General features: G+C 66.6%; 39 protein-coding genes and 1 riboswitch. Of the genes, 25 read left to right on the top strand and 14 right to left on the bottom strand.

Translation table 11 applies throughout. The features are described 5' to 3' along the window. Nucleotides 1-174 precede the first annotated feature (174 nt). Complete coding sequence (locus tag WDC87_RS16565; protein ID WP_088497632.1) at nt 175-1,752, bottom strand: BCCT family transporter; 1,578 nt, start codon at nt 1,750-1,752, stop codon at nt 175-177. A gap of 223 nt (nt 1,753-1,975) precedes the next feature. Next, a riboswitch (TPP riboswitch) is annotated at nt 1,976-2,077 on the top strand. Between the two features lie 82 nt (nt 2,078-2,159). Between WDC87_RS16565 and thiC the strand changes: the two genes are divergently transcribed. The 6 genes from thiC to WDC87_RS16535 all read left to right on the top strand — a co-directional run bounded on the left by thiC (nt 2,160) and on the right by WDC87_RS16535 (nt 11,704). Beyond that, nucleotides 2,160-4,004, top strand: coding sequence for a phosphomethylpyrimidine synthase ThiC (thiC, locus tag WDC87_RS16560; RefSeq protein WP_252744291.1), 1,845 nt, complete (start codon nt 2,160-2,162; stop codon nt 4,002-4,004). 139 nt (nt 4,005-4,143) lie between these two features. Beyond that, nucleotides 4,144-4,815 carry an ion channel gene (locus WDC87_RS16555; protein ID WP_252744292.1) on the top strand — a complete coding sequence of 224 codons (672 nt, stop codon included), beginning with the start codon at nt 4,144-4,146 and terminating at the stop codon, nt 4,813-4,815. Nucleotides 4,816-5,074: 259 nt separating this feature from the next. Beyond that, the gene (locus tag WDC87_RS16550; RefSeq protein ID WP_252744293.1) at nt 5,075-7,393 is read left to right on the top strand and encodes a winged helix-turn-helix domain-containing protein; all 2,319 of its coding nucleotides are present in this window, start codon (nt 5,075-5,077) and stop codon (nt 7,391-7,393) included. Between the two features lie 115 nt (nt 7,394-7,508). After that, nucleotides 7,509-8,408 (top strand): helix-turn-helix transcriptional regulator, encoded by a 900-nt coding sequence (locus WDC87_RS16545; RefSeq protein ID WP_053497516.1) that lies wholly within the window; start codon nt 7,509-7,511, stop codon nt 8,406-8,408. A gap of 49 nt (nt 8,409-8,457) precedes the next feature. Then, on the top strand, nt 8,458-11,328 hold the full coding sequence (locus WDC87_RS16540) for a TonB-dependent receptor (protein WP_072168419.1): 2,871 nt from the start codon (nt 8,458-8,460) through the stop codon (nt 11,326-11,328). A gap of 166 nt (nt 11,329-11,494) precedes the next feature. Next, nucleotides 11,495-11,704, top strand: coding sequence for a hypothetical protein (locus tag WDC87_RS16535; protein WP_032954496.1), 210 nt, complete (start codon nt 11,495-11,497; stop codon nt 11,702-11,704). Nucleotides 11,705-11,772: 68 nt separating this feature from the next. Here the strand turns inward: WDC87_RS16535 and WDC87_RS16530 are convergent, their stop codons facing one another. Together WDC87_RS16530 and ppa are read right to left on the bottom strand one after the other, a co-directional pair. After that, nucleotides 11,773-12,894 carry an HDOD domain-containing protein gene (locus WDC87_RS16530; RefSeq protein ID WP_065178351.1) on the bottom strand — a complete coding sequence of 374 codons (1,122 nt, stop codon included), beginning with the start codon at nt 12,892-12,894 and terminating at the stop codon, nt 11,773-11,775. Between the two features lie 152 nt (nt 12,895-13,046). Then, nucleotides 13,047-13,583: an inorganic diphosphatase gene (ppa, locus tag WDC87_RS16525; RefSeq protein ID WP_005410935.1), complete on the bottom strand. Its 537-nt coding sequence runs from the start codon at nt 13,581-13,583 to the stop codon at nt 13,047-13,049. Between the two features lie 184 nt (nt 13,584-13,767). On the opposite strand from ppa, the gene WDC87_RS16520 reads away from it, so the two are divergent. From WDC87_RS16520 to WDC87_RS16500, 5 genes are all read left to right on the top strand, one after another. Continuing rightward, nucleotides 13,768-14,259 carry a hypothetical protein gene (locus WDC87_RS16520; RefSeq protein WP_088497630.1) on the top strand — a complete coding sequence of 164 codons (492 nt, stop codon included), beginning with the start codon at nt 13,768-13,770 and terminating at the stop codon, nt 14,257-14,259. Then, the gene (locus WDC87_RS16515) at nt 14,259-14,750 is read left to right on the top strand and encodes a hypothetical protein (RefSeq protein WP_072168421.1); all 492 of its coding nucleotides are present in this window, start codon (nt 14,259-14,261) and stop codon (nt 14,748-14,750) included. Before WDC87_RS16520 ends, WDC87_RS16515 begins: the two co-directional genes overlap by 1 nt. An 84-nt stretch (nt 14,751-14,834) precedes the next feature. After that, nucleotides 14,835-15,335: an RNA polymerase sigma factor gene (locus WDC87_RS16510; RefSeq protein WP_088497628.1), complete on the top strand. Its 501-nt coding sequence runs from the start codon at nt 14,835-14,837 to the stop codon at nt 15,333-15,335. 104 nt (nt 15,336-15,439) lie between these two features. After that, nucleotides 15,440-16,375, top strand: coding sequence for a FecR domain-containing protein (locus WDC87_RS16505; RefSeq protein ID WP_088497627.1), 936 nt, complete (start codon nt 15,440-15,442; stop codon nt 16,373-16,375). A gap of 254 nt (nt 16,376-16,629) precedes the next feature. Beyond that, nucleotides 16,630-19,548 (top strand): TonB-dependent receptor, encoded by a 2,919-nt coding sequence (locus WDC87_RS16500; RefSeq protein WP_252744294.1) that lies wholly within the window; start codon nt 16,630-16,632, stop codon nt 19,546-19,548. A 95-nt stretch (nt 19,549-19,643) separates the two neighbouring features. Here the strand turns inward: WDC87_RS16500 and WDC87_RS16495 are convergent, their stop codons facing one another. Next, on the bottom strand, nt 19,644-19,901 hold the full coding sequence (locus WDC87_RS16495; protein WP_088497625.1) for a DUF2789 domain-containing protein: 258 nt from the start codon (nt 19,899-19,901) through the stop codon (nt 19,644-19,646). A 108-nt stretch (nt 19,902-20,009) separates the two neighbouring features. On the opposite strand from WDC87_RS16495, the gene WDC87_RS16490 reads away from it, so the two are divergent. After that, a complete protein-coding gene (locus WDC87_RS16490) occupies nt 20,010-20,597 on the top strand; it encodes a biliverdin-producing heme oxygenase (RefSeq protein ID WP_072168425.1) in 588 nt (195 codons plus the stop codon). 31 nt (nt 20,598-20,628) lie between these two features. Beyond that, complete coding sequence (locus WDC87_RS16485) at nt 20,629-21,096, top strand: YbaN family protein (protein WP_151354831.1); 468 nt, start codon at nt 20,629-20,631, stop codon at nt 21,094-21,096. A gap of 95 nt (nt 21,097-21,191) precedes the next feature. On the opposite strand, the gene WDC87_RS16480 is transcribed toward WDC87_RS16485, so the two are convergent. Continuing rightward, a complete protein-coding gene (locus tag WDC87_RS16480) occupies nt 21,192-23,219 on the bottom strand; it encodes a sodium-translocating pyrophosphatase (protein ID WP_252744295.1) in 2,028 nt (675 codons plus the stop codon). A 308-nt stretch (nt 23,220-23,527) separates the two neighbouring features. Here WDC87_RS16480 and WDC87_RS16475 point away from each other — a divergent pair, with 308 nt between their 5' ends. Beyond that, the gene (locus WDC87_RS16475) at nt 23,528-24,031 is read left to right on the top strand and encodes a hypothetical protein (RefSeq protein ID WP_072168428.1); all 504 of its coding nucleotides are present in this window, start codon (nt 23,528-23,530) and stop codon (nt 24,029-24,031) included. A gap of 72 nt (nt 24,032-24,103) precedes the next feature. Here the strand turns inward: WDC87_RS16475 and WDC87_RS16470 are convergent, their stop codons facing one another. Beyond that, nucleotides 24,104-24,493, bottom strand: coding sequence for a DUF488 family protein (locus WDC87_RS16470; RefSeq protein ID WP_088497623.1), 390 nt, complete (start codon nt 24,491-24,493; stop codon nt 24,104-24,106). A 117-nt stretch (nt 24,494-24,610) separates the two neighbouring features. Continuing rightward, nucleotides 24,611-25,867: a 6-phosphofructokinase gene (locus WDC87_RS16465; protein ID WP_072168430.1), complete on the bottom strand. Its 1,257-nt coding sequence runs from the start codon at nt 25,865-25,867 to the stop codon at nt 24,611-24,613. A gap of 136 nt (nt 25,868-26,003) precedes the next feature. On the opposite strand from WDC87_RS16465, the gene WDC87_RS16460 reads away from it, so the two are divergent. From WDC87_RS16460 to WDC87_RS16450, 3 genes are all read left to right on the top strand, one after another. Then, on the top strand, nt 26,004-26,567 hold the full coding sequence (locus tag WDC87_RS16460; RefSeq protein WP_005419045.1) for an adenylate kinase: 564 nt from the start codon (nt 26,004-26,006) through the stop codon (nt 26,565-26,567). Between the two features lie 328 nt (nt 26,568-26,895). After that, nucleotides 26,896-28,260 (top strand): UDP-N-acetylmuramate:L-alanyl-gamma-D-glutamyl-meso-diaminopimelate ligase, encoded by a 1,365-nt coding sequence (gene mpl / locus WDC87_RS16455; RefSeq protein WP_252744296.1) that lies wholly within the window; start codon nt 26,896-26,898, stop codon nt 28,258-28,260. Next, the gene (locus tag WDC87_RS16450) at nt 28,257-28,835 is read left to right on the top strand and encodes an LON peptidase substrate-binding domain-containing protein (protein ID WP_252744297.1); all 579 of its coding nucleotides are present in this window, start codon (nt 28,257-28,259) and stop codon (nt 28,833-28,835) included. Before mpl ends, WDC87_RS16450 begins: the two co-directional genes overlap by 4 nt. 132 nt (nt 28,836-28,967) lie before the next feature. Here WDC87_RS16450 and WDC87_RS16445 read toward each other — a convergent pair whose 3' ends face one another. Next, entirely contained in the window at nt 28,968-30,965 is a 1,998-nt protein-coding gene (locus WDC87_RS16445) for a bifunctional DedA family/phosphatase PAP2 family protein (protein ID WP_111008266.1), read from the bottom strand. An 85-nt stretch (nt 30,966-31,050) separates the two neighbouring features. Between WDC87_RS16445 and WDC87_RS16440 the strand changes: the two genes are divergently transcribed. Both WDC87_RS16440 and WDC87_RS16435 read left to right on the top strand, forming a co-directional pair. Next, on the top strand, nt 31,051-31,713 hold the full coding sequence (locus WDC87_RS16440; RefSeq protein WP_049413709.1) for a serine/threonine-protein kinase: 663 nt from the start codon (nt 31,051-31,053) through the stop codon (nt 31,711-31,713). Further along, a complete protein-coding gene (locus WDC87_RS16435) occupies nt 31,710-32,216 on the top strand; it encodes a DUF2867 domain-containing protein (RefSeq protein ID WP_111200504.1) in 507 nt (168 codons plus the stop codon). The genes WDC87_RS16440 and WDC87_RS16435 overlap by 4 nt, the downstream gene beginning before the upstream one ends. A gap of 80 nt (nt 32,217-32,296) precedes the next feature. Here the strand turns inward: WDC87_RS16435 and WDC87_RS16430 are convergent, their stop codons facing one another. Beyond that, complete coding sequence (locus tag WDC87_RS16430) at nt 32,297-32,980, bottom strand: hypothetical protein (protein ID WP_072168435.1); 684 nt, start codon at nt 32,978-32,980, stop codon at nt 32,297-32,299. A 108-nt stretch (nt 32,981-33,088) separates the two neighbouring features. Between WDC87_RS16430 and WDC87_RS16425 the strand changes: the two genes are divergently transcribed. From WDC87_RS16425 to WDC87_RS16415, 3 genes are all read left to right on the top strand, one after another. Beyond that, on the top strand, nt 33,089-33,907 hold the full coding sequence (locus tag WDC87_RS16425) for an NAD(P)-dependent oxidoreductase (protein ID WP_252744298.1): 819 nt from the start codon (nt 33,089-33,091) through the stop codon (nt 33,905-33,907). 91 nt (nt 33,908-33,998) lie between these two features. Next, entirely contained in the window at nt 33,999-34,991 is a 993-nt protein-coding gene (locus WDC87_RS16420; protein ID WP_088497618.1) for a YiiG family protein, read from the top strand. A gap of 160 nt (nt 34,992-35,151) precedes the next feature. Then, nucleotides 35,152-36,093 carry a YiiG family protein gene (locus WDC87_RS16415; RefSeq protein WP_252744299.1) on the top strand — a complete coding sequence of 314 codons (942 nt, stop codon included), beginning with the start codon at nt 35,152-35,154 and terminating at the stop codon, nt 36,091-36,093. Nucleotides 36,094-36,195: 102 nt separating this feature from the next. Here WDC87_RS16415 and WDC87_RS16410 read toward each other — a convergent pair whose 3' ends face one another. Further along, nucleotides 36,196-37,068 carry an ion transporter gene (locus WDC87_RS16410; RefSeq protein ID WP_069139259.1) on the bottom strand — a complete coding sequence of 291 codons (873 nt, stop codon included), beginning with the start codon at nt 37,066-37,068 and terminating at the stop codon, nt 36,196-36,198. 63 nt (nt 37,069-37,131) lie between these two features. Here WDC87_RS16410 and WDC87_RS16405 point away from each other — a divergent pair, with 63 nt between their 5' ends. Next, the gene (locus tag WDC87_RS16405) at nt 37,132-38,358 is read left to right on the top strand and encodes an acetylornithine transaminase (protein WP_072168439.1); all 1,227 of its coding nucleotides are present in this window, start codon (nt 37,132-37,134) and stop codon (nt 38,356-38,358) included. Between the two features lie 51 nt (nt 38,359-38,409). Here the strand turns inward: WDC87_RS16405 and WDC87_RS16400 are convergent, their stop codons facing one another. Beyond that, the gene (locus WDC87_RS16400) at nt 38,410-39,012 is read right to left on the bottom strand and encodes an HAD-IA family hydrolase (RefSeq protein ID WP_188240639.1); all 603 of its coding nucleotides are present in this window, start codon (nt 39,010-39,012) and stop codon (nt 38,410-38,412) included. A 123-nt stretch (nt 39,013-39,135) separates the two neighbouring features. Here WDC87_RS16400 and azu point away from each other — a divergent pair, with 123 nt between their 5' ends. Further along, the gene (azu, locus tag WDC87_RS16395) at nt 39,136-39,585 is read left to right on the top strand and encodes an azurin (RefSeq protein WP_088497615.1); all 450 of its coding nucleotides are present in this window, start codon (nt 39,136-39,138) and stop codon (nt 39,583-39,585) included. 72 nt (nt 39,586-39,657) lie between these two features. On the opposite strand, the gene hemL is transcribed toward azu, so the two are convergent. After that, entirely contained in the window at nt 39,658-40,947 is a 1,290-nt protein-coding gene (gene hemL, locus WDC87_RS16390) for a glutamate-1-semialdehyde 2,1-aminomutase (RefSeq protein WP_252744300.1), read from the bottom strand. Nucleotides 40,948-40,965: 18 nt separating this feature from the next. Next, the gene (gene thiE, locus WDC87_RS16385; RefSeq protein ID WP_072168443.1) at nt 40,966-41,592 is read right to left on the bottom strand and encodes a thiamine phosphate synthase; all 627 of its coding nucleotides are present in this window, start codon (nt 41,590-41,592) and stop codon (nt 40,966-40,968) included. 34 nt (nt 41,593-41,626) lie between these two features. On the opposite strand from thiE, the gene WDC87_RS16380 reads away from it, so the two are divergent. Beyond that, nucleotides 41,627-41,851 carry a rubredoxin gene (locus WDC87_RS16380; protein ID WP_014038358.1) on the top strand — a complete coding sequence of 75 codons (225 nt, stop codon included), beginning with the start codon at nt 41,627-41,629 and terminating at the stop codon, nt 41,849-41,851. Between the two features lie 40 nt (nt 41,852-41,891). Here WDC87_RS16380 and WDC87_RS16375 read toward each other — a convergent pair whose 3' ends face one another. Continuing rightward, nucleotides 41,892-42,737: a SirB1 family protein gene (locus WDC87_RS16375; RefSeq protein WP_252744301.1), complete on the bottom strand. Its 846-nt coding sequence runs from the start codon at nt 42,735-42,737 to the stop codon at nt 41,892-41,894. Nucleotides 42,738-43,081: the final 344 nt, after the last annotated feature.

Genomic DNA, 43,081 nt, shown 5'->3' with positions numbered 1-43,081 from the left:
GTCCACGGCATGGATGCCGTGGCCGAGCCTACAGGGACGTACTTGCGGCGTGTCCCGCCATCTGCCCCCTCCCCGTCAAGCAAGCAGAAGCCCAGAGCCGCCTTGGCTTCTGCACTTGCACTTGCACTTGCACTTGCTTGAAAAAGCGGTGCAGCCGCAGGCTGCAAAACACCCTCAATCCTGATCGTGCGCGCGTGCGGCCTCGGCCTGCGTCTCCTCCTGCGCCGCCATCTCGCGTGCGATCCACGCATCGATCATGTGCCGCTGGCGCTGCGCCTGCCGTCGCTCACGCGTGTACTCCTGGTCGAGCACGCGGTACAGCGACACCATCACCAGCACCATCAGCAGCGCGAATGGCAACGCCGCAATCGTGATCATGCCCTGCAGTGCATCCAGGCCACCGGCCAGCAGCAACGCCGCTGCGATCAACGCCACCGCGATGCCCCAGGCCAGCTTGCGCTTCAACGGAGGATCGCCTGCTTCGTCAGTGGACATGCTGGCCAGAACCAGTACCGCCGAGTCGGCCGAGGTTACGAAGAAGATCATCAGCAGTACCAGTGCGACGCACGACAGCAGCAGCGGCAGCGGCATGCTGTCGAACAGCGTGAACAGCACCGTCTCGTAGCCATTGCCCAGCGCCTGCACCAGGTCGGCATGGCCGAAGATCTGTGCCCACAGCGCGGTGCCGCCGAACACCGCGAACCAGAAGAAGCCCAGCAGCGTCGGCGCGAGCACTACGCCAATCACGAACTCGCGCACGCTGCGGCCGCGCGAGATGCGTGCGATGAATGAGCCCACGAACGGTGCCCACGAGATCCACCAGGCCCAGTAGAAGATTGTCCAGTCCGCCACCCAGGTGCTGCCCGAGAACGGTGACATGCGCAGGCTCATTGTCACCAGCTGGTTGAGGTAGGAGCCCAGCGTGGTGGTGAATGTATCGAAGATGAAGCCGGTCGGCCCCAGCACGAGCAGGATGGCTGCCAGCAGGGCAGCCAACGCCAGGTTGAAATTGGACAGCCACTTCACACCCCGCTCCACGCCACTGGCGGTGGACGCCATATACAGCACGAAGGCGACGGCAATGATGGTCATCTGCACTGGGACGGTAGCCTGCACGCCGAACACGCGCTCGATGCCGGCGGCGATCTGGATGGTGCCGAAGCCCAGCGTCGTCGCGACACCGATCGCGGTGGCGACCACTGCAGCGATGTTGACCACCCGACCGATCCAGCCGCGATGGTGGCGGCCGATGATCGGCTGCAGCATGTCGCTGACCAGGCCACGGCCGTTGCGGTTGAACTGGAACCAGGCCATCGCCAGCCCGATCAGCGCGTAGATGGCCCACGGGTGCAGGCCCCAGTGGAAGAATGCATAGCGCATCGAGGCGCGTGCCGCGTCCAGGCTTTGCGGAGCAAGCCCTTCCGGTGGCTTGCTGAAGTGCGAAATGGGCTCGGCGGCGCCCCAGAACACCAGGCCGATGCCCATGCCGGCGGCGAACAGCATCGACATCCAGCTGGCCCGCGAGAACTCCGGCTCGGCGTCTTCGCCGCCGATGCGCAGGTTGCCGAAGCGACCGAAGGCCAGGTACATCAGGAATACCAGGGCCAGGAACACGACCAGCAGGTACAGCCAGCCGATGCCGCGGATGAGCTCGCCGAGGATGCTCTGCACCACGGTATTGAAGGGGCCGGGTGCAATACCGGCAAGCAGCACCAGCATCAGAACCAGTGCGATGGAAACACGAAACACCATGAAGGAGCTTCTCCGATCAAGGGATTGAGGGGAGCGAGCAGAGCTTGCAGCGAAGGGCCGGCGGTATACAGCGGAACCGGGCAGGGGCCGCAGGGGCGGCAAGGGAAGCACCGGTCGCAGCGACACGATGCGCGTGCACGTTACTGAACGCGACGTCATGATTCCGTTAACGAATGGCGATTGGGGGCAACTCCGGAGGCGGGCGGTCTATGCTCTAATGCACGCCAAGAAGCGGGGGTACCGCGGCCATGTGGCCACGGTTGAGACAGTCCCTTGGAACCTGATCCGGCTCATACCGGCGTAGGGAAGCTTTGCAATGCAGCCATTCCCGGACTCCGCCCAAGGACCGTCCGGGCGCGGTCGCAGTGCGCCGCCGCTTCGTCCCTGACCTTCCTGGACGATGCCCGATGAACGCACAGCTCTCCGCCCTGCAGCAACAGGCCCAGCAACTCTCCGAATCCGTGACCCGGCCCATTCCCGGCTCACGCAAGATCCACGTGCCCGGTTCGCGCCCGGATCTGCAGGTGCCGATGCGGGAGATCGCGTTGACCCGCACCCCGACGCTGTTCGGCGGCGAAGAGAATGCACCGGTCACGGTCTACGACACGTCCGGCCCCTACACCGATCCGGGCGTGCGTATCGATCTGTCCGCCGGCCTGCCGGCACTGCGTCGCGGCTGGGTGGAGGAACGTGGCGATACCGAGCAGCTCGAAGGCCTGAGTTCGTCGTTCGGGCGTGATCGCGAGCATGACCCGAAGCTTGATGCCGTGCGCTTCCCCGCGCGCAGCCTGCCGCGTCGTGCACGGGCAGGCGCGAACGTCACCCAGATGCACTACGCGCGCCGCGGCATCATCACCCCGGAAATGGAGTTCGTTGCCATCCGCGAGAACCAGCGGCTGGAAGCGATCCGCGATGCGGGCCTGCTGCAGCAGCATCCGGGCGAGGCGTTCGGCGCCTCGATCCAGAAGATCATCACCCCGGAGTTCGTGCGGGATGAAATCGCGCGCGGCCGCGCGGTGCTGCCCAACAACATCAACCATCCGGAAAGCGAGCCGATGATCATCGGCCGCAACTTCCTCACCAAGATCAACGCCAACATCGGCAACAGCGCCGTATCTTCCGGCATCGCCGAGGAAGTGGAAAAGCTGGTGTGGGCGATCCGTTGGGGCGGCGACACGGTGATGGATCTGTCCACCGGCAAGCACATCCATGAGACCCGTGAATGGATCATCCGCAACTCGCCGGTGGCCATTGGTACCGTGCCGATCTACCAGGCGCTGGAAAAGGTTGATGGCCGCGCCGAGGCACTGACCTGGGAAATCTTCCGCGACACCCTGATCGAGCAGGCCGAGCAGGGCGTGGACTACTTCACCATCCACGCCGGCGTACTGCTGCGCTACGTGCCGCTCACCGCCAAGCGGGTGACCGGCATCGTCAGCCGCGGGGGCTCGATCATGGCCAAGTGGTGCCTGGCGCATCACAAGGAGAATTTCCTCTACACGCATTTCGAAGAGATCTGCGAAATCATGAAGGCCTACGACGTGACCTTCTCGCTGGGCGATGGCCTGCGCCCGGGTTGCATCGCCGATGCCAACGACGCCGCGCAGTTCGGTGAGCTGGAAACGCTGGGCGAGCTGACGAAGATTGCCTGGAAGCACGACGTGCAGACCATGATCGAGGGCCCCGGCCACGTGCCGATGCAGCTGATCAAGGAGAACATGGACAAGCAGCTGCGTGAGTGCGGCGAGGCGCCGTTCTATACGCTGGGGCCGTTGACCACCGATATCGCACCGGGCTACGACCACATCACCAGCGCGATCGGCGCGGCGATGATCGGCTGGTTTGGCACGGCCATGCTCTGCTACGTGACGCCGAAGGAGCATCTCGGCCTGCCCAATCGCCAGGACGTGCGCGACGGCATCATGGCCTATCGCATTGCCGCGCATGCAGCCGACCTCGCCAAGGGCCACCCGGGTGCGCAGGTGCGTGACAACGCGCTGAGCAAAGCGCGTTTCGAGTTCCGCTGGGAGGACCAGTTCCATCTCGGACTGGATCCGGAAAAGGCCAAGGAATTCCACGACGAGACGCTGCCGAAGGACGCGCACAAGCTGGCCCACTTCTGTTCGATGTGCGGCCCGCACTTCTGTTCGATGAAGATCACCCAGGACGTGCGCGACTACGCAGAGGCTGGCATGAAGGAGAAGTCGCAGGAGTTCCGTGCTGGCGGGGCCGAGGTCTACCGCCAGGGGTGATGAGTAACGGCTAGTGCCGGCCACTGGCCGGCATTGCGTCGTGCACGGAACCAGAAGGAGTGCTGGCCAGCGGCCGGCACCACCGCTCATCACGCCTCTCCCGGCTATGCTCCGCGCATCACCCTGGGGAAAGGACACCATGCCTGTTCCCATGACCACCCGTTGGCTGGCCATCGCCCGCCGTCATCCTTCGGCCTGGCTGCTGGGTGCCCAGTTGATCGCGGTGCTGCTGTACCCCGCGCTGGATGACACCGCTGCCGGCCGCGCGGCGCTGGGCATGTTCGGCATGGCGGTACTGGGCCTGGCGCTGTGGGTGGTGCAGCGCAGCCCGCTGGGCACCTGGCTGGCACTGGTGCTGGCCATCCCGTCGGTGGTGTTCTCGCTGGCCGGTGCATTGCTCGACCGCAGCGCATTGCTGACCACCGCGCAGTTGCTGGAGAGCCTGCTGTACTTCTACACGGCCGGCGCGCTGATCGCCTACATGCTCCAGGACCACAAGGTCACCCGCGACGAACTGTTCGCCGCAGGCGCGACATTCACCTTGCTTGCATGGGCATTTGCGTTCGCATTCGCGGTATGCCAGCAGTGGTACCCGGGCAGCTTCCAGGGCACCGGCGGAGGCGCGCAGCGCAGTTGGATGGAACTGCTTTATCTCAGCTTCAGCTTGCTGTCTGGCGTCGGCTTGAGTGACGTCGTGCCGTTGCATCCACAGGCACGCGCACTGGTCATGCTGGAGCAGTTTTCCGGCGTGATGTACGTGGCTTTGGTGGTTTCGCGGCTGGTCGGATTGACCATGTTGCGGCGCATGTGAAAATGAACGCCAGATAAAAATTTCGCGCCCGATAGGGCGCGAATGATGTCGCAAATTATGTGAATGCGTCGGCGAGAGAGAGCCTGATGTCGACCACGCGATAGGCGAGGTAACTTGCATAGGCTAGTATTCGCGCGCTCGATTGTTTTTGCGGTATGCGCCGATGCTTTGTGCGGAGTCTGGCTTTTCGCTGTTCCCAGGACGGGGCGGTATCGAAGGCAAACACTGCCCGGGACCTGTCTCTACTGTGTAGCAGAAAATGAACAGCAGCGAAATCCAGCCCCCGGTATCCGATCGGATACGGATAGGAGAGTGCACCGTCACTCTGTCCTCGCGCGAAGTCGAGGTCGTCGGCGCGCGTCGCCCGCGCCGGCTGACGCCGAAGGCGCTGGGCGTGCTGCGCGTGCTGCTGCGGCAGCCGGGCCGCGTTGTCACCCGCGACGAGTTGTTCGCCGAGGTATGGCCGGACACGCTGCCGACCAACGATGTGCTGACCCAGGCCGTCACCCAGCTGCGCAAGGCGTTCAGCAACGACGACGACAACGGCCAGGCCTACATCGAAACCATCGCCAAGACAGGCTATCGGCTTCTGGTCCCGGTGCAGGTGCTGGACGATGCCGAGCCCGTGGCCGCAGGCGTCCGCGACGACGAAGGCATGGCCGCGCAGCCGGTGACCACTGCTGTGTTGCCTGCACATCCACAGGCAGCGCGCCGCCGCTGGCGCCATATCCGTCGGCGCGTGCTGCTGGCGCTGGGCGTGTTGATGCTGGCCACGCTGCTGGTGTTGACCACGCTGCTGCTGCGCCGTGCACCGGCCGGCAGTTCGCCGGTGGAGGCTGCCGTGGAGAACGGTACGCGGGTGATCGGCAGCCCGCAGCGGCCGTATCGGTTGATCACCGCGACCAGCGGCTTTGAAACCTATCCCACGCTGTCACCGGACGGTTCGCTGGTGGCCTATGAGGGCGCCAACGAGGATGGCAACGGCGGTGGCGCGATCAAGCTGCAGACCTCCGGCAACGCGCCGGCGCGCCAGTTGCTGGCGCCACCAGCCGGTGCCGTCGATCGCTTCCCGAACTGGTCGCCGGATGGTCGCGAAATCGCCTTCGCGCGGTTCTACGCCGACGGCGGATGCCAGGTACTGATCGCCAGCGCCACTGGTGGCGCGCTGCGCCAGGCCACACGCTGCGATGGCACGGAGCTGCTCAGCTTCGACTGGACGCCGGATGGGCGTGGCCTGGTGTTCGGCAGCATGGTCGGTCGCTACGGGCACCGTGGCATCCGCGTGCTGGACCTGGCCAGTGGCCAGTGGCGCGCGCTGGCCTACAGCGTCGATCAGGATGACTTCGACTACGCACCGCGTTATTCGCCTGATGGGCAATGGCTGGTGTTCGTGCGCAACCCGCAGCTGGGTGATCTGTGGCGGGTGCCGGCCGCGGGCGGTACGCCCGAGCAGTTGACCGATGAAGCGGCAGAGCTGCGCGGCTGGGCCTGGCTGGACGATGGCCGCACCATCGTCTTCGGTCGTCGTGTCGACAGCGAGGCGCGGCTCTATTACCTGGATGTCGAGCGGCACACGTTGCGCGATGCCGGCCTGGATGATGCGCAGTGGCCAGCAGTGTCGCGACGCGGTGGCATGCTGGCGTTCGTCCACCGGCGCGCGCAGTTCGGCGTGTTCAAGGTGCCGATGCAGGGCAGCGGCACGCCCGAGCGCCTGTTCGCCTCCAGTGGCCGCGATGGGCAGCCGATGGCAGCGCCTGATGGCCGCCAGCTGGTCTTCACCTCCGATCGTTCCGGCAGCTTCGCCCTGTGGTGGGCGGACATGCAGCGACCGGATTCGCTGCGTCCCATCGAAGGGCTGCGGCCGGAGGCACGGCAGGCGCCGGACTGGTCGGCCGACAGCCGGCAGTTGCTCGTGGTTGGCCGCGATGCGCATGGGCGCACGGTGCTCTATGAAATCGCGCCACGCGATGAACGCCTGCAACCCTTGCCGGTTCCGGCCGAACAGCCGTTGCAGGCACTGTATGGCGCCTCGCCGCAGCAGCTGTTTGTGGTCGAGCGCGATGCCGACCAGCGCACGCGGTTGAGCCTGTTCGATCGCAGCGTCCAGCCCTGGCGCCGCTTGGCCAGCATCGATGGGGTGTCGCAGGCGCGCTTTGACCGGAGCAGTGGCCGCGTGTTGTTCACCCGCTTGGCCGCCGGAGGCCTGTGGTCGGCGGATGCCGCGTTGTCCCCGGCCAGCGTGCAGCAGATCAGCGATGACCGGCCCAGCCGCTGGCGATACCGGGCCTGGACCGTGACCGGCAACAGCGGCATCGGCTACCTCGGTACCTCGACCACGTGTGGCACCACCTTCGTGCGCATCCAGCCCGGCCGCGAGGAGGCGGAACGCTGCCTGGACGCAGAACGGCTCAGCGCCGGCAACGGGCTCAGTGCCAGCGCCGACGGAAAGGACCTGTTCGTGGCGATGGCGGTCAGCGATGGCGCTGACATCGGCGTGATGCGGTTGCCTGAACGCCCGCCTGCACTGTTCCCCGCATTCTCCAAGTTGTTGTTGTTCAAGGGAAATGGGCCTTCGTAATTTCTTCGTCGGGATCTCGTCGCGAATTCGTGGCGATCTCGTCGGACCTTCCTGACGCGGTGCCGCCTGATTTGGCAAAACGGAGTCCTGTACTAGGCAAATCCGTGGTGCCCCCATGCGTCAACTCTCGCTGGCCGATCGCGGCCAAACTGTTTCCCTGGACCGGTCGCTCGACGACGTCGCACCGACCTGCCTGGGCGTGGCCCGGCTGGGCAGCCTGCAGACCGCCGGCTCCAGCTTCACTGTCTGGATGCAGGTGCGTGGCAGCTCGTGGGTCGAGGCCAAGGAAGGGCGCTTCCGCCTGCGCCAGGGCGAGTGGATCGCCTTCGAGAAGGAATCGCGGCCGCTGGTGCAGGCCGGTCGCAACGGGTTGTGCGTCGGCCTGAACCTGAACATCGAAGCGCTTCGCGTGCTGACCGAGATGGCCGACTGCGGCCTGTATGCAGGTCGTGGCCGGATGAACCGTACTGATGCCCGCGTGGCGCTGCGCCTGTGGCGCGATGCGCTGGCCAGCGGCCAGCCGGCGCAGGCCCTGCGCCCGCTGCTGCTGCACCTCGCGGGCCTGCAGCGTGGCCTGGCCGACAACGTGCAGCGCTGCCCAGGCCGCTCGCGCAGCCGCAAGCGCCAGGTGTTCGGCCGCATGCAGCGCGCGCGCCTCTATCTGGAAGGCAACAGCCACCGGGTGGTGCGCATCGGCGAACTGGCCGAGCTGACCAACTTCTCCAGCTGGTACCTGTCCAAGACCTTCCAGAGCCTGTACGAGGAAAGCCCGCAGTCGCTTTCGGCACGACTGCGCCTCGAACGCGCCGCTGATCTGCTGCGCGACACCGACATGATGGTGGGCGAGGTCGCTGCCGCCAGCGGTTTCGACAACTGCTGCAGCTTCGCGCGTGCGTTCCGCGCCCGCTACGGCCAGTCCGCATCGCGCTTCAGGGAGAACGGCGGCTTGCTCCCGCCACAATCCGCAAAGTCTCCGGTTGGTTCGCGCAAATACAGCGCTGCAACGCAATCGTAACGTGCTGGGGTGTTTTAACACGCTGCTAACACGTACCTTGGAGAGATAGATGAACGTTCGTAATCCCGCAGTGCGGTTCGGCCTGCTGCCGGCCGGCATTGCGCTGGCGCTGGCGCCGGCCTTTGCTTCCGCCCAGGAAGCAAAGGGCACCACCGACCTGGACCGCATTTCGGTCACCGGCTCGCGCATCCGCGGCGCTGCCGTTGAAACCCAGCAGCCGATCGTCACCCTCAGCCGTGAGAACCTGGAAAAGCAGGGCTACACCTCGGTTGCTGACGTCCTGCAGAACCTGACCTCGGCCGGTTCCCCGGCCATTTCGCGTTCGGAGTCGCTGGCTTCGGGCGAAAACGTCGGCGGCTACTACGTCGACATCCGCAACTTGGGCGCCCAGCGCACCCTGGTGCTGATGAACGGCAAGCGCCTGGGCGCGACCACCGCCGGCTACCAGGATCTGAGCCAGATCCCGATGGCGGCCATCGAGCGCATTGAGATCCTGAAGGATGGCGCCTCGGCCATCTACGGTTCGGACGCCATCGCGGCCGTGGTCAACGTGATCACCCGCAAGCGCTTCGACGGCGCTGAAGCCAGCGTCTATGTCGGTCAGTACGGCAAGGGCGACGGCGACACCGAAACCTATTCGTTCACCCTCGGCAGCATGGGCGAGCGCGGCGGTGTCACCATGTCCGCCGAGTATTCCAAGCAGGATCCGGTGTGGGCGAAGGATCGTTGGTTCAGCCGTGACGGCAACGCCGGCCCGAACTACCCGGGTTCGGGCGCCAGCCCGATCAACCAGAAGGGTGGCTTCTGCGACCCGTGCGTCACCCCGAACTTGAAGCAGGGCGAGCCGGGCTATGTCGGCCCGAGCGACCAGCGCTGGTACACCCTGCGTGATGGCGGCAACCCGGCCAACCGCGCCGACTACCGTCTGGAAACCTCTGCTGACGCCGTCAATGCCAACGAGCAGATGATGGTGCAGACCGGTATCGAGCGTAAGTCGCTGTACGTCAACGGCAATTACGACTTCACCGACGCGATCTCGTTCAACGCTGACGTGCTCTACAACGAGCGCAACACCACCCAGCAGATCGCGGGCTATCCGTACCAGTCGGCGTCCTTCGGCACCCCGCTGTCGTCCGACAGCGCGTTCAACCCGACCGGTGAAGACCTGACCTTCCGCCGCCGTCTGTGGGAAGTGCCGCGCACCACCGAAAGCCAGGTCAAGACCCTGCGCTTCGCCCCGAGCATCAGCGGCTTCTTCGACTTCGCCGGCAAGACCTTCGACTGGGACGTCGGCGCGCTGTGGAACCGCAACGAAACCACCAAGCGTGGTCACGGCGACATGAGCCTGATCGCATCGGAACAGGCGCTGGGCGCTTCGTTCATCGGTGCTGATGGCGTCGCCCGCTGCGGCACCAGCATGTCCGATCCGCTCGCCACCAGCGGCTGCCGTCCGTGGAACCCGCTGCTGCCGTTCGGCGTTGCCGGTGCCGGGTCGCTGGCCGACCAGGCCACCCAGGACTTCCTGTTCCCGTACTTCACCGATACCGGTCTGACCAAGACCACCAGCTTCACCGCCAACCTGTCGGGTTCGATCGTGACCCTGCCGGCCGGTGACCTGGGCTTCGCCGTGGGCGTCGAGCACCGCAAGGAAGAAGGCCGCTTCTCGCCGGACGCCTTCGCACAGTCGGGCCAGTCCACCGGCCTGGGTGCGCAGACCACCCAGGGTGAGTACTCGCTGGACGAGGTCTACCTGGAACTGAACGTGCCGGTCCTGGCGGACATGCCGTTTGCCAAGGAACTGACCCTGAATGCTGCGACCCGTTACTCGGATTACAGCAACTTCGGCGACACCCTGAATTCCAAGTTCGGCTTCACCTGGCGTCCGCTGGACGAGCTGCTGGTTCGCGGTACCTGGGCTGAGGGCTTCCGTGCTCCGACGATCGACAACCTGTACGGTGGCCTGAGCAGCAGCTTCGAGTCGTACACCGATCCGTGCGGCATCACCGCGCCGGGTTCGGTCAACGGCAACGCGGCCTGCTCGGCGGCGGGCGTCCCGGTCGGTTACACCCAGCTGGGCCAGGGCCTGATTCCGTGCACCTCGACCCCGTGTGCGACGCCGGACCAGTTCATCTCGGGTGCCAACCCGAACCTGACCCCGGAAACCTCCAAGAGCACCACCATCGGCCTGGTCTGGAGCCCGCGCTGGGTGCAGGGCCTGGACATCTCGCTGGACTGGTACAAGTACGAAATCAGCGACATGATCATCGCTGACAGCGTCGACCGCATCCTGCGTGACTGCTACGTGTTGGGCGATGCTTCGCGTTGCGCCGCACACACCCGTGCAGGCGATGGCCACATCAACGGCATGACCTACGGCCTGGCCAACCTCGGCCAGATGGAAACCCAGGGCTACGACCTGGGCATCAAGTACCGCCTGCCGGAGCTGGCCATCGGCCAGTTCGCGATCGACTGGCAGACGAGCTACCTGGCCAAGTACGACGAGCAGGGCCAGAACGCTGACGGTGACAACATCACCATCGGCCGTGTGGGTGAGCCGGGCCTGTTCCGCGTGCGTTCGAACCTGGGCCTGACCTGGTCGAAGGGTGACTTCGGCGTGGCGTACACCGCGCGTTACTACTCGGGCATGAACGAAGCCTGCGTGGCCAACCGTCCGTGCGACGACGCCGACCGCTACCAGAACGGTGAGAAGTCGCCGCTGCGCAAGACCGGCTCCAACACCTTCCACGACCTGCAGGTCAGCTGGAAGGCACCGTGGGATGCCACCATCGCGCTGGGCGCCAACAACGTGTTCGACCATAAGGGTCCGATCATGTTCACCCAGCCGAACTCGAGCTTCGCCTACTACGGCGGCTTCGACGTGGGTCGCTTCCTGTACATGAAGTACACCCAGCGCTTCTGATCCATCGAAGTGCGATAGCAGAACGAGGAGGGCGGACCGCAAGGTCCGCCCTTTTCATTTCTGTAAGGAAACTCTGATCATGTCGAGAAGGTGAGTGCAGTCACTGTCTGCTCTTGTCACATTCAGCACAGTAGGCGCGTCCAATACCGGACGCTGGGAGATGGATATGAAGCGCACGCTTTTCCGCCAGGTATCGGCCGCAGTCCTGATCTATGCAACGCTGGTGGGCTCGCTGTCCGCACAGAACATCATCGTCTGCGGCGGCGGTGTGTACTGCGAGCAATTCCGGCTGGAGTGCCTGGCCAAGGGCAACGCCCCGGCCCTGTGCGAGCGCCAATGGCGTCTGTGCGTGCTGGACGCCTGTCCGCAGCGCTGAGACAGGAAAAAGGGCGCGTCCGTTGGACGCGCCCTCATGCGAGGCGGAGGCAGGCGCCCGCGTGCCGCTCAGGCGTCAGTGGGTGTCAGTCCCATCAGTGCATTGGCGTGCTCGCGCCATTGCGGAAGTTTGTTCAGCACGCCTGCACGCTGCAGGTAGTCCTCGTCCACTGGATCGCCATTGACCAGCGCCAGGGCCACGTGCACCGCGCCGGTCACCCAGAAGCTGCGGGTGTTGGCGCGCTGCGGCTGCAGGTGGAAGGCCACCGCTTCGATGATCGGCATCGGCAGGCCCCACAGGCCCAGCAGGTAGGCGCCGGCCTCGGCATGGCCTGGGCGGGTATCGCCGGCCAGCGCGGGCTCGCTGCGCTCGTTGCGCACGCCGGGCAGCAGCAGGCCGATGTCGGCCAGCAGTGCGGCGGTCGCCCCCAGTTCGGCGCTGGACTCGGGCAGCAGGCGTGCGGCCAGCCGGGAGGCGAGCAGGGCGCGCTGCTGCAGTGAGTTGCGCTCGGCAGCCGACAGCGTCGGCGCGGAGAACACTTCGCTGGCCAGCACCAGGTCACGCAGCGTGGCCAGGCCCAGCCGGGTGACCGCAGTGCGCAGGTCGGCAATGGTGCGGCCCTGGCTGAAGAAAGCCGAGTTCGACAGCTGCAGCACCTTGGCCGCGATGGCCGGATCGGCGGCGACCAGCTTGGCCACATCGGCACTGTCGGTATCGTCGTCATGTTCCAGGGCCTGGGTCAGGCTCAGGTACAGGTGCGGTGGCGATGGCAGTTTCTCGATACGGCCGATGGCATCGCGCAGGCGCGGGCTGTCCAGCACTTCGCGCAGTTCTTCCAGGCTGGTCAATGCCTCCAGCAGCACTTCCGGCGCCAGCGGCAGCGGCAGGAAGCGGTGGGCGACACCGATCAGGCGCGCCGGCGGCGGGCGGTTGCCATGGTGTGCATCGACCAGCGCGATGCGGATGGTTTCCGGGCGCAGTGTCCGGATCTGGCCCAGCAGCGTGGTGGCATTGAGATCGGGCAACTGCGGGCAGACGATCACCGCGTCCACGCCCTGCGTGGCCACCGCGGTCATCGCGGTCTGGCCATCGGCGGCGGTCAGCGGCTGCCAGTCTTCCCCAAGATCGGCAATGAATTCGGTCAGCTCAGCCGGCAGGCTGGCTGCATCCCCAACAAGCAGAATACGCACGACACGTTCCCCTGGCTGTCTCGACGATGGATGTCGATGACGTGTGAAGTGACGCAATTTACCTAATACGGCAGCAAGAGTGATGTGCCGTCGTCATGAAACGTGACCCGCATCGCTCCGGCAGGGTATCGCCGGAGCGATGCGGTTCAGGCTCAGGCCTTGCTGTCGAGATGGCGCTGGTGCGCCTCGATCAGGATCTGCTTGGCCTCAGCGGCGCCACCCCAACCGTCCAGCTTGACCCACTTGCCCTTCTCCAGGTCCTTGTAATGCTCGAAGAAGTGGCCAATGCGCTCCAGCCAGTGGCTCGAGACCTGGGCGATGTCTTCGACGTGGGCGTAGCCGCTGAAGATCTTCGAGACCGGCACGGCCAGGATCTTCTCGTCGCTGCCTGCCTCATCGCTCATCTTCAGCACGCCGACCGGACGGCAGCGCACGACCGAGCCCGGCACCAGCGGCAGCGGCAGCACCACCAGCACGTCGGCCGGATCGCCGTCGCCACACAGGGTGCTCGGCACGTAGCCGTAGTTGCACGGATAGCGCATCGGGGTGGACAGGATGCGGTCGACGAAGATCGCGCCGGTTTCCTTGTCCACTTCGTACTTCACCGGTTCCGAGTCCTTCGGGATCTCGATGATGACGTTGATTTCTTCCGGCGGGTTCTTGCCGGGCGAGACGAGTTCCAGGCCCATGGTGTGCTCCAGGTGGGGATATAGACGGATAGCTCACCATTTTATGCCTTTGCCGGGCGCTGTGCAGGGTAGGGCTGGACCGACCTGCGCGCCCGCCCCTGGCGGAGCGAATGGGGCGGGGTTTCCCGATGGGTTCCACCCGGTCCCCGCGGCAGGCTGGACGTCCTTGCCAAGGAGACTTGCCATGAACTGGAACCGCTTGGGCTGTTGCGCCTTGTTGCTGCTGGCGCCGTTGCCTGCGCTTGCGCGCGGGGCGCATGTCAACCTGATCGACTATCCCTCCGACGAAGCCGGATGGGACCGGGCCTTTGCGCTGGAGGACGCGGTGGCCGGCGAATTCGCCGCATGGTGTGCCGACACCTTGTGTGAAGGTGATTACAGCAACTACCGGGTGATGGAGTTCCGCTGCGCCGTGCTCGCCCACCGCGGCACCGTGCAGCGCTGTGTCTGGGTGGTGGCCGCCAGCGAGCTGGAGGTTGAGCCCGACACGGGACACGTGCGGATCGACAACGGGAGCTGGGTCTGTCCGGTCGAAATGCAGCCCGGGGTGCCCGTCGACGCGTTCTACGCCTCCCTGGAAGCGCCGGGCGGCCTGACCGCGCCTTTGCCTGGGCTTGACCACGGCATCTTCGATGGCTTGCCTGAATGCCTGCGCACGCAGGGGAGGGTGGGCTGATGGGGAGCTTCCGTAGATGCTGGCTGTTGTGTGGCGTGCTGTCTGTCAGCCTGCCGTGCGCCGGTGTCGCGCAGGCTGCGCCTGCGTTCGTCGATGCGCGGGATTACGCCGGCCCGGGGGGCGGCAACGAGCGTTTCCTTGCTGCCGAGCGGCAACTGGTGCGTGGCTTCGATGAGGTATGTGGCGATACCTTCTGCGAGGGCGAGTACATCAATCTGTGGGCCATGCGCCTGCGCTGTTCCGTGGAACAGGCCACGGGGGTGGTTGTCCAGTGTGTATGGACCTTCGCCGGTAGCAACACCAGGGTAAAGCCCAGCGGCCTGATCACGGTCAACCGCGGACGCTATGCCTGCGTGCTGCCGCTGGCAACAGGAACACGCCTGGAAACCCTGTTGCAGGTGTGGGAAACGGGGGACGGGTTCGATGCGTTGCACGCGCCGCTGCCCGGCACGAAAGCCAATACCTACGACGCACTGGTTGATTGCCTGTAGTCCCGGCATAGACAAGAATGTGACTTATTCGCATTACCGGAGTAGCATGCGCGGTGCCTCCCGTCTGTCGTCCCGGCTCCGCGCATGTCCTCCAATGCTGCCTCCCTCACTGAGCTGCTGATCCGCGAGCGGCCCGCGCTGCTGCGCCGGGTGCAGCGCATCCTCGGGGGCGACAACGGCGCCGAGGACGTGATCCAGGCGGTGTGGTTCAAGGCGCGAGGGGTCGATGACAGCCAGGCGATCGACAATCCGCGGGCCTATCTGTATCGGCTGGCCGCCAACCTTGCCACTGACCACGGCCGCGAATCGAGCCGCCGCAACCGGCTGCTGGCCGACCGCTACCTGTGGGGGGGCGACGAGGTGATCTCCACCGAGGAGCAGGCCATGGCACAGGATGAGCTGCAGCGGGTGCTCGATGCGGCGGGCCACCTGCCGGAGCCGACCCGCACCATCTTCCGGCTCAACCGCCTGCAGGGCCTCACCCAGGCCGAGATCGCACGCCGCCTGGGGGTGTCGGTGACCACCGTCGAGAATCATGTGCGCTCCGCGCTGCAGCGCCTGGCCTGGGCGCGCAGCGGTCGATGAGCGCGCCGGCTTGGGGCTGGCCTTCGCGCAGACGTCTTGATCACTGGACCGTGGATGCGGTCCAGTTCCCCCGCTTGCGCTTGAATGCGCCTGTCCGCCAGCCGATGAGCCCGCCGAACATGCAGCCCGCCGCCAATGACGATGCCCTGGCCGAACAGGCCCGGGACTGGATCGCGTGGCTGGCCTCGGGTGACATCAGCGATGCACGCATGCAGGCGTTCGAGCACTGGCTGCAACAGCCGGGGCACCGCAGGGCCTTCGAACACGAGCGCGCGTTGTGGCGCAGTGTCGGGCCGCGCCCACAGGCCGCCGGGGCCAGCGGACGGCGTGGGCCGCATCGACTGCGCTGGGCGATGGCTGTGGCGGCAATGCTGGCGATGCTGGTGGCATGGCCGGAGGCGTGGCTGCGCCTGCAGTCCGATCATCGCAGCACGCATCAGGTGCAGCACGTGCGGCTGCCCGATGGCAGTCGGGCGGTGCTGGATGCGGACAGTGCGATTGCCGTGCGCTTCGATGCGGACGCCCGCGAGGTCGAGCTGCTGCGCGGGCGCGCCTGGTTCGAGGTAAGCCCGGATGCACAGCGGCGTTTCAGCGTGCGCGCCGGCAATGGCCTGGTCGAGGACATCTCGACCGCGTTCACCGTGGCGCGTGGAGACGAGCGGGTGGAAACCCAGGTTGGGCAGGGCAGGGTGCGCGTGGCCAGCCCGGCCGACGGTGGCTGGACCTACCTCCAGCAGGGGCAGCGTGCCGTCTACACTGAACGTGGCGGGGTCATGCGACGGGCTGACGTGACCGCCGACAGCGTCGGCGCCTGGCGCCAGGGCGAGCTGCTGCTGGAGCAGGTCCCCGTTGCCGATGCGGTGCAGTGGGTGGGGCGCTATCGCGCGGGGCCGACCTTCGTGCGCGGCGATCTGTCACGTCTGCCTGCAGTGAGTGCTGCGTTGCGCATCGACCGCCCGGAGCAGGCATTGGATGCACTGGCGGCAACGGCAGGTCTTCAGGTTACTCGTCTTCCATTCGGCGTCGCCATCGTGCAGTAGATCCACGCCACGCGTGGATGAGCGTCCCTGTGCCGACCAACGGTCGGCACCCACCGCTACCACCGGCCGACCAACGGTCGGCACCCGCCGCGCCCCGTCGGCATCCCCTGCGACCGCAAATCGCTCTTGGGGTTGTCGCGCGCCCAGCCGTCTTACCCGGCGAACGTACCCGCCGTCGCCACGTACGTCGCCGTGTCCGCCCGTGTTGCGGATGACGCCGCGTTCGCGGCACCGATTACCTGACAGGTTCTTCCATGTTCGACTCCCACCGCTCGGGCCGCGTACTGCGCCCGTCCCGTCTGTGCATTGCGTTGCTTGCCGCCGGGCTGGCCAGCACGACGCCACCCGCACTGGCGCAGAGCGCCCGCAGCGACCACGCGGCTGTACTGCGCTTCGAAATTCCTGCACAACCGCTGGATGAGGCGCTGCGCAGCTACATGCGCCAATCCGGCGTGCAGGTGGTGTACCCCGCATCGCTGGCACACGGCGCAACCTCCCACGCGGTCAGCGGCAGCCTGTCGGCCAACCAGGCGTTGCAGCACCTGCTGCAGGGCAGTGGCGTGGCGGTGCGCCGGGTCAGCGCCGATGCGGTCACTCTGGAGGCAGCAACGCCGGTGCGGGCCGATAGCGGTGTGATCGTCACCGGCACGCTGCGTGTGGCCGGCGACCGCGTCGACAGTGGTGCGAACAACGATGAAGCACGCCTGCTCGACAGCTACCGCAGCGTGGGTTCGACCACCACGCTCGACCGCGCGCATCTGGAGCGCTTCCGCGGCACCTCCAACGGTGACATCGTCAAGGGTGTGGCCGGTGTCACCGCCGGTGATCCGCGCGTCGGCAATGGCTTCGACGTCAACATCCGTGGCATCCAGGGCCAAGGCCGCGTACCGGTGATCATCGACGGTGGCCAGTCCAGCATGGACACCTACCGCGGCTATGCGGGCCAGTCACAGCGCACCTACCTCGACCCCGACCTGATCTCCAGCCTGACCATCACCAAGGGCCCGAGCCTGCAGGCCAATGCCTCCGGTGGCATCGGCGGTATGGTCGAGATGGAGACGCTGAAGATCGGTGACGTGCTGCGCGAGGGCCGCGACTTCGGCGTGCGCGTGCGCGGTGGCCTGGCCAATGGCAGTGCCAACAACCTGCCGTCATACAGTGCGACGCCGCGCACCGATCGCAGCGCCACCGGCAGCCAGTTCTTCAACGTGGCCGGTGCCGGTCACTGGGACCGCTTCGACCTGGTTGCGGCCTACGCGTACCGGGACAACGGCAACTACTTCTCCGGCAAGCACGGCTACGATGATTTCCCGCAGACCCGTCGTACGCTGGCGCCGCTGAATCCGCCGCGTACCGAAGTGTTCAATACCTCCTCGCGTTCGAAGTCGGCGCTGCTCAAGGGCACCTGGCGCATCGATGACACGCAGAGCCTGGAAGCCGGCTACCGCCGCTATGAAGGCACGGCCGGCGAGATCATGGCCTCGCAGATCATCCGCGTCGACCGTGACCGCATCCCGCAGTGGGACCCGGGCCACGTCGACATGGACAGCTACACCCTGCGCTATCGCTTCGATCCGGACAGCGAGCTGATCGACCTGCGCGTCAATGCAGCGTACACCGACACCGACAGCGTGATGTACAACAGCCTGACCGGCATCACGCCGTGGTACTTCGATCGCCGCACCGAGTGGTACGACGCGCCCAGTTTCAGTGGCGATCCCGGCTACAAGGATGCCTACCGGAACCCGCTGCGGCAGAAGCGCTTCAACCTTGATGCCAGCAACACCTCGACGTTCGGCACCCGCGCCGGTGCGTTCACGCTCGACTACGGCCTGTCCTACAGCGACGAAGACATCGCCCCGGGCAGCTCGGGCCCGATCATGCACGATGACCTGGTCAACAACCGCTTCCTGCGTAATGCCGAGCGCAAGGAATACAGCGCCGTGGCCGCGCTGAAGTGGCAGCCCGACGAACACTGGGAGCTGCTGGCCGGTGGCCGCTGGAACCGGGTGGATGTGCATGACCGCAACCGCCTGGCCACGCCTGATACCTATGAGGTGCAGGGCCAGTACCGCTACACCGAGCTTCTCAACGGCAACCCGGCACTGCCGTCGTGGCGTGCAAAGCGCATTGCGCTGCTGAACTGGTATCCGGATGCCAATGGCAATTTCACCCAGGAATCGCTGCTGGCCTCGCCGTACAAGAAGGGCACGGTGGGCGACATCGGTGGGTGGAACTTCTATGACGCCGGCAAGCCGCAGGATCTGGAAGTGCCGGTCAGCTGGACCTGGTCGCAGCCGATCCGCCGCCGTGATACCGCGTTCTCGCCGACCGCCAGTGTGGCCTACCGCTTCAGCGAAGACACTCTGGTCTATGTGAAGTACGCCGAGGGCAGCAAGCTGCCGAGCCTGTTCGAGACCACGCTGGGCCTGTTCACCGCCGCCAAGCCGGTGGTTGAGCTGAAGCCGGAGCGTGCGCGCAGCTGGGAAATCGGTGCCAGCACCCTCCGCTACGACCTGTTCACCGCCGGCGACCGCTTGGCGCTGAAGCTGGCGTACTTCGATACCCGCATCGACGACCTGATCACCCGTGACTACCGCACGCTGTCGGCCGGCCTGATCCGCAACGTCGATCAGTTCAAGGTCGCGGGCATGGAGTTCCAGTCCAGCTATGACAGCGGCAAGGTCTTCGCCGACCTGTCCGCGCATTACTATTTCAAGGCCAAGACCTGCGCGCCTGACATCGCCGCCGAGCGTCGTGCCTATGGTGCGCAGCGCAGGAATGATGAGCTGGCCAATACGCCCAACTGCGTGGACGGTGGCTTCGAGGGCTCGTACACCAACACCCAGAACCCGCCGCGCTACACAGTCAACCTGATCCTGGGCTCGCGCCTGTTCGACGAGCGCCTGACCTTCGGCACCCGCATGGTCCACAACGCTGGCCCGATCAGCAGGCTGGACAAGGACTGGAACGTGGGCCTGTCGGCGATCCAACAGCTGTACCGGCCGAACACCTTGGTCGACCTGTTCGCCAGCTGGAGCTTCAACGACCAGCTGTCGGTGGAAGCCGGCGTGGACAACCTGACCGACCGCTATTACCTGGACTCGCTGGCTCTGGGCGTGATGCCGGCGCCGGGTCGCACCGCAAGGCTGGCGTTGACCTGGAAGTACTGATCTGCGGGGTCGGATCCCTTTCCTGCGGAAGGGCTCTGACCCCAGCGGGAGACAACGGTAGCGCCGGGCCATGCCCGGCGCCCCCATCAGGGCACTTACAGCCCGCTCGACGCCTTCACCGCATCTTCGTGCAGCGACTCGTTCAGCTCATCCACCACGGTGGTCCATGCCGCATCGGCCTGCAGCGACTCGGACAGGAACTGGCGCTGGGCATCATCCCAGTACGGCGCCTCGACCACTTCGACGTCGGTGGCCAGCTGGTGCTCGCGGATGAAGCGGGCGATGCCCTCGGCGCTGGCGTCCAGGCCCAGCTGCAGGAACAGGTTGGTCATGCGCGGTTCGGTGGTGATCATTATCGGTTCCGGGTGGAAGAAGGGGATGGCCCATTATCGGCACACATGGGCTTGGGGAAACCCCTGCGGCGGACGTCTACAGCAGGACGACCCTCCTGGCATTCCCCCATGAACGCACACATCGCTCCCGAAGACAGCCGCAGCCTGCGGCTCAAGGCCGCCACCCGCGACAGCCACGGTGCGCTGGACAAGCGCATCATGGCCGGTGACATCTTCGCCGACCGCAGCAACTTCGCCCGTTTCCTGCGCGTGCAGTATCGCTTCCACCGCAGCATCGATGCGCTGTATGCCAATCCTGCGCTGGACGCATTGCTGCCCGATCTGGGCGCGCGCCGCCGACTGAGACAGGTCGCGCGCGACCTGCAGGATCTGGAGCAGACGCTCCCGGGCGCGGACATCGACGCGCTGCCCTCGGACCTCGCGCTGCCGACTGCGTTGGGTTGGCTGTACGTGGCCGAAGGCTCCAATCTGGGCGGCACCATTCTGTACAAGATGGCGGCCAAGCTCGGCCTGGACCGTGATTTCGGCGCCCGCCACCTGGCCGCCCATCCCGATGGCGCAGCGCGCCACTGGCGCGAGTTCACCGCTGCGCTGGACGCGGTGCCGCTGAGTGCCGAGCAGGACCAGCAGGTGATCGATGCAGCCGACGCTGCGTTCCGCAGCGTGCATCGCCACGTCGAAGTGGAATTCGCCTGATGCGCGGCGCGCGCCCACAAGTGCAGCGCTGATGCGCTGGCTCTGGTTCGCGCTGGGCTGGCTGATGGTCGGCCTCGGGGTGATCGGCGCATTGCTGCCAGTCATGCCGACCACCATCTTCCTGATCCTCGCGGTGGGCTGCTTCGCGCGCAGCTCGCCGAAGTTCGAGCAGCGCCTGCTGGCGCATCCACGCTACGGCCCGTCGCTGCGGCTGTGGCGCGAGCAGGGCGCCGTGTCGGGCAAGGGCAAGGCGTTTGCCAGCGCAGGCATGGCGGCGGGCTTTGCTCTGTTCTGCTGGGGCGCGCATCCGTCGTGGCGCCTGTTGCTTGGCGTGGGCCTGTTCTTTGCCGCCAGCGCCGGTTACGTGCTCAGCCGGCCGGCACCGCGACCGGAGCCCAATCCGGTCGTGGAAGTGGACGACGCCAAGGATCCTCGCGCGGCCCGCCGCCGCGCCGCATCCCCCGATACCGCTGGAACCCGAGACGATGCTGCCTGCTGACCGGGCCCGGGCGGTGGCCGCCATCGGGGTCGGATCCCTTTCCGCAGGAAAGGGATCCGACCCCGTCGAGCCTGCCATCCGCGCGCCGCGTGGATCTACAACAGCGGCACCAGCAGCAGCGCCACGATGTTGATGATCTTGATCAGCGGGTTGATCGCCGGGCCGGCGGTGTCCTTGTACGGGTCACCAACAGTGTCGCCGGTCACCGCGGCCTTGTGCGCTTCGCTGCCCTTGCCACCGAAGTGGCCATCCTCGATGTATTTCTTGGCATTGTCCCAGGCGCCGCCGCCGGTGGTCATCGAAATGGCCACGAACAGGCCGGTGACGATCGTGCCGATCAGCAGGCCGCCCAGTGCGCGCGGCCCCAGCAGCAGGCCGACCACCACCGGCACGGCGACCGGCAACAGCGAGGGCACGATCATTTCGCGGATCGCCGAGCGGGTCAGCATGTCCACCGCCTTGTCGTACTGCGGCTTGCCGGTGCCCTGCATGATGCCGGGGATCTCGCGGAACTGGCGGCGTACTTCTTCCACCACTGCGCCTGCCGCGCGGCCGACCGCTTCCATCGCCATCGCACCGAACAGGTAGGGAATCAGGCCGCCGATCAACAGGCCGATGATCACCGTGTGGTCGCTGAGATCGAAGCGGAACTCCTGGCCGGGATTGGCTACCTGCAGGTTGTGGGTGTAGTCGGCGAACAGCACCAGTGCCGCCAGCGCCGCCGAGCCGATCGCATAACCCTTGGTCACGGCCTTGGTGGTGTTGCCCACCGCATCCAGCGGATCGGTGATGTCGCGGATCTCCGAAGGCAGCTCGGCCATTTCGGCGATGCCACCGGCGTTGTCGGTGATCGGGCCGTAGGCATCGAGGGCGACGATCATCCCTGCCATCGACAGCATCGCGGTTGCGGCGATGGCGATGCCGTACAGGCCGCCCAGTGCGAACGCACCCCAGATCGCCGCACACACCGCCACCACCGGCAGCGCGGTGGATTTCATCGAGATGCCGAGTCCGGCGATGATGTTGGTGCCGTGGCCGGTGGTCGAGGCCTGCGCCACGTGCTGCACCGGCTTGTACTGGGTGCCGGTGTAGTACTCGGTGATCCACACGATCAGGCCGGTCAGGACCAGGCCGATCAGCGCGCAGCCATACAGCGCCATCGGTCCATGCACGTTGTCGGACATCAGCCCGGAGGTGATCGGGTAGAAAGCGATGGCGGCCAGCACGCCGGAAACGATCACGCCCTTGTACAGCGCGCCCATGATCGAGCCGCCGGGCTTCACCTTGACGAACAGCGCGCCGATGATCGACGCGATGATCGACACGCCGCCCAATACCAGCGGATACAGCACGGCATTGGCACCGGCTTCGGCCAGCATCAGGCTGCCCAGCAGCATGGTGGCGATGACGGTGACCGCATAGGTTTCAAAGAGGTCGGCCGCCATGCCGGCGCAGTCGCCGACGTTGTCACCGACGTTGTCGGCGATCACCGCCGGGTTGCGCGGATCGTCTTCGGGAATGCCGGCTTCGACCTTGCCGACCAGGTCGGCGCCCACGTCGGCGCCCTTGGTGAAGATGCCACCGCCCAACCGCGCGAAGATCGAGATCAGCGAAGAGCCGAAGGCCAGGCCGACCAGCGCGTGCAGCGCCTGTTCCATCGGCAGGCCCATGCGCAGCAGCAGTGCGTAGTAGCCGGCCACGCCCAGCAGGCCCAGCCCGACCACCAGCATGCCGGTGATCGCACCGCCGCGGAAGGCGACGTCCATCGCCGCGCTGATGCCGTTGCGCGCCGCCTCTGCGGTACGAACGTTGGCGCGTACGGACACGTTCATGCCGATGTAGCCGGCCGCGCCGGACAGCACCGCGCCGACCGCGAAGCCGATCGCGGTGTACCAGCTGAGGAACACACCGACCAGCACGAACAGCACCACGCCGGCCACGCCGATGGTCAGGTACTGGCGGTTGAGGTAGGCACGCGCACCTTCCTGGATCGCGGTGGCGATCGCGATCATGCGCGCATTGCCGGTGGGTTGGCGCAGGATCCAGCGCGCCGAGACGATTCCGAACAGGATCGCGAGAATGGCGCAGCCCAGCGCCAGTGACAGCCCGTGACGTTCCAGCATTAGACCCCTCCGCAGAATGGATGTAGGCATCCAGTGGCGATGAACGGCACCACGAGGGGGACGACGGGCTGCAGCCTGGAACCAACCCGTACCGACCTGGGCGGTCGTCCGACGTATGGCGGTGTTCAGCATTCCCTGGTGCCCGCAGTATGCGTGCCGCCACTTGTAGAGTCGAGCCATGCTCGACTGGCTCCTGGGAGCCGCGGCGCATGCCGTCGGGCCCTGGGCATGATTGGCGAGCCAACGGCCTTTGCACCCCGTTAAGGCAGCCTCTGCAAGCCTGCGCACAGCCCCGTAGGAGATCCCCCATGCGCCTGTCCCTGTTGATGCTTGCCGCCCTGGTCCTGGCCGCACCGGCCTTCGCTGCGGAAACGCCGGAACTGCAGCGTGCGGTCGGTGCGCCGCAGGCGGTGGGCGCGGTGCATACGCTGCGGCAGATCCCCGAGGCCTGCGCGCGGCTGGAAGGTGCGTTCACCGGTGACGCCGCCGCGCCATATCGCTTTTCCGCCGTCCGGACCAGCGAGCAATGCCAGCCACGCGCGCGCTTCGTCGATTACACCAAGGCGCAGCCGAGTGCCGACAAGGGCTGGAAGCTCAATGATGTGATCCGCGTGCCCAATGCCGCGTGCCCGGCGCAGCAGGCGGTGGTCCGGGTGTGGCGCCTGCCTTCGAGCCACAAGGTCGAGCTGGACGGGCAGGGCCAATCGCGCATTTATCTGGAAGAGGCGAAGAAGCAGGCCGCCGCCGGCCAGATTCCGCAGGTGACGATGTTCGCCGCGCAGTTGCAGATGGAAGGCAAGGCTTGCAATTGAGGTGGCGCGGGCGCTACGCCCACGCCGTCATCCACGCGTGGTAGTGCCGGCCGCTGGCCGGCATCCGGCTGATCAATCCGCCAGCATTGCCCCCCGCGCCACCAGCAGCTCGCGCAATGCCTTGCGGTGGCAGTGCGCTTCATCCTCGCAGTAGCAGCCCACACTGATGTCGCTGTGTTGTGACATCGCCGCCAGAAGGTCCAGCGCGTGGGCGGCATCGGGCGCCTTCATCTCGGCCTTGTAATGGCGGAAGAAGGCGGTCCAATCGGCCGCCGTCGTTGCCTCATGTGCCCGCTTCACCAGCTCCGCGCTGGGTGACAGGGTCGGAAACCAGACGTCGTACCAGTCCTGTCGGGCGAACTCGCTGCGCGGCACGCCGCGCGGCGGCCGCCGCACCGTGCCGATGCGCAGTCCCTCGCCGGGTTGGCGCGGCGTACCGAGTCGAACAACACGCAGTGCCATTATGACCTCCATGAAAAGGGGACGGAGGGGATTAAGTCGTATCCGACCCACTGCTGATGCTGTTGGAGATGACAGAGGGGCGTATGCGACTTAATCCCCTCCGTCCCCTTTTTCAGGTCAGCCTTCGAAGGCCGGCAGTTTCTGCTTCACCGACACGTTCTTCAGGGTGACGTACTTCGGCAGGCCATCGGTGCCATAGGGAAGCGGTGCTTCGCCCTTGATCAGTGGTGACAGGTAGGCGCGTGCCCTGGCCGTGATGCCGAAGCCATCGCGGCGGATGAAACCAGCCGGCATCTTCTTCTCGTGATTGGCGATCTTCGACAGCGGCGCGGCTTCGATCTTCCAGCGATACGGTGAATCGCTGCTGCGCACGATCACCGGCATCACGCCATTCTGACCCTTCAGGGCCAGCTGCACCGCGGCCTTGCCCACCGCCTGCGCCTGCTCCCAGTCGGTCCTGCTGGCCAGGTGGCGGGCCGAGCGCTGCAGGTAATCGGGCAGTGCCCAGTGCACCTTCAGGCCCAGCTGATCCTTGACCCGGCCGGCCAGGTGCGCCGCCACGCCGCCGAGCTGCGAATGACCGAACGAGTCCTTGCCACCGCCGGCATCGGCAACGAAGCGGCCATCGGCGGTGGCAATGCCTTCCGACGCCACCACCACGCAGTAGCCGACGCGCTCGACCACGGCTTTCACCTTGGCCAGGAACGTGGCCTCGTCGTAGGCGCGCTCAGGCAGCAGGATGATGTGCGGCGCTTCGTCATCACCGTTGCCGGCCAGGCCGGCGGCGGCGGCCAGCCAGCCAGCGTGGCGACCCATCGCTTCGTAGATGAAGACACGGGTGGAGGTTTCGGCCATCGCCGCCACGTCCAGTGCCGCCTCGCGGACCGAGACCGCGGTGTACTTGGCCGCTGATCCGAAGCCGGGGCAGGTATCGGTAACGGCAAGGTCGTTGTCGATGGTCTTGGGCACGCCGATACAGGTCAGGTCGTAGCCGGAGGCCTTGGCCAGCTGCGAGACCTTCAGTGCGGTGTCGGCCGAGTCGTTGCCGCCGTTGTAGAGGAACCAGCGCACGTCGTGGGCCTGCAGCACCTCCAGCAGGCGGTCATAGCGGGCGCGGTCGGCGTCCAGCGATTTCAGCTTGACCCGGCACGAGCCGAAGGCGCCGCCCGGGGTATGGGCGAGGGCGCGGATCGCGGCGGCACTCTCCCTGCTGGTGTCGATCAGCTCCTCGCGCAGCGCGCCGAGGATGCCGTTGCGGGCGGCCAGGACCTTGATGCCCTTGGCCCGGGCCTGCTCGATCACCGCTGCCGCCGTGGCATTGATGACGGCGGTGACACCGCCGGACTGGGCATAAAGGAGAGTACCGTTGCGCATGCTTCTACCTGCTCGGGGGAGGGGACATTGCAGGGACATTACCCGGATGCGGTAAAGTGGCGCTATTGCGGTGCAGCGATACCGGACCGTCCGGGACGCGAACCTTCTTTGTTTTCAACACGTTGGAGTCAGGTCAATGCGATTGGTTCTGTTGGGACCGCCCGGTTCGGGCAAGGGGACACAGGCGACGCGCCTGAAGGAAAAGCTGGGGATCGCCCACATTTCGACCGGTGACATGCTGCGCGCGGAAATCGCCGCCGGCACCGAGCTGGGCAAGCAGGCCAAGACGGTGATGGATGCCGGCAACCTGGTGTCGGACGACATCCTGCTGGGCATGCTGGAGTCGCGCCTGACCCAGGCCGATGTCGCCAAGGGCTTCATCCTTGATGGTTATCCGCGCAACGTGGCCCAGGCCAATGCGATGGACGGCCTGCTGGCCAAGATCGGCCAGCCGCTGGACGCGGTGGTACAGCTGGATGTGCCCACCGAGCTGCTGGTCGACCGCATTGCCGGTCGTGCCAAGGAGCAGGGCCGCGCCGATGACAACCCGGAAGCGGTGCGCCAGCGCCTGCAGGTCTACAACGACCAGACCGCCCCGGTGGTCGATTTCTACGCCGGCCGTGGCACCCTGGCCCGCGTCGATGGCGTCGGTGAGCTGGACGAGATCGAAGCCCGCATCCTGGCAGCGATCAAGGCCTGATCCGGCGGGGCCGGCACGCGTCCGGTCCTTCCGGCGCAAAAAGCACAGGCCTGGTCCGCGAGGATCAGGCCTGTGTCGTTTGATAGGCGCCAGCGAAGGGCTTGCTCAGGGCCCCGCAGCATCAGCTCCCTTGGGGATGGCCTCTTGGGGAGTAGGACCGGTTCGGGTACTGCGGCTGGCAGTTCGAATTGTGTCCGGGTTCACAGAACATCGCTATCGGGAATTCCCTGACAGTTGATTGGAGTTTTCTCACATCCCGTGTAGGGGTTGTCTTACCCGATAGCGGACATTGGCCCTATACAGCCGTCATCGGTCACAATCCTCGGTCATGAGCAGCGTACATATCCTTGCAATTGCCGGCACCTTCATGGGCGGCGTGGCCGCCCTGGCGCGGGAACTTGGGCATTCCGTCAGCGGCAGCGACCAGGCCATCTATCCGCCGATGTCGACCCAGCTCGAACAGCTGGGCATCACCCTGGACCAGGGCTACCGCGCCGACAGCGTGCCCGCCGGCACCGACGAGGTAGTGATCGGCAACGCGCTGTCGCGCGGCAATGCCGCCGTGGAAGCCGTGCTCGATGCCGGCCAGCGCTATATCTCCGGCGCGCAGTGGCTGTCCGAGCAGGTGCTGCCGGGCCGCGACACGCTGGCCGTGGCCGGTACCCACGGCAAGACCACCACCACCACCATCCTCACCTGGCTGCTGGAAAGTGCAGGCCGCTCGCCGGGCTTCCTGATCGGTGGTGTCGCCGAGGATTTCGGTGTCTCCGCCCGCGTGGGCCGGGGCCGCGAGTTCGTGGTCGAGGCCGATGAGTACGACACGGCCTTCTTCGACAAGCGCAGCAAGTTCGTGCACTACCGGCCGCTGGTGGCCATCCTCAACAACCTTGAATACGACCACGCCGACATCTTCCCGGACGTGGCCGCGATCCAGCGCCAGTTCCACCATCTGGTGCGTACCGTACCCGCACGTGGCCGGCTGATCGTCAACGGCGAGGATCAGTACCTGGCCGAAGTGCTGGCGATGGGCTGCTGGACCCCGGTCGAGCGCTTCGGCTTCGATCCGGCGCTGGAATGGCATGCCGAGCTGCTGGCTGCCGACGGCAGCGCGTTCCGCGTGCATCATCGTGGGCAGGCGCTGGGTGATGTGCAGTGGTCGCTGCTGGGCCGCCACAACGTGCTCAATGGACTGGCTGCGCTGGCCGCCGCGCATGCAGTGGGCGTGGCACCTGCCCAGGTTATTCCAGCGCTGGTGCGCTTCCGCAGCGTCAAGCGCCGCATGGAAGTGATCGGCAGCCATGACGGCATCACCGTCTACGACGATTTCGCCCACCATCCGACTGCGATCGCCACCACGCTGGAGGGCCTGCGTTCCAAGGTGGGTGATGCGCGCATCGTGGTCGCGATGGAGCCGCGCAGCAACTCGATGCGGCTGGGCGCACATGCGCAGGCGCTGGCTCCCTCGCTGGCGCTGGCCGATGAAGTGGTGTTCCTGCATCGCCCGGAACTGGCCTGGGATGCTGCGGCGGTGATCGCCGCGGTGCGTGGCCAAGCCCACGCGGTGCCCGATACCGACGCATTGCTGGCGCAGCTGCAGGCCAGCGCGCGCAGCGGTGACCACGTGGTATTCATGTCCAACGGTGGCTTCGACGGCGCGCCGCGCCGCTTCCTCGCCGCGCTGCACGCCCGATGAGCGGCGACGGCTCGCTGCCGCTGCTCCCGCTGCACACCGCGCTGGTACCGGGTGCAGCGGTGGGCCTGCGCGTGTTCGAGCGGCGCTATCTGGACCTTGTCCGCGACAGCGGCCGCAGTGGTGAGGGATTTGGCGTCTGCCTGATCCTCGAGGGCGAGGAGGTCGGCGCACCGGCGACACCGGCCGCCTTTGGCGTGCAGGTACGCATCGAAGACTTCGATGTCGGCGCCGACGGCGTGCTGCAGCTGCGCCTGCGCGGCACCCGTCGCTTCCATGTCGAGCGCACCCGCGTGCGCGACAACGGCCTGGTGGTGGCTGATGTGCGCTGGTGCGAGGAAGACCCCGATGACGAACTGCGGCCGCAGCATGCACTGCTGGCCACGGTGCTGGGGCACATCATCGAGCAGGCCGGCGAGGCCTATGCGCCGGCAAATCCGGCGCTGCTGGACCAGGCCAGCTGGGTCGGCTGGCGGCTGGCCGAGCTGCTGCCGCTGAGCGAGCAGCAGCGGTTGCAGCTGCTGCAGCTGGATGACCCGCACCAGCGTCTGCAGCAGCTGCTGGGCTGGATGCCGTAGACGCCATCCTCGGGTGGGTGTGCACCTTGGGGCACACGCTGGGGTATCCGTGGAATCCGCATCCACGCATGGCGTGGATCTACTGTAGAGCCGAGCCTATGCTCGGCTTGTTGGATCGCGCACCGGTACCGGTCAGGGCGTTGTAGTCTTCAGCCGCAGCACCGGCAACCCGGTTTCGCTGTGCACGTCCTCGCGCTGCGGCAGCTCCTGCACGGCGTCCTTCACGGCATTCAATGCCGGGTCGACGCCACGCAGCGGGTGCCACATGCCGATCCACTCGAAATGGCGTTCGTAGCGCAGGGTCTGTGCACTGCCCAGCCACAGCGGCGTGTTGCCCGGCTGCAACTGCGCAGGGGCCGGCCACAGGCGCAGTACGTAGCGCTCATCACGGTGTGTACCCGGGCGTACCATCAACAGCGCTTCCACGCGGGTTTCCAGCGTCGCCGGCAGCACCGGCAGTTCATCGGCGCCGGTGTTCTTGTCCAGCATCAGCAGCGCCTGCTGCCAGCCGGCCTGCTCCTGCCGCTTCCAGCCGCGCGCTTCCAGTTGCGCCTGCAGCGGTGCCAGCGGACCGGCCACCTGCACGTCCAACGGCCAGCGCTGGTCGTCATCGAACTCGTTGCGGCGCGCCGGCAGTGTCGCCCAGTCGTGCTGCCACCAGGCCTGCGTGTCCATTGCCTGCGGGGCCGGCAAGGTCGGCTCGAAGCGTTCCAGCTTCACCGGGATGTTGCGCGGTGCGTACCACATCGCGGCGACGGCGAACACGCCGTAGAACAGCCATGCCACCGGCTTCACCCAGAACGAGCGGTTGAAGCGGCGGCGGTAGGCGATGCCCAGCACCAGCAGCCAGAACGTGCCGAACAGCATGCCGCCGATCACATCGCTCAGCCAATGCGCGCCCAGGTACAGGCGCGAGAAGCCGATCAGGCTGACCACGATGCCCGATACCAGGTACGGCCAGACGCGGGTACGGCCGGGCATCTCGCGGGCGATCAGCACCGCGAAGAAGCCGAAGGTGATGGTGGCCATCGTCACCGACACCGACGGGAAGCCGAAGCCACTGCTGGCATCGACCGGGCGCACCACATCCACGGTGGCGCCCAGCAGCATGGTCAGTGCCAGGCCGAAGGCGAGGGCGGCCAGCCAGTGCGCGGCCGCCATCCAGCGCCGGCGCCAGACCAGGTAGCCCATCGCCGCCGCAGTGGCCGGCAGCAGTACCTGCCAGGCGCCCAGTGAGGCCAGCGCGGCCATCGGGTAGTCGGCCAACGGATTGCGCAGCGCCAGCATGGCCTGGTGCACCAGCAGGTCGATCGCCAGCGGCTCGCCATGCGCAACCACCACGGTCAGCAGCGCGAACCAGCCCCAGCCCAGCACCAGCAGCATCAGCGCCAGCATCGCCAGCGGCACCGACTCGCGCCGCTTCGGGTCCAGCACACCGACGGTGTAGCGGCCCAGCGTCGGATGGCGGTTGGACCAGTCAAGCAGGCGTGCCAGCCAGTTGTCCATGCGCGCGGCCGACCAGCGGTAGCCGTACAGCACGATGGCCCAGACCAGGCCGAGGATCACCGCCAGCAGGCCGACCACCACCACCAGCCTACCGGCTACTGCGGCCACCGCGTCATAGGCCTCGCCAAGAATCCAGCCCGGGGCCAGGAACAGTACCGCCCATGAAATGCTGGCGATACCACTGGCCTGTACATAGCGGCTGGCGGGCATCTTCATCATGCCCGCGATGGCGGGCACGAACGGCCGGATCGCGCCGACGTAGCGTGCCACCAGAATGCTCTTGAACGCGTTGCGGCGGAACAGGTTCTCGCCGCGGTCGAGCAGTTGCGGGTAACGGCTGAACGGCCACACGCCACGCAGGCGGTCGCCCCAGCGGCGCCCGATCCAGTAACTGATGCCATCGCCGGCGAATGCGCCCAGTGCGGCCGCCGCCACCGCGTACGGTCCGGAGATCTGGCCCAGGCCGATGAACACGCCCACCGCAAACAGCAGCGGCAGCGCCGGCACGATGGCGCCCAGAATGATCACCGCATCGCAGAAGGCGATGAGGAAGATAACGGCACCCGCCAGCACGGGGTGAGCGGCAATCCACGCAAGCGTGGCGTCGATCCATGAAGAGTCCATTGCCCGATTATAGGGGCGTGAAGGTGACTGGTTCCCAGCCGCTTGGTGACCGTTTGCAACCGGCGCCATCGCCTAGAATGGGCCCATGCCGCATACGCCAGACACGCCACCACATGCTTTGAAGGCCGACAGCTTCGGTCGCATCCTCCGTGTGGAAGGGCCTGCCGGCCCCTTCGTACGCCGTGACCTGGGCGCCACGCCGCTGTGGTTGCGCCTGCCGGCCTGGTGGCTGGCCCGCCGCGAAGCGCGCGCGCTGCGCCATATCCATGGCATGGCCGACGTGCCGCAGCTGCTGGCGTGGAATGGACATCATCTCGACCGCAGTTTCATGGCCGGCGACGCCATGTACCAGCGCCCACCGCGTGGCGACCTGGCCTGGTTCCGCGCCGCGCGTCGGCTGCTGCAGCAGCTGCATCGGCGCGGCGTGGCCCACAACGACCTGGCCAAGGAAGCCAACTGGCTGGTGACCGAAGACGGCCGCCCGGCATTGATCGACTTCCAGCTGGCAGTGATCGGCAACCCGCGCTCGCGCTGGATGCGCCTGCTGGCCCGCGAGGACCTGCGCCACCTGCTCAAGCACAAGCGCATGTACTGCCGTGAGTCGCTCACCCCAGTGGAAAAGCGCGTGCTCAAGCGCACCTCGTGGGTGCGCGAACTGTGGTTCGCCACGGGCAAGCCGGTCTACCGCTTCGTTACCCGTCGCATCCTGCATTGGGAAGACAACGAGGGGCAGGGGCCCAAGCCGTGAGTCCACTGCAGGTAGTGACCGGCCCACCGAGTGCGGGCAGCGTCCTGCGCCCACAGCTGGCCGGTGCCGACTTCGTGCACGCCTGCCAGGCAACAACCCATCGTGATGGGCGCTCGGCCTTGCAGGCCTATCGCGATATGGCCGCGACCATTCCCGGCTGGTTCGATGGGCTGATGGCGCTGCGCAATCGCGGCATGCGCCTGCTCGGCATGAAGCACCTGGGCTCGTTGCGCGCGGTGCAGGATGTTGCGGATCCTCAACCCGGGCAGCGGTTGGGCATCTTCACCCTGCAGTCGCTCAGCGACGATGCCATCGTGCTGGAAGACGACGACCGCCACCTGCGTGTGCAGCTGGCCCTGCAGTGGCAGGGCGACGTGCTGGAGGTGGTGACGGTGGTGCATACGCACAACGCGTTCGGCCGCGTGTACATGCTGCCGGTTGCGCCGGTGCATCAGCTGATCGTGCCGCATCTGCTGAGGAAGCAGGTGCAGGTGTACCGGTAGATCCACGCGATGCGTGGATGCGCAGGGGAGAACCGTATTGTAGAGCCGAGCATGGCTCGGCTCTACAGAGGCTTGTGATCTTACGGCGTTGCCGGCACTACCTGCTGGCCGATGAAGTTGCGCTTGGCGTCGAAGTCGTAGGCGATCTGCAGCTGGCCGACATCCGGGCAGGCGTGGCAGTCACGCAGCGGCGTGCGGTACAGCAGGCGGATGCCGCCGTTCTCCAGCGGCGTGGCCCCGGCCGACCGCGCCGGCGCGAACGGCGTGGCCTGCGGGTGGTCCTTCAGCAGGGCCTGCACGGCGGGGTCGGCACGCAGGGTGTCGTCCAGCTGCACGGCATCCACATCGATGCGCTTGCCGGTGGCGTCGACCAGGCGGGTACCCTCGTTGGTGTTGGCGCGGAACGGATACTCGACCGTGGCAATGCCCAGGCCTTCGTTCTCATGCCAGGCCGTCACGTAGGCCAGCTCGCCGCCGGTGGACAACTGTTCGGCGGCAGCAATGGCATCGGCGCTTGCGCCACCAGCGCGCATCGCATCGCGCAGGCACTCACGCGTGGCCGCATTCTCGCCCTGGCGGCAGGCGTTGAGGTCGCCATCCCACACCACTGCATCGCTCCAGCGCAGCTTGCCGTCCGCGGCGGCTTTTTCTGCGCTGGGCGTGTCACCGGCCGACGGTTCCTTGCCGGGTTCGGGCGAACGGCCCTGGCAGGCAGTCAGCAGGGCAAGCCCCAGGGCAGGCAGCAACAGGCGGGAACGGCGCATGGCGTGAACCTCGTGCGTTGACTGGAGGCGCCAGTATCGTCAAGGCCGGGTGAACTCCACGTCGGCGCGGCATACTAGCGGCTCATTGCATACGCTGGAGTGTGGAACGTGGGCAGTCTGCAGGGCAAAACGCTTTTCATCACGGGTGCCTCGCGTGGCATCGGCCTGGCCATCGCACTGGGCGCTGCGCGTGACGGGGCCAACGTGGCCATTGCGGCCAAGTCGGCGGTGCCGAATCCGAAGCTGCCGGGCACCATCCACAGCGCGGCCGAGGCCGTTACCGCCGCCGGTGGCCAAGGGCTGGCGCTGAAGTGCGATATCCGCGAGGAAGAGCAGGTGCAGGCCGCGGTTGCGGCCACGGTCGACACCTTTGGGGGCATCGACATCCTGATCAACAACGCCAGCGCGATCTGGCTGCGTGGCACGCTGGATACGCCGATGAAACGCTTCGACCTGATGCAGCAGGTCAATTCGCGCGGCAGTTTCCTGTGCGCGCAGGCCTGCCTGCCGTACCTGCTGCAGGCGCCGAATCCGCACATCCTGACCCTGGCGCCGCCGCCGAGCCTGGAACCAAAGTGGTGGGGCGCGCATACCGGCTACACGCTGGCGAAGATGGGCATGAGCTTCGTCACGCTCGGCCTGGCCGCGGAATTCGGCCCGCAGGGGGTGGCGGTGAACGCGCTATGGCCGCGCACGGTGATCGCCACCGATGCAATCAACATGATTCCGGGCGTGGATGCAGCGGGCTGCCGTACGCCGCAGATCATGGCCGACGCCGCGCATGCGGTGCTGGTGCGTGAAGCGGCAGGCTTCCACGGCCAGTTCCTGATCGACGATGAAGTGCTGGCACAGGCCGGCGTCAGCGATCTGTCCGGCTATGCCGTGGACCCGTCGCGGTCGTTGTTGCCGGATCTGTTCCTGGACTGAGTGCTTCGTTGCGCAGGGCCGAGGGCTGCGGCCCTCGGCCTGCTGCGCTAGAATGCAGGGCTGTAATCGTTTTCAACAGGGATGTGAACACATGTCACGTACGCTTTCCGTCGCGGCGCTGGCCGCTTCGCTGTCGCTTGTCCTGGCCGCCTGCGGTGGCAAGGGCCCTGCAACCGCTGGCGACGCCGGCACCTCGGGCAAGCCGGAGGCCAACACGGTGCCGTCCGACGCACAGCAGCAGTTGACGGCGAAGCTCAACGCCTACATCGGCTGCTTCAACGCGCTTGATTCGAAGACGCACGACAGTCTCCAGTCCTATACGCGCTGGATCAAGGACGTCGAGACCGGCCCGACCGGGCGCGAGACACAGGTGTACGGCCCGTTCGAGATCAGCGATTACGACATGAAGCAGTGCGATGGCCCGGTGACCGAGGCGATGGCTGCCAAGCCGGCGCTGGCCGAACTCGATGCTGCTGCCAGCCATTATCAGCAGGCGCTGAAGGCGCTGGTGCCGATCAGCAAGGAGGCGCACGACTACTACGATCGCCAGGACTACGAAGACGACCAGTTTGCCAAGGGCAAGCAACTGCACGCGCCCTTGATGGCCGCATTCAAGGACTTCGTGGCTGCCAGCGAAACGTTCAACGCCGAGCTGGAGCGCCAGAATGACGCTGCCCAGCGCGAGCAGCTCAAGGTATTGGAACAGGCCGAGGGGCGAACGCGCGAGTACTACCGTCTGGCGATGATGCTGGAAGCCAAAGCGATCGTGGAGCTGATGAGCGACGACGACTTTGATCCGGCCCAAGCCCGTGAACGACTCGACGCCTTCAACCGTATTTCCGACGAGGCGCATGCCAAGGTGGCCGATCAGGAGCCGGGCAAGCTGGACTGGAACAGCTTCGAGCGCGAAGCCGAGAACTTCCGTCGGGAAGGCAAGGAGCGGCTGCAGCGGGTCAGCAGCAAGACGCCCTACAGCGATTTCGAACGGCGCATGCTGGATTCGCCCTCGATGGCGCCACGCGGCTCGGCCAACAAGCTGATGCAGGAATACAACTCGCTGGTTTTCCAGAGCAACCGCCAGTAAGCGGGAAGCTCAACGCTTCATTTTTGTCGCGATTGAGCAGGTTGATTGCGGCATGACACGCCCTGCAGCCCCGAATGCCAGCACCTTGCCGAGGTGCTGGAGCGCGCGCTCGCGCCATGCATGACGATGCCTGCAGTTTTCACTTGTGCAAGGAACTGATTTGCATGCATCCACACGCCTGATTCCTGTTCTCCTGCTTGGCGTGCTGGCCGGCTGCAACAACCCGGCCGGGCTGGCAGTCGCCGATCCCGGCTTGGAGAAGGTCAACGCCTACATCCAGTGCTACAACGGCGTCGAACAGCCCATCCACGAAGGCTTCCAGACTTACACCGGCTGGATGAAGGATCCTGAGGCGGGTCCGACCGGCAAGGAAGCACAGCCGCGCTCACCGGGCAAGGTGCTTTCGCACCGCGTGGAATACTGCGGCCAGCCGTTGAGCGAGGCGCTGGCAAAGGCCCCGGCGACGTCGCTGGATGCGGCCGCGCGGCAGTACCAGCAGGCGTTCCTGGCGCTGAACACCCTGATCGAGCGCGCCGATGGCTATTTCACCCGCGAGGACTATCGTCGCGACGGTGGTGAAGGGATGCGCAGCCAGCATGCCCCGCTGATGCAGGCCTATGCTGATTTCTTCAAGGCCAGCGAGGCGATGGATGCGGCACTGGAAAAGAACGAGAACGATCGCCGCGCCGTCCAGCTGAAGCAGATCGAGGAAAGCGAAGGCCGCTCGCTGGCGTACTACCATCTGCGCCTTGTCGGCGATGGCAAGCAGCTGGCAATGACGTTCCAGGGCGAGGCACCGGACGTTGCGGTGTTGCGCGGCCAGCTGGCCGACTTTCAGGCGCTGGTGACGGAAATCCAGAACGGTGGTGTCGGCAAGGACGACCCGATGTGGGGCCATGTGCAGCGCTCGGCCGACAAGCTGGTGCGTACAGCCGGGCGCGGAGTCGAGCGCCTGGAACAGGGCAAGCCGATCACCGCCGATGCGCTGGCTGCCGAGCGCAAGGCGTCGGGCAGCTGGCTCACCACCGACCCTGAAGGCGCACAGTCGACGATTCTGGATGCCTACAACGACCTGGTAACCACCAGCAACCGCATGCGTTGAGGGCGATCCACGCGGGGCGTGGATCTGCTCACGGTAGCGCCGGGCCATGCCCGGCGCGCACCCTGTTGGTCCGGTAGTGCCGGCCGCGGGCCGGCATGTGCCTCAATGGCTGAACGCATCCGGCAGCTGGCCACCACACTTGCGGCAGTGGCGCGCATCCGGTTCATGCCCCTCCAGCCCGCAATGCGGGCAGCCGCGGGCATCGCGGCGCGCGGCCAGTTCGGCTTCGCGCATGGTGCTGGCCAGTTCGGCGGTGTAGATGCCGGTGGGCACGGCGATGATGCTGTAGCCGATCAGGATCAGCACCGAGGTGACGAAGCGGCCAAGCACGGTCTGCGGCACGATGTCGCCGAAGCCGACCGTGGCCATGGTCACCACCGCCCAGTACATGCTGGCCGGGATATTCGTGAAGCCGTGTTCGGGGCCCTCGATCACGTACATCAGCGCGCCGGCGATGATGGTGATGGTGATCACCGTGAACAGGAACACCAGCACCTTGCGCCGGCTGCGCCACAGCGACGTCATCAGGACGCCGCTTTCCTCGATGTAGCGGGTCAGCTTGAGGATGCGGAACACGCGCAGGATGCGCAGCGCACGCACCACCAGCAGGCTCTGCGCGCCCGGGATGAACATCGACAGGTAGGCGGGCAGGATCGACAGCAGGTCGATGATGCCCCAGATGCTCACCGCGTAGCGCAGCGGGCGCTTGACCACCGCCAGGCGCAGCAGGTACTCGGCGGTGAAGATGATGGTGAAGCCCCATTCCAGGATGTACAGGCCGGTGGACCACTCGGCATGCAGGTGCTGCACGCTGTCGATCATCACCACCAGGATGCTGGCGACGATCGCCACCACCAGGATCAGGTCGAAGTTGCGCGAGGGCCGCGAGTCATGGCGGTAGATGATGTCGAACCACCGACGGCGCCAGCCGGTCTCGGTGGCGGGGTTGAGCTGGGGGGCGGAAAACGGTCGCATGGGCGCATTGTGCAGCAGGGGCTCCGGCGCGAGAATGGGCGTTCCTGAACCCTGCCGACTGCCATGACCACCGCGACCGATCCGCTGATCTCCCTTTCGCACTATTACCTGCCGGTCTACAAGCCCCGCCAGGTGGTACTGGAGCGAGGGCAGGGCGCCCGCGTGTGGGATAGCCAGGGGCGTGAGTTCATCGACCTGGCTGCGGGTATCGCCGTGTGCGGCCTGGGCCACAACGATCCGGACCTGGTGGCCGCGCTGGTCGAGCAGGCCGGCAAGCTCTGGCACACCAGCAATGTGTTCTACAGCGCACCGCCGCTGCATCTGGCCGAGGAGCTGGTGAAGGCCAGCCGCTTCGCCGAGCGCGTGTTCCTGTGCAATTCCGGCGCCGAAGCCAACGAAGTGGCGATCAAGATGGTCCGCAAGTGGGCCTCCAGCCAGGGTCGTCCCGCCGACAAGCGGGTGATCATCACTTTCCGTGGCAGCTTCCACGGCCGCACGATGGGCGCGGTGACCGCTACCGCCCAGCCGAAGTACCAGGAAGGCTACGAGCCGCTGCCTGGCGGCTTCCGCTACATCGATTTCAACGATGAGGTGCAGCTGGAAACCGCGATGGCCGCCGGCGACGTGGCGGCGGTGATGCTGGAGCCCATCCAGGGCGAGGGCGGCGTGATGCCGGCCAAGTCCGGTTTCCTCAAGCGCGTGCGTGAACTGTGCGACCAGCACAACGCACTGCTGGTGCTGGACGAGATCCAGGCCGGCATGGGCCGTACCGGCACGCTGTTCGCGCACTGGCAGGATGATGTGGTGCCGGACATGGTCACCCTGGCCAAGGCACTCGGTGGCGGCTTCCCGATCGGCGCGATGCTGGCCGGCCCGAAGGTGGCCGAGACCATGCAGTTCGGCGCGCACGGCACCACCTTCGGCGGCAACCCGCTGGCTGCTGCGGTGGCCCGCGTGGCGCTGCGCAAGCTGGCCTCGGCAGAGATCGCCGCCAATGTCAGCCGCCAGTCGAAGGCGCTGCGCGATGGCTTTGCCCGCATCAACGACGAGTTCGGTGTGTTCAGCCAAGTGCGCGGCCGCGGCCTGATGCTGGGCGCGGTGCTGGGCAAGGACTTCGCCGGCCAGGCCGGGGCGATCCTCGACCATGCCGCCGAGCACGGCCTGCTGACCCTGCAGGCCGGCCCGGACGTGCTGCGCTTCGTGCCGTCGTTGAACATCACCGACGAAGAAGTGGCCGAAGGCCTCAAGCGCCTGCGCGCAGCGATTGCGGCGTTCATCGCCGCGCGCTGAAGCCGGCAGAGGCATCTGTAGAGCCGAGCCTACGCTCGGCTCCACAGTGGTTCACGCAATCTGGTAACGCTTCAACACCTTGCCCAAACCACGGCCATCGCGCACGGTTTCCGCGTGCAGGCCGGCGGCGCGTGCACCGCGCACATTGGCGAACAGGTCATCGACGAACAGCGTGCGCGAAGGCGCCACGCCGAGGGCCTCAAGCGTGCGCAGGAAGACCTCCGGTGCGGGTTTGCGCAGGCCGAAATCGGCGCTGCAGAACACGCGTCCCTGCAGCGCAGGGAACAGTTCCGGCAGCAGGGTGGGCAGCGCCTGCACCATCAGCGCGCCATTGTTGGTCAGTACCGCCAGCGGCAGCTGCAGAACCTGCAGCCGCTGCAGCACCGCGTGCTGCGGATGGCTGGCCGCTTGGCGTGCGGCGATCCAGCTGGGTACATCGATGGTCCTGCCCAGGCACTCCCCCAGCTGCGCCAGATAGGCCGGGCCATCCAGCGTGCCGTTGTCATGCGCCGCTTCCAGTCCGCTGTCGAACAGCGCCGCCTGCACTGCGGCGGGGGTAACATCCAGCGCCTGCGCCAGGTGCAGCACGCGCTGCGCGCGCTGGTACTGCACCAGCACGCCATCCACATCCAGCAGCAACAGGTCGATCCGCATCGGTCGAGCATGCCATTGCAGTGAGTGCGCGGGAAACCCTGGAGTAGGCATGCGACAGACGGTCGCAGACGCGGCCGCAGGGGCCTGCCTAGAATGGTGCTTGAATCCGCAGGAGAGGCAACGATGAAGGCTTGGTGGGTGGCAGTGGGACTGGGCGCGCTGATGCTGGCGCCGTCGGCGATGGCGCGGGTGTGTGCGGTGAGCATCGACAGCACCGACCAGATGAGCTTCAGCACTCGCGAGATCAAGCTTGCCGCCGACTGCACTGCCGTGGACCTGACCCTGCGCCATACCGGCAAGCTCGCCGCTACCGCGATGGGCCACAACTGGGTGCTGACCCGCACGGCCGATTACCAGCCGGTGGCGATGGCGGGCATGCGCATGACCCTGGCCGACAGCTACCTGCCGAAGGCCGACAAGCGCGTGCTGGCGCACACCAAGGTGATCGGCGGTGGCGAGATCACGCGCGTGCGTTTCTCTACCCAGGGCCTGCAGAAGGGCGGCGACTACACCTTCTTCTGCTCGTTCCCCGGCCACTTCGCGATGATGAAGGGCAAGTTCGTCTTCGGTTGAAAAAAAGGGGACGGAGGGGATTAAGTCGTATATGCACAAACGACTTAATCCCCTCCGTCCCCTTTTTTGCGATCAGCCCTTGGCGGCCTTGAATGCCGCGCGTGCAGCGGCGAGGGTGGCCTCGATCACGGCATCATCGTGCGCGCTGGACAGGAAACCGGCCTCGTACGCCGACGGCGCCAGGAACACGCCCTGCTCCAGCATCGCGTGGAAGAAGCGGTTGAACGCTGGGATGTCACAGGCGGTGGCCTGCGCATAGGTCTCCACCTTCTCACTGGTGAAGAACAGCCCGAACATCGCACCCACGCGGTTGGTGGTCACCGCCACGCCGGCTTCGGCGGCGGCCGCTTCCAGGCCGGCGCACAGGCGTGCAGTGCGCTCGGCCAGGTCGGCGTGGAAGCCCGGCTGCTGGATCAGCTCCAGCATCGTCAGGCCAGCGGCCATCGCCACCGGGTTGCCGCTCAGCGTGCCGGCCTGGTAGATCGGGCCGGCCGGGGCGATCTGCTGCATCAGCTCGCGGCGCCCGCCGTAGGCGCCCACCGGCATGCCGCCGCCGATGATCTTGCCGAAGGTGGTCAGGTCCGGGGTGATGCCGTAGTGCGCCTGCGCACCGCCGAGGGCAACGCGGAAGCCGGTCATCACTTCGTCGAAGATCAGCAGCGCGCCGTGGTTCGTGCACAGTTCGCGCAGGTGCTGCAGGTAGCCCTCGCGCGGCGGGATGCAGTTGGCGTTGCCGACCACCGGTTCGATGATCAGGCCGGCGATGTCATCGCCCTGCTGCTCGAACAGCGCAGTGGCCGCTTCGAAGTCGTTGTAGGGCAGGGTCAGGGTCAGTTCGCTCAGCCCGGCCGGGACGCCCGGCGAGGTCGGCACGCCCAGGGTCAGCATGCCGCTGCCGGCCTTGACCAGGAACGAGTCGCCGTGGCCGTGGTAGCAGCCTTCGAACTTGACGATGCGGTTGCGGCCGGTGGCGCCACGCGCCAGGCGGATCGCCGACAGGGTGGCCTCGGTGCCGGAGTTGACCATGCGCACCATCTCGCACGACGGCACCAGGCGGGTGATGGTCTCGGCCATGGTGACTTCAGCCGCGCATGGCGCGCCGAACGACAGGCCGTTGTCGATCGCCTTCTTCACCGCCTGGCGTACCGCCGGGTGGTTGTGGCCGACGATCATCGGGCCCCAGGAGCCGACGTAGTCGATGTAGCGGTTGCCGTCGACGTCGTACAGGTAGGCGCCGTCGGCGCGCTCGACGAAGAACGGTTCGCCGCCGACCGACTTGAACGCGCGCACCGGCGAATTGACGCCGCCCGGCAACAGCTGCTGGGCGCGGGAGAACAGGGCGTGGGACTGGTCGTGGTTCATGGGGGAATATCCTGGGCGTTACGCGAACTGGGCGAGGAAGGCGCGCTGGGTCGCGACCGGGTCTTCGGCGGCGAACACGCTGCTGACCACGGCGACCAGATCGGCGCCGGCGTCGATGATGGGACCGACATTGTCCGGCGTCAGGCCACCAATCGCCACCCGCGGCACGCCCAGTGCGGCGCTTTGCCGCAGCAGGTCGGTATGGGCGCGGCTGGTGGTGATCTTGGTGGTGGTCGGGAAAAACGCGCCGAAGGCCACGTAGCTGGCGCCGGCGGCGACGGCCCTCTCGGCATTGGCCAGCTGGTCATAGCAGGAGGCGCCGATGATGGCCTCGGGGCCGAGCAGGGCGCGCGCGCTGGGGATGTCGCCGTCGGTACCGCCCAGGTGCACGCCCGCCGCGCCCACGGCCTTGGCCAGCGCCGGGTCGTCGTTGACGATCAGCGGCACGCCGTGGTCTGCGCACAGTGCCTGCAGCGCGGTGGCCTGTTCCCGCCGCAGCGCGTCGCTTGCGGTCTTGTTGCGGTACTGCAGCCAAGTGGCGCCCGTGGCCAGCAGCGGCGCGGTGCGGGCCAGCAGGCGTGCGGTATCGGGCTCGTCCGGGGTGATCAGGTAGACGCCGCGGGGCGCCGGGGAAGCAGAAGTCATCGATGGCTACCGGTGAGTGGACCGCGATGGGACAATGGCGGCCCGTGAATCCAGTCCTGATTATCCGATGAGCGATGCCACCCCCACCACCTTGCGCACCTGGATGTGCGTGGTCTGCGGCTTCCTGTACAGCGAAGCGGAAGGCTTGCCGGAGGAAGGCATCGCGCCAGGGACGCGCTGGGAGGACATTCCCGAGACCTGGACCTGCCCGGATTGCGGGGTGACCAAGGCTGATTTCGAGATGGTCGAGGTCGATTGATGAGGGTAGGTGTGGACTGCCGGTCCACACACCGACTCCCTCAATGCAGCCGCGGCATCGGCCCGCCGAGGTCGATCAGCTTCTCGCGCAGCCACTGCGCATCGCTGGCTTCCGGGTTGCGCTTCAGGTAGTGGCCCAGATCGTGCCGGGCACCGGCCAGGTACTCCAGCTGCAGGTAGGCCAGGCCGCGGTCGCGCAGCGCATCGTCCTGCTCCGGGGCCAGCTTCAGCAGGCGGTCGGCACTGCGCGCGGCGCGGTCCCACTCGCCGGCTTCGGCATACACGCCGTGCAGGTTGCGCAGCATGCGCATCAGGATCGCGCGCGCGGGCGCCGGGTCGAGGATCTGCGCCAGCACCTGGTCGTCGGGCATCTGCCCGCCCAGGTGTGACTTGGCCCGCTCGCGCAGTTCGTCCACGTCCAGCGGTCGGCCACCGTTGAACGGGTCCATCACCAGCACGCCGTCGTCCACCGGCAGGCGCACCAGGAAGTGGCCGGGGAAGGACACGCCATCGAGCGGAATACCCAGCCGGCGCGCGACTTCCATCTGGACCAGCGCCAGCGAGATCGGATTGCCCAAGCGGCGCTCGAATACCTGGTTGAGGTAGCTGTTGCGCGGGTCGTAGTACTCGTCGTGGTCGCCGCTGTAGCCCAGCTCGTCGAACAGGTGGCGGTTGATCGCCGCCATCTTCAGCGGGCTGTTGTCGATGCTCTCCACTTCCGAGCGGAGGTGCTCGACATGGCTCTGGATCAGCGCGTCGTAGGTGGACGGCTGCAGATCGGGGTATTCATCGCGCGCGATCAGCAGCGCGGTCGGCAACAGTGGCAGCGCCTCGTCTTCGAGGTCGGCCAGGGCATCCCAGTCGGGGAGTGTGATCCGGTCCTGCATGGCCACAGACTGGCGTCATTCGCAGGCGGTTTCAAGCGGTATCGCGTGAAAAGTTCAGGGGTCAGATGCCTTTCGCGAGCGAATGGGATCTGACCCCTGCAGGGTTGCCGGCCACCGGCCGGCACTAACGGCCGTGCCCGCCGCTGGCCCGCCGCATAGTTTACATCTGTCTTTTATAAACAAATGACGCTGGCGACCAATATAGAGGTGTAGATCTCGGTGGTCGCCGTATCATTAAAAAACCGGGGGGGGGGGGGGGGGGGGGGGGGGGGGGGGGGGGGGGGGGGGGGGGGGGGGGGGGGGGGGGGGGGGGGGGGGGGGGGGGGGGGGGGGGGGGGGGGGGG

The organism is Stenotrophomonas maltophilia group sp. Smal12 (assembly GCF_037079935.1).
Lineage (GTDB): Bacteria > Pseudomonadota > Gammaproteobacteria > Xanthomonadales > Xanthomonadaceae > Stenotrophomonas > Stenotrophomonas sepilia.
The sequence above is the reverse complement of the archived record's forward strand: the minus strand, read 5'-3'. Positions and strand labels throughout refer to the sequence as shown.

Bases quoted from the DNA above. Each gene is read 5' to 3' on its own strand.
- WDC87_RS16480 (WP_252744295.1), bottom strand. From the start codon at position 23,219: ATGCTGGAACGTCACGGGCTGTCACTGGCGCTGGGCTGCGCCATTCTC.
- WDC87_RS16495 (WP_088497625.1), bottom strand. From the start codon at position 19,901: ATGATCACCACCGAACCGCGCATGACCAACCTGTTCCTGCAGCTGGGC.
- mpl (WP_252744296.1), top strand. From the start codon at position 26,896: ATGAGCAGCGTACATATCCTTGCAATTGCCGGCACCTTCATGGGCGGC.
- thiE (WP_072168443.1), bottom strand. From the start codon at position 41,592: ATGACTTCTGCTTCCCCGGCGCCCCGCGGCGTCTACCTGATCACCCCG.
- WDC87_RS16540 (WP_072168419.1), top strand. From the start codon at position 8,458: ATGAACGTTCGTAATCCCGCAGTGCGGTTCGGCCTGCTGCCGGCCGGC.
- WDC87_RS16450 (WP_252744297.1), top strand. From the start codon at position 28,257: ATGAGCGGCGACGGCTCGCTGCCGCTGCTCCCGCTGCACACCGCGCTG.
- WDC87_RS16420 (WP_088497618.1), top strand. From the start codon at position 33,999: ATGTCACGTACGCTTTCCGTCGCGGCGCTGGCCGCTTCGCTGTCGCTT.
- WDC87_RS16375 (WP_252744301.1), bottom strand. From the start codon at position 42,737: ATGCAGGACCGGATCACACTCCCCGACTGGGATGCCCTGGCCGACCTC.
- WDC87_RS16505 (WP_088497627.1), top strand. From the start codon at position 15,440: ATGAGCCCGCCGAACATGCAGCCCGCCGCCAATGACGATGCCCTGGCC.
- WDC87_RS16470 (WP_088497623.1), bottom strand. From the start codon at position 24,493: ATGGCACTGCGTGTTGTTCGACTCGGTACGCCGCGCCAACCCGGCGAG.
- thiC (WP_252744291.1), top strand. From the start codon at position 2,160: ATGAACGCACAGCTCTCCGCCCTGCAGCAACAGGCCCAGCAACTCTCC.
- WDC87_RS16410 (WP_069139259.1), bottom strand. From the start codon at position 37,068: ATGCGACCGTTTTCCGCCCCCCAGCTCAACCCCGCCACCGAGACCGGC.
- WDC87_RS16500 (WP_252744294.1), top strand. From the start codon at position 16,630: ATGTTCGACTCCCACCGCTCGGGCCGCGTACTGCGCCCGTCCCGTCTG.
- WDC87_RS16550 (WP_252744293.1), top strand. From the start codon at position 5,075: ATGAACAGCAGCGAAATCCAGCCCCCGGTATCCGATCGGATACGGATA.
- WDC87_RS16445 (WP_111008266.1), bottom strand. From the start codon at position 30,965: ATGGACTCTTCATGGATCGACGCCACGCTTGCGTGGATTGCCGCTCAC.
- WDC87_RS16485 (WP_151354831.1), top strand. From the start codon at position 20,629: ATGCGCTGGCTCTGGTTCGCGCTGGGCTGGCTGATGGTCGGCCTCGGG.
- WDC87_RS16400 (WP_188240639.1), bottom strand. From the start codon at position 39,012: ATGCGGATCGACCTGTTGCTGCTGGATGTGGATGGCGTGCTGGTGCAG.
- azu (WP_088497615.1), top strand. From the start codon at position 39,136: ATGAAGGCTTGGTGGGTGGCAGTGGGACTGGGCGCGCTGATGCTGGCG.
- WDC87_RS16510 (WP_088497628.1), top strand. From the start codon at position 14,835: ATGTCCTCCAATGCTGCCTCCCTCACTGAGCTGCTGATCCGCGAGCGG.
- WDC87_RS16520 (WP_088497630.1), top strand. From the start codon at position 13,768: ATGAACTGGAACCGCTTGGGCTGTTGCGCCTTGTTGCTGCTGGCGCCG.
- WDC87_RS16535 (WP_032954496.1), top strand. From the start codon at position 11,495: ATGAAGCGCACGCTTTTCCGCCAGGTATCGGCCGCAGTCCTGATCTAT.
- ppa (WP_005410935.1), bottom strand. From the start codon at position 13,583: ATGGGCCTGGAACTCGTCTCGCCCGGCAAGAACCCGCCGGAAGAAATC.
- WDC87_RS16440 (WP_049413709.1), top strand. From the start codon at position 31,051: ATGCCGCATACGCCAGACACGCCACCACATGCTTTGAAGGCCGACAGC.
- WDC87_RS16460 (WP_005419045.1), top strand. From the start codon at position 26,004: ATGCGATTGGTTCTGTTGGGACCGCCCGGTTCGGGCAAGGGGACACAG.
- hemL (WP_252744300.1), bottom strand. From the start codon at position 40,947: ATGAACCACGACCAGTCCCACGCCCTGTTCTCCCGCGCCCAGCAGCTG.
- WDC87_RS16565 (WP_088497632.1), bottom strand. From the start codon at position 1,752: ATGGTGTTTCGTGTTTCCATCGCACTGGTTCTGATGCTGGTGCTGCTT.
- WDC87_RS16490 (WP_072168425.1), top strand. From the start codon at position 20,010: ATGAACGCACACATCGCTCCCGAAGACAGCCGCAGCCTGCGGCTCAAG.
- WDC87_RS16430 (WP_072168435.1), bottom strand. From the start codon at position 32,980: ATGCGCCGTTCCCGCCTGTTGCTGCCTGCCCTGGGGCTTGCCCTGCTG.
- WDC87_RS16405 (WP_072168439.1), top strand. From the start codon at position 37,132: ATGACCACCGCGACCGATCCGCTGATCTCCCTTTCGCACTATTACCTG.
- WDC87_RS16465 (WP_072168430.1), bottom strand. From the start codon at position 25,867: ATGCGCAACGGTACTCTCCTTTATGCCCAGTCCGGCGGTGTCACCGCC.
- WDC87_RS16545 (WP_053497516.1), top strand. From the start codon at position 7,509: ATGCGTCAACTCTCGCTGGCCGATCGCGGCCAAACTGTTTCCCTGGAC.
- WDC87_RS16380 (WP_014038358.1), top strand. From the start codon at position 41,627: ATGGCGGCCCGTGAATCCAGTCCTGATTATCCGATGAGCGATGCCACC.
- WDC87_RS16555 (WP_252744292.1), top strand. From the start codon at position 4,144: ATGCCTGTTCCCATGACCACCCGTTGGCTGGCCATCGCCCGCCGTCAT.
- WDC87_RS16475 (WP_072168428.1), top strand. From the start codon at position 23,528: ATGCGCCTGTCCCTGTTGATGCTTGCCGCCCTGGTCCTGGCCGCACCG.
- WDC87_RS16515 (WP_072168421.1), top strand. From the start codon at position 14,259: ATGGGGAGCTTCCGTAGATGCTGGCTGTTGTGTGGCGTGCTGTCTGTC.